This is a genomic window from Flavobacterium sp. RSP46, assembly GCF_003984825.1.
Classification (GTDB): domain Bacteria; phylum Bacteroidota; class Bacteroidia; order Flavobacteriales; family Flavobacteriaceae; genus Flavobacterium.
The window spans coordinates 50,972-108,642 of the sequence record NZ_RYDM01000009.1; the positions used below are offsets into that span (position 1 = coordinate 50,972).

General features: G+C 34.2%; 48 protein-coding genes and 1 riboswitch (1 of these 49 cut by a window edge). Of the genes, 23 read left to right on the plus strand and 25 right to left on the minus strand.

All coding sequences use genetic code 11. The features are described from left to right. Positions 1-70 precede the first annotated feature (70 nt). From EKM01_RS13155 to EKM01_RS13170, 5 genes are all read right to left on the minus strand, one after another. Complete coding sequence (locus EKM01_RS13155) at positions 71-1,243, minus strand: PLP-dependent aspartate aminotransferase family protein (protein WP_126768623.1); 1,173 nt, start codon at positions 1,241-1,243, stop codon at positions 71-73. A 141-nt stretch (positions 1,244-1,384) separates the two neighbouring features. Further along, entirely contained in the window at positions 1,385-1,813 is a 429-nt protein-coding gene (locus EKM01_RS13160) for an OsmC family protein (RefSeq protein ID WP_126768624.1), read from the minus strand. Positions 1,814-2,006: 193 nt separating this feature from the next. Continuing rightward, the gene (thrA, locus tag EKM01_RS13165; RefSeq protein ID WP_126554984.1) at positions 2,007-4,421 is read right to left on the minus strand and encodes a bifunctional aspartate kinase/homoserine dehydrogenase I; all 2,415 of its coding nucleotides are present in this window, start codon (positions 4,419-4,421) and stop codon (positions 2,007-2,009) included. Between the two features lie 18 nt (positions 4,422-4,439). After that, positions 4,440-5,402 carry an alpha/beta fold hydrolase gene (locus tag EKM01_RS14870; protein ID WP_233589333.1) on the minus strand — a complete coding sequence of 321 codons (963 nt, stop codon included), beginning with the start codon at positions 5,400-5,402 and terminating at the stop codon, positions 4,440-4,442. 78 nt (positions 5,403-5,480) lie between these two features. Beyond that, positions 5,481-5,588: riboswitch (SAM riboswitch) on the minus strand. Between the two features lie 232 nt (positions 5,589-5,820). After that, positions 5,821-6,030 carry a hypothetical protein gene (locus EKM01_RS13170; RefSeq protein WP_126554980.1) on the minus strand — a complete coding sequence of 70 codons (210 nt, stop codon included), beginning with the start codon at positions 6,028-6,030 and terminating at the stop codon, positions 5,821-5,823. A gap of 769 nt (positions 6,031-6,799) precedes the next feature. On the opposite strand from EKM01_RS13170, the gene metK reads away from it, so the two are divergent. Beyond that, positions 6,800-8,050 carry a methionine adenosyltransferase gene (metK, locus tag EKM01_RS13175; RefSeq protein WP_126562876.1) on the plus strand — a complete coding sequence of 417 codons (1,251 nt, stop codon included), beginning with the start codon at positions 6,800-6,802 and terminating at the stop codon, positions 8,048-8,050. 63 nt (positions 8,051-8,113) lie between these two features. Here metK and EKM01_RS13180 read toward each other — a convergent pair whose 3' ends face one another. Together EKM01_RS13180 and EKM01_RS13185 are read right to left on the minus strand one after the other, a co-directional pair. After that, positions 8,114-10,864: a carboxypeptidase-like regulatory domain-containing protein gene (locus tag EKM01_RS13180; protein ID WP_126768625.1), complete on the minus strand. Its 2,751-nt coding sequence runs from the start codon at positions 10,862-10,864 to the stop codon at positions 8,114-8,116. Between the two features lie 62 nt (positions 10,865-10,926). Continuing rightward, on the minus strand, positions 10,927-11,775 hold the full coding sequence (locus EKM01_RS13185; RefSeq protein WP_126562877.1) for a GLPGLI family protein: 849 nt from the start codon (positions 11,773-11,775) through the stop codon (positions 10,927-10,929). A gap of 117 nt (positions 11,776-11,892) precedes the next feature. Between EKM01_RS13185 and EKM01_RS13190 the strand changes: the two genes are divergently transcribed. Next, entirely contained in the window at positions 11,893-13,482 is a 1,590-nt protein-coding gene (locus EKM01_RS13190; protein WP_126768626.1) for a sensor histidine kinase KdpD, read from the plus strand. Beyond that, positions 13,475-14,155 (plus strand): response regulator transcription factor, encoded by a 681-nt coding sequence (locus EKM01_RS13195; RefSeq protein ID WP_126457442.1) that lies wholly within the window; start codon positions 13,475-13,477, stop codon positions 14,153-14,155. The genes EKM01_RS13190 and EKM01_RS13195 overlap by 8 nt, the downstream gene beginning before the upstream one ends. Before the next feature lie 7 nt (positions 14,156-14,162). Here the strand turns inward: EKM01_RS13195 and EKM01_RS13200 are convergent, their stop codons facing one another. After that, positions 14,163-15,071: a GLPGLI family protein gene (locus EKM01_RS13200; RefSeq protein WP_126768627.1), complete on the minus strand. Its 909-nt coding sequence runs from the start codon at positions 15,069-15,071 to the stop codon at positions 14,163-14,165. Positions 15,072-15,185: 114 nt separating this feature from the next. Between EKM01_RS13200 and EKM01_RS13205 the strand changes: the two genes are divergently transcribed. Then, positions 15,186-15,977 (plus strand): hypothetical protein, encoded by a 792-nt coding sequence (locus EKM01_RS13205; protein WP_126457444.1) that lies wholly within the window; start codon positions 15,186-15,188, stop codon positions 15,975-15,977. Continuing rightward, entirely contained in the window at positions 15,977-16,591 is a 615-nt protein-coding gene (locus EKM01_RS13210; protein ID WP_126452993.1) for a deoxynucleoside kinase, read from the plus strand. The genes EKM01_RS13205 and EKM01_RS13210 overlap by 1 nt, the downstream gene beginning before the upstream one ends. A 118-nt stretch (positions 16,592-16,709) precedes the next feature. On the opposite strand, the gene EKM01_RS13215 is transcribed toward EKM01_RS13210, so the two are convergent. The 5 genes from EKM01_RS13215 to EKM01_RS13235 form a co-directional block, all read right to left on the minus strand. Further along, a complete protein-coding gene (locus tag EKM01_RS13215) occupies positions 16,710-19,169 on the minus strand; it encodes a sodium-translocating pyrophosphatase (protein WP_126562100.1) in 2,460 nt (819 codons plus the stop codon). 112 nt (positions 19,170-19,281) lie between these two features. Beyond that, a complete protein-coding gene (locus EKM01_RS13220) occupies positions 19,282-19,812 on the minus strand; it encodes an inorganic diphosphatase (RefSeq protein ID WP_126452987.1) in 531 nt (176 codons plus the stop codon). Positions 19,813-19,919: 107 nt separating this feature from the next. Next, the gene (locus EKM01_RS13225; protein WP_126457446.1) at positions 19,920-20,522 is read right to left on the minus strand and encodes a DNA-3-methyladenine glycosylase; all 603 of its coding nucleotides are present in this window, start codon (positions 20,520-20,522) and stop codon (positions 19,920-19,922) included. A gap of 98 nt (positions 20,523-20,620) precedes the next feature. Next, positions 20,621-23,107: a DUF5686 and carboxypeptidase-like regulatory domain-containing protein gene (locus tag EKM01_RS13230; RefSeq protein WP_126768628.1), complete on the minus strand. Its 2,487-nt coding sequence runs from the start codon at positions 23,105-23,107 to the stop codon at positions 20,621-20,623. A gap of 221 nt (positions 23,108-23,328) precedes the next feature. Next, entirely contained in the window at positions 23,329-24,309 is a 981-nt protein-coding gene (locus EKM01_RS13235; protein WP_091255586.1) for a pyruvate dehydrogenase complex E1 component subunit beta, read from the minus strand. 392 nt (positions 24,310-24,701) lie between these two features. Here EKM01_RS13235 and EKM01_RS13240 point away from each other — a divergent pair, with 392 nt between their 5' ends. The 9 genes from EKM01_RS13240 (at position 24,702) to EKM01_RS13280 (ending at position 33,854) form a co-directional block, all read left to right on the plus strand. Then, complete coding sequence (locus EKM01_RS13240; protein WP_126554962.1) at positions 24,702-24,962, plus strand: hypothetical protein; 261 nt, start codon at positions 24,702-24,704, stop codon at positions 24,960-24,962. A 68-nt stretch (positions 24,963-25,030) separates the two neighbouring features. Then, on the plus strand, positions 25,031-25,717 hold the full coding sequence (locus EKM01_RS13245) for a GLPGLI family protein (protein WP_126554960.1): 687 nt from the start codon (positions 25,031-25,033) through the stop codon (positions 25,715-25,717). 92 nt (positions 25,718-25,809) lie between these two features. After that, positions 25,810-28,365: a carboxypeptidase-like regulatory domain-containing protein gene (locus EKM01_RS13250; protein ID WP_158616104.1), complete on the plus strand. Its 2,556-nt coding sequence runs from the start codon at positions 25,810-25,812 to the stop codon at positions 28,363-28,365. A 109-nt stretch (positions 28,366-28,474) separates the two neighbouring features. Next, positions 28,475-29,221: an electron transfer flavoprotein subunit beta/FixA family protein gene (locus EKM01_RS13255; protein WP_126452978.1), complete on the plus strand. Its 747-nt coding sequence runs from the start codon at positions 28,475-28,477 to the stop codon at positions 29,219-29,221. Between the two features lie 103 nt (positions 29,222-29,324). Then, the gene (locus EKM01_RS13260) at positions 29,325-30,305 is read left to right on the plus strand and encodes an electron transfer flavoprotein subunit alpha/FixB family protein (protein WP_126457448.1); all 981 of its coding nucleotides are present in this window, start codon (positions 29,325-29,327) and stop codon (positions 30,303-30,305) included. Positions 30,306-30,443: 138 nt separating this feature from the next. Further along, positions 30,444-31,073, plus strand: coding sequence for a bifunctional nuclease family protein (locus EKM01_RS13265; protein ID WP_126452972.1), 630 nt, complete (start codon positions 30,444-30,446; stop codon positions 31,071-31,073). A 153-nt stretch (positions 31,074-31,226) separates the two neighbouring features. Beyond that, positions 31,227-32,531, plus strand: a complete 1,305-nt coding sequence (locus EKM01_RS13270) for an amidohydrolase family protein (RefSeq protein ID WP_126768630.1) — start codon at positions 31,227-31,229, stop codon at positions 32,529-32,531. 12 nt (positions 32,532-32,543) lie between these two features. Further along, positions 32,544-33,368 carry a thymidylate synthase gene (locus EKM01_RS13275; protein WP_126457450.1) on the plus strand — a complete coding sequence of 275 codons (825 nt, stop codon included), beginning with the start codon at positions 32,544-32,546 and terminating at the stop codon, positions 33,366-33,368. A 189-nt stretch (positions 33,369-33,557) separates the two neighbouring features. Beyond that, complete coding sequence (locus EKM01_RS13280) at positions 33,558-33,854, plus strand: hypothetical protein (RefSeq protein WP_126768631.1); 297 nt, start codon at positions 33,558-33,560, stop codon at positions 33,852-33,854. A 168-nt stretch (positions 33,855-34,022) separates the two neighbouring features. Here the strand turns inward: EKM01_RS13280 and EKM01_RS13285 are convergent, their stop codons facing one another. The 10 genes from EKM01_RS13285 to EKM01_RS13330 form a co-directional block, all read right to left on the minus strand. Continuing rightward, positions 34,023-34,682, minus strand: coding sequence for a 3-oxoacid CoA-transferase subunit B (locus tag EKM01_RS13285; protein ID WP_126768632.1), 660 nt, complete (start codon positions 34,680-34,682; stop codon positions 34,023-34,025). A 161-nt stretch (positions 34,683-34,843) separates the two neighbouring features. Further along, a complete protein-coding gene (locus EKM01_RS13290; RefSeq protein ID WP_126768633.1) occupies positions 34,844-35,554 on the minus strand; it encodes a CoA transferase subunit A in 711 nt (236 codons plus the stop codon). Positions 35,555-35,594: 40 nt separating this feature from the next. After that, a complete protein-coding gene (locus EKM01_RS13295) occupies positions 35,595-36,365 on the minus strand; it encodes a 3-hydroxybutyrate dehydrogenase (RefSeq protein ID WP_126768634.1) in 771 nt (256 codons plus the stop codon). Then, positions 36,358-37,140, minus strand: a complete 783-nt coding sequence (locus EKM01_RS13300; RefSeq protein WP_126768635.1) for an alpha/beta fold hydrolase — start codon at positions 37,138-37,140, stop codon at positions 36,358-36,360. Before EKM01_RS13300 ends, EKM01_RS13295 begins: the two co-directional genes overlap by 8 nt. An 11-nt stretch (positions 37,141-37,151) precedes the next feature. Then, the gene (locus tag EKM01_RS13305) at positions 37,152-39,629 is read right to left on the minus strand and encodes a TonB-dependent receptor (protein ID WP_126768636.1); all 2,478 of its coding nucleotides are present in this window, start codon (positions 39,627-39,629) and stop codon (positions 37,152-37,154) included. A 138-nt stretch (positions 39,630-39,767) separates the two neighbouring features. After that, positions 39,768-41,183 (minus strand): hypothetical protein, encoded by a 1,416-nt coding sequence (locus EKM01_RS13310; protein WP_126768637.1) that lies wholly within the window; start codon positions 41,181-41,183, stop codon positions 39,768-39,770. Between the two features lie 4 nt (positions 41,184-41,187). Next, positions 41,188-42,123, minus strand: coding sequence for an alpha/beta fold hydrolase (locus EKM01_RS13315; RefSeq protein WP_126768638.1), 936 nt, complete (start codon positions 42,121-42,123; stop codon positions 41,188-41,190). Beyond that, complete coding sequence (locus EKM01_RS13320) at positions 42,120-43,625, minus strand: class I adenylate-forming enzyme family protein (protein ID WP_126768639.1); 1,506 nt, start codon at positions 43,623-43,625, stop codon at positions 42,120-42,122. Before EKM01_RS13320 ends, EKM01_RS13315 begins: the two co-directional genes overlap by 4 nt. An 8-nt stretch (positions 43,626-43,633) precedes the next feature. Beyond that, positions 43,634-45,115 carry a sodium:solute symporter gene (locus EKM01_RS13325; RefSeq protein WP_126768640.1) on the minus strand — a complete coding sequence of 494 codons (1,482 nt, stop codon included), beginning with the start codon at positions 45,113-45,115 and terminating at the stop codon, positions 43,634-43,636. A gap of 265 nt (positions 45,116-45,380) precedes the next feature. Next, positions 45,381-45,677, minus strand: coding sequence for an isoamylase early set domain-containing protein (locus tag EKM01_RS13330; RefSeq protein WP_126768641.1), 297 nt, complete (start codon positions 45,675-45,677; stop codon positions 45,381-45,383). Positions 45,678-45,915: 238 nt separating this feature from the next. Here EKM01_RS13330 and EKM01_RS13335 point away from each other — a divergent pair, with 238 nt between their 5' ends. The 4 genes from EKM01_RS13335 to EKM01_RS13355 all read left to right on the plus strand — a co-directional run bounded on the left by EKM01_RS13335 (position 45,916) and on the right by EKM01_RS13355 (position 48,768). Then, entirely contained in the window at positions 45,916-46,248 is a 333-nt protein-coding gene (locus EKM01_RS13335) for a 2TM domain-containing protein (RefSeq protein ID WP_126457452.1), read from the plus strand. A gap of 2 nt (positions 46,249-46,250) precedes the next feature. Beyond that, positions 46,251-46,733, plus strand: a complete 483-nt coding sequence (locus EKM01_RS13340; RefSeq protein ID WP_126457453.1) for a dihydrofolate reductase — start codon at positions 46,251-46,253, stop codon at positions 46,731-46,733. 597 nt (positions 46,734-47,330) lie between these two features. Beyond that, on the plus strand, positions 47,331-48,062 hold the full coding sequence (gene ubiE / locus EKM01_RS13350; protein WP_126457454.1) for a bifunctional demethylmenaquinone methyltransferase/2-methoxy-6-polyprenyl-1,4-benzoquinol methylase UbiE: 732 nt from the start codon (positions 47,331-47,333) through the stop codon (positions 48,060-48,062). A gap of 1 nt (position 48,063) precedes the next feature. Then, positions 48,064-48,768, plus strand: a complete 705-nt coding sequence (locus EKM01_RS13355; RefSeq protein WP_126768642.1) for a porin family protein — start codon at positions 48,064-48,066, stop codon at positions 48,766-48,768. 53 nt (positions 48,769-48,821) lie between these two features. Here the strand turns inward: EKM01_RS13355 and EKM01_RS13360 are convergent, their stop codons facing one another. Continuing rightward, positions 48,822-49,547: an RNA methyltransferase gene (locus EKM01_RS13360; protein ID WP_126457456.1), complete on the minus strand. Its 726-nt coding sequence runs from the start codon at positions 49,545-49,547 to the stop codon at positions 48,822-48,824. Between the two features lie 37 nt (positions 49,548-49,584). On the opposite strand from EKM01_RS13360, the gene EKM01_RS13365 reads away from it, so the two are divergent. The 3 genes from EKM01_RS13365 (at position 49,585) to accD (ending at position 54,242) form a co-directional block, all read left to right on the plus strand. Beyond that, complete coding sequence (locus EKM01_RS13365) at positions 49,585-52,152, plus strand: BamA/TamA family outer membrane protein (protein ID WP_126554950.1); 2,568 nt, start codon at positions 49,585-49,587, stop codon at positions 52,150-52,152. A 59-nt stretch (positions 52,153-52,211) separates the two neighbouring features. After that, the gene (gene fbaA / locus EKM01_RS13370) at positions 52,212-53,279 is read left to right on the plus strand and encodes a class II fructose-bisphosphate aldolase (RefSeq protein ID WP_126516129.1); all 1,068 of its coding nucleotides are present in this window, start codon (positions 52,212-52,214) and stop codon (positions 53,277-53,279) included. A gap of 108 nt (positions 53,280-53,387) precedes the next feature. Beyond that, on the plus strand, positions 53,388-54,242 hold the full coding sequence (gene accD, locus EKM01_RS13375; protein WP_126452945.1) for an acetyl-CoA carboxylase, carboxyltransferase subunit beta: 855 nt from the start codon (positions 53,388-53,390) through the stop codon (positions 54,240-54,242). Between the two features lie 153 nt (positions 54,243-54,395). Here the strand turns inward: accD and EKM01_RS13380 are convergent, their stop codons facing one another. Beyond that, positions 54,396-55,646, minus strand: coding sequence for an ABC transporter permease (locus EKM01_RS13380; protein WP_126452943.1), 1,251 nt, complete (start codon positions 55,644-55,646; stop codon positions 54,396-54,398). Positions 55,647-55,843: 197 nt separating this feature from the next. Here EKM01_RS13380 and purH point away from each other — a divergent pair, with 197 nt between their 5' ends. Together purH and EKM01_RS13390 are read left to right on the plus strand one after the other, a co-directional pair. After that, positions 55,844-57,370 carry a bifunctional phosphoribosylaminoimidazolecarboxamide formyltransferase/IMP cyclohydrolase gene (purH, locus tag EKM01_RS13385; RefSeq protein ID WP_126743520.1) on the plus strand — a complete coding sequence of 509 codons (1,527 nt, stop codon included), beginning with the start codon at positions 55,844-55,846 and terminating at the stop codon, positions 57,368-57,370. 53 nt (positions 57,371-57,423) lie between these two features. Beyond that, positions 57,424-57,671: the beginning of a rod shape-determining protein gene (locus tag EKM01_RS13390; protein ID WP_126452939.1), read on the plus strand. The gene runs 781 nt beyond the window's last position; 248 of the gene's 1,029 nt are visible here — the first part of the coding sequence; it begins with the start codon at positions 57,424-57,426; its stop codon lies beyond the right edge, outside the window.

A 57,671-nucleotide genomic window follows, 5' to 3' on the forward strand; every position in this document is an offset into this window, starting at 1 on the left:
CTTCTTAAATAAACCACATTGACCACGGTTTAAACCTTGAACTATTGTATGGCTTCAATCGTCATGAACTTTACGAAAGCGCCTGCTCCAAATCAGCAATCACATCCTTCACGGTTTCCAATCCTACTGAAACACGCACTAAACCATCGGTAATACTCACTGCTAAACGTTCTTCAACAGATAATTTGCTATGTGTTGTCGATGCTGGATGCGTAACGATTGTTCTGGTATCTCCTAAATTTGGTGATAAAGAACATAATTTTATTTTATCCAAAAACTTTCTTCCGGCTTCAAGCCCCCCTTTTATTTCAAAAGCAACAATATTTCCGCCCAACTTCATTTGCTTTTGAGCAATTTCGTATTGTGGATGCGATTTCAAAAACGGATATTTCACGCGATTCACATTCGGATGCTGCTCTAAAAACTCCGCTACTTTCATCGCATTTTCACAATGCCTGTCTAAACGAATCGCCAAAGTTTCTAAACTTTTTGATAATACCCAAGCATTAAAAGGCGATAAAGAAGGACCGGTAAGTCGAGAAAACAAATAGATTTTTTGAATCAATTCAGCATCACCTACTGTTATTCCTCCCAACACTCTACCTTGACCGTCCATTAACTTTGTAGCGGAATGCACCACTAAATGCGCACCCCATTTTATTGGTTGTTGCAGATAAGGTGTTGCAAAACAGTTATCAATTACCAAAATCAAATTATGTTTTTTAGCAATCGTTCCTAAAAGTTCTAAATCGATAATATCAACAGCAGGATTGGTAGGTGATTCCGCAAAAAGAATCTTTGTATTTGGTGTGATGAAACTTTCAATTGTTTCCGGCTTATTAATATCAAAATAGGAGGTTTCAATATTCCATTTTGGAAAATAATTGATAAATAAAGAATGTGTCGCTCCAAAAACACTACTCGAAGAAACAATATGATCTCCAGATTTCAATAAAGCTGCCAAGGTTGAATACACTGCTGCCATTCCTGAAGCAAAGGCAAAACCAGCTGCCGCACCTTCCATTATACACACTTTATCAACAAATTCGTTCGTGTTTGGGTTGCTGTAACGGCTATATATATTTCTGTCTTTCTCTTCGGCAAAAGAAGCACGCATATCTTCGGCATCCTCAAATACAAAACTAGAAGTTAAGTACAAAGGAACCGAGTGCTCTAAATATTGCGTTCTTTCTAATTGGGTACGGATGGCTGAGGTTTCAAAACCAAATTCTTGATCGTTCATTATTATTAGATTTCAAAGAGTTGTTTCACAAAGATTCGCAAAGGAATCACAGAGATTCACAAAGTTTTTCCGCATAATTTTTTTATAAAAAAAGCTCTTTATTGTTTAAAATTAAAGTTTTAGAAGTTGACTATTTTAGCTTTACGCCAATTCAACTCCGTTCAAAACTACTTTATAGTGTATGGTTGCTGTTGGCTCTAATGTTTTAGAAACCGAACAGTATTTTTCGAAAGAAAGTTGTGCGGCTCTCGCTGCTTTTTCTTCATTAATAGGTCCTTCCAAAAAGAATACTACAGTAATATCCTTGAATGGTTTTGCTTCTCCTACTTGTACCCGTTCTCCTTCGACCTCAGCTTTGAAAGAAGTGATTCCCTGACGCTGTTTTTTCAAAATCGAAATCATATCAATCGCACTGCAACCCGCAACACCCATCAATACTAATTCCATTGGACTTGCGCCTTTATCGTCTCCGCCAAATTCTGGTCGGCTATCTACGTTTACTAAGTGACCACGCTCGTTTTTTAATTCAAAGTGGAAGTTGTCGTTTACTCTGTTTAGTGTAATTTTCATATTATTCCCCTCCCCAACCCTCCCCGAAGGGAAGGGAGCCAAGACTGGAGGCAGTCCCTTTTTTATTATTTATATTTATTTGGACGCAGATTTTACTTTTATATATGTTAAATCAAAAATCGTCACCCGAGAGCTTGCTCGAACTGGCGAAGCAATCTGCAATCTTTTTATTCCCCCTTCAGGGGTATGGGGGCTACCCTTTATCCGATAATCTCAAAATATCACCAAAAACACCTCTCGCCGTTACCGCAGATCCTGCACCTGCGCCTTGAATTACGATTGGTCTGTCGCCATACGATTCAGTGTAAATTTCGAAGAAAGAATCAGAACCTTTTAAGCCTCCCAAAGCAGTATCCGAAGGTACGGAAACTAATTTTACTTCTAGATTACCTTTGTCATTTTGCAAATCGCCTGACAATTCGCCTATGTATCGCAGGACGTGATTGGGCTTTTGGTCGGCTTTTATTTTAGCATAAATTGGATCAAACTCGGTCAATTTATTCAAGAAATCCGAAACATCGCCTTCACGCAAATGTTCTGGAATTAAATTTTGAATATCAATTTCTTCAAACTCATTTTGCAAGTCTAATTCTCTTGCCAAAATCAATAATTTTCTACCTACGTCGTTCCCGCACAAATCTTCTCTTGGATCCGGCTCGGTATACCCATTGTCAATGGCCTCCTTCAATATTTCGCTAAACGAAGCCTCTTTTGCAGAAAAATTATTGAACAAATAACTCAATGTTCCAGAAAAAACACCTTTAATCTTTGTGATATTTTCTCCTGAAAGGTGCAATAATTTAATCGTATCAATCAATGGCAATCCTGCTCCAACATTAGTTTCATAAAGATAACTCTTTTGATTATCCGCCAGCACTTTTCGTAATTTTTTATAAAAACTATAGCTTAACGTATTGGCCACTTTATTAGACGAAATCAAATCAAAACTGTTTTCAGCTAATTTTATATAATTTCCAACAAATTCAGCACTTGCCGTGTTATCAATCGCAATCAAATTCTCCAAGTGATGCTCATTTGCGTAGGCAATTACATCATCTATAGTATAAGAAAAGCCATTGTTCTGGATTTCATTTTTCCAATTTGGAGTAACGCCATTTTTATTCAAAAGTACATTACTTGAATTGGCAATTGCAAAAACATTCAGTTTGATATCTTTTCTTTTCTCGATAGTTGCTGCCGATTCCAATATTTGGTTAATCAACGTTCCACCGACTAATCCATGTCCGAAAATAGCGATATTGATTTTCTTAGCTACTCCAAAAATCTCTCCGTGAATCACGTTTAAAGCTTTGTTCAATTGCGATTTTTTGACCACCAAACTCACGTTTTTACCCGTAACAGTATTATTGAAAAGAATCGGGACAATTTTATTTTTTATCAACGCCGTGTAAGGCTTGTGAAAAGTACTTAAATCCTGACCAATAATAGAAATCACCGAAACATCATCCGTCACCGTGATTTTATTTACATCTTTCGAATAGAAATCATTTTCGAATTCTTTCTCTAATTCAATCATTGCTTTTGTCGCTTTATCAGTGGCAACAACTAAACCAATTCCTCTTTCTGACGAACCTTGAGAAATGATGCTTACGCTAATATCATTATCGCCCATCACTCTGAAAATACGGGCATCAACACCTGTTTTTCCCAGTAATCCTCTTCCTTCCAGGTTCACTAACGAAACATTTTCAAGTACCGAAAGTGTTTTAATCCCTTCCTTGTTCGAATTGGAAGTGATTAACGTCCCTTTATTTTCATGGTTGAACGTATTCAAGATACGAAGCGGAATGTTTTTTTCCAACAAAGGAATGATCGTTTTGGCATGAAGAATCGTAGCACCAAAATTGGCTATTTCATTGGCTTCATTAAACGACAAATGGTCAATTTTCTTTGCATCAACTACTAAATCCGGATTAGCGGTATAAATTCCGTCTACATGCGTATAATTCTGTAATTCGTCCGCATTCAAATAATTCGCAATCAACGAAGCGGTGTAATTGCTACCGTTTCTTCCTAAAGTGGTCGTGTCATTATTTGTGTTTGAACCAATGAAACCTGTAACAATATTTACGGTTGTTCCGTTATTTTGTTTGAAATAATTGATGACATTTTTCTTCGAAATTTGTTCCAAAGGTTGTGCATCACCAAATTTCGAATCGGTTTTTATCAATTCCCGAGTATCTGCAAAACGGGCATTTATCCCATTTTCGACCAAAATTGCCGTCAGTAATTTTGCCGAAAGTAGTTCTCCTTTTGATAAAATTTGGTCTTTTATTTTGTTGCTGTAATCACCAATTAAGCTGACGCCTTCGAATAATTTTTCAAGAACATGGAACTCTTCGGACAAATCTACGTCTTGATATTCGTCTTGTTGGTATTTTTTGAAATCATCAAAAAGAGGTTTATAAACTCCGTTTTTAGCGGCAATACTTAAAATTTCTTCTAATTCATCCGTAGCATTTCCTCGCGCCGAAACTACAATGGCAATTTCCTCGCCTTGATTTACTTTATCAATAATAATTGCAACAACCTTATTTATTCCGTCGCCATTCGATAACGATTTTCCTCCAAATTTTAATATTTTCATTGTGTTCTGTTTTTTGGCTTAGAATATATCCTGAAGCAAATTGTGTAATTGTTTATATTCTATCAAAAAAGCGTCGTGTCCGTGGATGGAAACTATTTCCTGATAGGTAACCCTCTTTTTATATTTTTTTAAATCCTTGTACGTTGCTTTATTTTCATTTGCCGTAAAAAACAGGTCGGAATTGATTCCAATAATATGAATCTCGGCTTCAATTTTTGAAGTTATCTCTTCGAATGATGTGCGGTCTCTGGTGATATCGATTGTTTTCAACAGTTGATTCATCATTTTATATGACGAAATTTGAAAACGTTTCTGCAATTTTTCGCCGTGATGTAGCAACCAGCTTTCTACATTAAAAATCCCCAATTCTTCATTGGTGGTTCGCTGAAATTTTGCAGCAAATGATTCCGGAGTTCTATAGCATAACATAGCATGAGTGCGAGCGTCTTCAATAGGTTTTGAAGAGTTGTTGAGAATTTGTTCCTGCAAAAAGCAATTGGCAATTAGCCAATCCGTCGATTTCCAATCCGTTGCGATAGGAATTAAATGCTGTGTGATTTTTGGCTCTAAAGCGACCATTTCCCAAGCAATTCCGCCACCTACAGAACCCCCAATAATGGCGTATAGTTTTTTAATATCCAGAACCCGAATCCCTTCAATAAAAATCCTGGCAATGTCTCTGGCAGTAAAATCTAAATAATCTTCGATCTCAAAACCATCAAAACCATTTCCGGGAACATTAAATGCGAGTATTGTATATTTTGTAGTATCTATGGTTTTGTGTGCTCCAATTAAATCATTCCACCAACCGTTTTCGCCCACAACTTGTGAATTTCCGGTTAAAGCATGGTTGACCAAAACAATTGGTGCCGTATGCAATTCTGGCCCAAAAACTTGAAAACTTACGTTTAAGGTAGCATAAAAAGCGCCACTTTTAGTGGTGAAATTTTGAAATGTAATAGAGGTTGGTTTATTTTCCAATGGCAAATCTTTTATGATTTTTGATCTGTGTTTGGAAATATTATAAAGAAAGTCAGGCGTTATCTAGACTAATTCTTAGTGTTATCTTTCCACGATGAGCGTGGTAGAATGCAGCACCTTCTTCGATAAATCGAAGGGTTGCTAAGGCTTCATCGGGTCTAATCCCTCTGCCTTTCTTTATAACATTTCAATACGTTTTTGAACTTAAAGTAGCAAATTAACCACTATTTTTTGTAACAACCAAATTTTTATGTGGATTCGTTTATTTCTTTGGGCACCATAAATACAAAAAACAATTCACACGCAATTGTTATTCTGACGAAGTAATGAGAATACTCATCCCGTTTTCTTACTTCGTCAAAACAACACTTTTAAACATCCTTTGAAAATCTCAAAACCAAAAATAAATTCGGATTTATTAAATAAAAAGCGCTTCATTCTCTTGAGAATACATTAGGAAAAGCAATGAATTAGTCACTATTTTTTGTGCCAAAACATCGTTCTTTGAGATCTCAAATCTAGGATGAATCAATTCATTCTTAGAATCGTTTTCCTTTTCTTTTTTATTTCTAAAATTAATACTTTTTAATAACCGAAATGTCTTTGTAAAATACTTTGTTGTGCTCATAATTTTTAGGTGTTAGGTGTTAATATTCATTTTTGGTCTCCTTGTATGAATTGTTGTGAGATTTGAAAAAATCAGAAAAACAAAAAACCCTTTTAGATCCATATCCAAAAGGGTTTTAAGTTATACACTTACTTTTGGAATCAACAGCCGCGAATACACATAATGGCATTGACACAAATCATGTTATTGACTGTTGCGTTATTTATTTTTTGGCTTTTTAGGTTATTCATCGAGGCTTTTTAGGTTATTCATCGAGGCTTTTTGTGACTAAAAAATCTATTCTATTTATTACTATTCAAAAAAAAGCTTCCCGTTATCCGGGAAGCTTTTGATATATAATTTGATTTAAATTATTCAATACGCAACCCTCAGGAATTTTCCTGTGCGACCTTAAACATATTACAAATATTAAATTTCATTTTTACTTTATTAGAATTTCAAAATTGCAAATTATTTTTTAAATATCCAAATAAGTTTAAGAAAACAATAGCGAAACTATTTTAAATATTATTTTTTCTTAATAATTTAGAACCCGAAAAATATTTATTCTCAAAAAAAACAAAAGATTAATTTGCAATTCAAAATGGTTTCATACATTTGCAACCAAATACAAGAGGAAAAATTTGAACTGATTGCAACCTCTTCATAATGAAACAAATTCATTATGAATACTGAACGTTTTTCAGTAGAAAAAATGCTAAAGCAGAAACTCTTCTTTAGTCCTTTTTAGCAATTATTTTTTCTCGCTTAATTTAAAATAATAATTATTATGGCCTATTTATTTACGTCAGAATCTGTAAGCGAAGGACATCCAGACAAAATTGCAGATCAAATTTCAGACGCATTAATTGATAATTTTTTGGCATTTGATGCTGACTCAAAAGTAGCTTGCGAAACTTTAGTAACTACAGGTCAAGTAATCTTGGCAGGTGAAGTAAAATCAAATACCTATTTAGATGTGCAACAAATCGCTCGCGATGTAATCAAGAAAATTGGTTACACCAAAAGCGCCTACATGTTTGAAGCGGATTCTTGTGGAATTCTTTCTGCTATACACGAACAATCTGCTGACATCAATCAAGGTGTTGATAGAGCAAATCCTGAAGAACAAGGTGCTGGTGATCAAGGAATGATGTTTGGTTACGCAACAAATGAAACAGAAAATTACATGCCTTTGGCTCTTGATTTATCTCATAAATTATTAAAAGAATTAGCTGTTTTAAGACGTGAAAATAACGAAATCACCTATTTGCGTCCGGATGCTAAATCTCAAGTGACGTTAGAATACAGTGATGACAACAAGCCAACTCGAATTGAAGCTATTGTAATTTCGACACAGCACGATGACTTTGACGAAGAAGCTACTATGCTTGCTAAAATCAAAAAAGACATCATCGAAATTTTGATTCCAAGAATCATTGCAAAAAATCCAACGAGTGCTCATTTATTTAATGATCAAATTAAATACCACATCAATCCAACGGGAAAATTTGTAATTGGAGGACCTCACGGAGATACTGGACTAACAGGTAGAAAAATTATTGTAGACACTTACGGTGGAAAAGGTGCTCACGGTGGTGGTGCATTCTCTGGTAAAGACCCTAGTAAAGTAGACAGAAGTGCGGCTTATGCGACTCGTCACATTGCTAAAAATCTAGTTGCAGCAGGTGTTGCTGACGAAATTTTAGTACAGGTTTCGTATGCTATTGGTGTTGCTAAACCAATGGGGATTTTTATAGAAACTTATGGGACTTCAAAAGTAACCTTAACCGATGGAGAAATTGCTAAAAAAGTAGAAGCTATTTTTGACATGCGCCCGTACTTTATAGAGCAACGTTTGAAATTAAGAAATCCAATCTACAGCGAAACGGCTGCTTACGGACACATGGGACGTACTCCAGAAACGGTAACCAAAACATTTAAAGCTCCAGGTGGCTTAGAAAAAACGGTTACTGTAGATTTATTCACTTGGGAAAAATTAGATTTTGTTGACCAAGTGAAAACTGCTTTTGGATTGTAATTCAGTACAGATTTAAAATGAAAAAGGGGATTTTGTTCAGTCAAAATCCCCTTTTTAATTTGGCTATATATTGTACTTTAAAATAAAGGTCACAAATCGTGGTAAAATAATCGTTTCATTCGCATTAAAGCCATTTACGCTAAAGGAATTGTTTAATCTTGATCTCGTATTTAAAAGGTTATTTGCCTGTATTCTATACTCAAATTTCGAGTCCTTTTTGATGTAATTTAAGCTTGCCGTCATGATTTCAAAATCGTTTGTTAACCCTGAAGTTTCATTTTTAAAGCGATTAAATGAATAATCCCAATTAACATTTAACCCATTCAAAAAATAGTAGTTCAGCTTAACCGTTGGCGTTTGCGTAATAAACTTGTTTGAAGCTTGCTCAGAAAAATTAATTCGGTAACCTAAATCTATATTCGGATATTTTTTGAATTGCGTTGCAAATGCTAGATTGTAACTATGATTCACATTTTCGATTCCTTGAATAAACTCCTGCGTAGTACCACTAGTCACTCTTCGGTTTAAAACGAAATTTTTATTCCAGCTTGCATTAACACCGCCTGTTACTTTATAATACTTCTTAAAACTCTTGCTATAAAACAAATTCCCATTTAAATTTTCATTTTCTGCGTCTAAATTTAAACGGTCTGAAGTAGAATAAATACTTTGAAATGATATACCGTTCACCACTGGATCCTTTGTGGTTGTGTATGAAATATTTCCAAAAATTGTAGTGAAATTATACAAATTGTACTTCGAATAATTCAATCTATGACTGGTAACCAGTGAGTTTTGCAGTTGGGAATTCCCTTTTGCAATACTATTGAAATTAGTAAAAATATACCCTTCGACTAAAGAGTTTATATCATTAAAACCATTCTGAACATTAAAATTATAGGTTATATTTTCTGATTTTTTTAAATCCCAACGGGCAAACATATCAGGAAGAAAGCGACTAAAATTTAATTGATACGGATTACCTAATTGCTGATTGTTGGTGTTGTATTGATGAACCGAAAATCCTGGATTAAAAGTAAACTTACCAACCATAAACTTGTAATGAAGTCCTAAAAAAACATCATTAAACGCATACCGCACGTCATTATTGTACGCCGCTTGTTCTACTGAATTAACAGATTTGTCCTCTAAGATTTGCAACAGACTTGAATTATATGTTTGAAAAGCATTTGAATTTCCTGCTGTTACATTCAATATACTTTTATTAGAAATTTGGTAATAATAATCTGCTTTTGCATCCACTTTATTGGTTTTTACAAATCGAGACTGCTCAATATTTAAACTATTTTCATTGACAAAAACAGCGCTTGGATCATTTGGATCTTGAGAGCTACTATTTTGATATGGATTAACCGATAATTGCGGATTGTAAAAGGGATCTTCATCCTCATATTGATGCTGTATTTCAATTACCCATGTACTTTTGGGATTTTGTGTATAAAATAAATTCAAACTTTGATTGAAAGAAACTGGCGCTTGATTTTGAAATGCTATAACTGTGTTAGAGCTGCTAAAAGAACTTCCATTAGCAAAAGAGCTAAAATTACTTTGACTGTTATTAACATCCTGTTGATCGTTTTTTCTAAAGAAAACATCGTAATCCAGTTGAAAATTATCATTGGCTTTATACTTTGAACCTACCTTAGAGATAAAAGCATTATTTCTGGAATCGGTTTTGTTTTTTCTATTTTCTAGCGTTGCAATATTCGTTGTATTGGGTTCAAAAATACCACGATCAGAATTCGTAATCGACTGATTGAATGTAGAAGAATACGCTGCAAAACCAGTCAAGGTCCATTTTTTTGATACAGAATGATTCACGTTTAAAGTTCCGAATTTGTCATTTGCCTTAGCAACATTATCACCACCAGAAAGCCCAAAGAAATTCCGATTCAGATTTAAAGAAGTTCCGCTTCTGCCTATAGTATTCCTAGCACCCCCATTTATCCTGAAAAAATCAGCTGAAGTCAAAGAAACCTCCCCAATATTATTCAAATTTACTATGGAGTTGATACTAGTTTTAGGAGAATAATAAAATACTTTTGGATTAAAAATATACCTTTTATCATTTGCTAAACCGGCACTCACATCCCCAAACCAAAACTTATCTTTTCCTTTTTTGAGTTTAATATTTAGTGCGATGTCGTCATTATTGTTCTCTAATCCCTTCATCTGAGATACCTCATTGAAGTTTCGCAATACTTGCACTTTATCAACTGCATCCGACGGAATGTTTTTGGATCCTAGTTTAGTATCGCCATCCATAAATGGTTTGCCATTGACAAATAATTTGGTTACTTTTTTTCCTTCAACTTGCACTTGACCATCGGCCATGACTTCAAAACCGGGTAGTTTCTTAAAGACATCTTCTAACTTTCGCTCTTCGCCCGTTTTAAAAGAATCAGTATTGTAAACAATGGTATCGCCTTTTATAGAAACCGGCATTTCACGGACAATCTCAACACCGTCGAGTTCAATTCCTCCTTCTTCGAGCGCAATGCTTTTAATGCTGTTTTCTAAAGTTGTGGTGATTTCCAACTCTTTATTCTGCATTCCCAAATAACTGATTTTGATATTATACGCTGTATTTGGTTTTAGATTAAGAAGAAATTTTCCTTTGTCATTTGTTATGGCATAGGCATCCATTGCTTTTGTTTCTTTATTTATTGCCATAACATTGGCCATTTCAAGACCTGTCGCTTTTGAATCGGTTATGAGACCTTCAAATTTAATGGATTGAGCAAAGGAGAATGAAGTTATAAAGAAAAATAAAAAAAGGTACTGGTTTTTCATTGACTGGTTTTATGAGTATGACTAGTTGGTCATAAAAAGGTTTAATTCGTTACAAAAAACAACTAATTCGTGAAGGTTCTAAAAATGATATTTCCATCCTTATCCTTCATGCTGTCCATTTTCATTTTTTCTTCTTTATCGAATTCTTTTTGAGTTAATACTTTTCCTGCGTTTGGAGTTTTAATTTTTACTTTATCCTCACTATTTAAAACTACTTTAGAGCATAAAAATTTAACTTCTCCATTATTTAATTCCAAAATTAAACCTGGTAGACCTGAATATTTATCTGGTCCATGATTAACCGGGATTTCTAAGGTATACCAAGCAGTAACAATATTATTTTGGGGCTCATTCATTTCAAATAAATTTGTTTTCTGTTTAAATTTATTTTTTAAATAATCCTGATACTCTTCTTTTTGAGCAGCAGTAACCTGAATTACAACCTCAGCCTTATAACATAGGTAATCCCCTATTTTTTTAGTTTCTTCTTTTAATTGCCAATCCCAATTTTTTAATTCATCAGTGATAAGATATTTTTTTTCGAAGATTTCGCCTTCAAAAATTTGTTTTTGCACCTTCCGATTCATGTACTTCTTTCCATCTCCTGAAATGGTAATACTAATAATCATTCCGCTATCACTTTGTCCCACAGGCTCAAGCTTTTGTTCTTCTTCAAATAAAGACTCTGTTTTATTAAAACTTAATGAATATGTTTTTTGGGAAACTTTCTCCCATTCTTTTTGTACTGCCTTCTCAAATTCTGCATCTTTTTCAGACTTAATCTCAACGTCAGTTTCCTCGGATTTAATTTTAGATTGATAAATTGCTTTGCCTTTAAAGTTTTGAGCAACGGTTAAATTGACAGTAGTTAAAATTATTGTTAAATAAATTACTTTGAATAAATTTTTCATTTTATAGCTTTTAAGTTAGATGACAAATAAAGTTCTAAATAACCACAATAATAGTTAACCAAAGTTAACGATTGTTAATGGGTCAATTCAAAAGCATTTAGTTCTTATATTTGAAAAATGAAAGTGAAAAATTACGCCGCTATTATTTTTTTTGTAAGCCTAACTATTTTGGCAACCATCAGTTTACAAGTATATTGGAATATTAAAAACTACAAAGAAAACAAACAACGATTAATTAATGATGTACAAATTGCTTTTGACAACAGTACTGAATACTATTATATAGAACAGTCAAAAGAAAATTATATCGCTTTTGTAAACCGAGATGATTCCATATCCGAAGAGCAATTTATGGATGACTTAAAACTTGATACAGTTTTTAAAAATTATAAAGCAAAAAGGAATCAAAATAAAATTCCAAAAGTTGATTCAATAAAATCTAAAAAAACAGCATCTGTAACTACATCTTTAAAAATTTCAGAATCCAAAATTCATTCGGTTCCAGACACAAGTAATTTGATAAAATTGGATTCGAAAATCATTAAAAACGAGAAAGAAAATGACAATAAAATAGTTACCTATACTAAACCAAAATCTAAAACGAATTCCTCAGTTTTAATATTACGAGGAAAAAAAGCAACAGATAGCCTCTTACAAATAAAAGATTCAAGAAGTAGAATTGTAATATCTATGGTTACAGATTCCGTTGCATTCAATAAATTAAGTAAAATTTTAGATAATGAACTTTCTCGAAAAAAAATTGTTGTAGATTATACTTTAGAGCATTTTAAATTAAACACTCTTTTTGATAAATTTAAAAAAAACACTTCCTTCAAATCAGTGAAATTACCTCTTTCTACTTTTTCAAAATCAGTCTACCTTCCCATTAACGATAAACTGAAAATTTCATTTTCTGATCCTACGGTACTACTTTTAAAAAGAAGCCTGATTGAAATAATTCTTTCGTTACTGTTATCGCTTTCCATTGTCGGATCTTTATTTTATCTTTTAAGAATTATAAACCGTCAGAAAAAAATTGATGAAATCAAAAACGATTTAATCAGCAATATTACTCATGAATTTAAAACGCCAATCACCACCATTTCTTCGGCAATAGAAGGAATCAAGAATTTTAATTCCGTTAATGATCCTAAAAAAACAAATCGTTACTTAGACATAGCATACCAGCAATTAGAAAAATTAGCCATTATGGTTGAAAAACTTTTGGAGACTGCTTCGTTAGAATCTGACAATCTTACGCTAAACAAAGAACCAATTAATATAGTTCAATTATTAAAGAAAAATGTTGAGAAACACCTATTGAACACTTCAAACAAAACAATTAATTTTATTACTAATCAGGAAAAATTAATTTTGAAGGTGGATTCATTTCATTTTGAAAATGCATTTTCAAATCTGGTCGATAATGCCCTAAAATATGGAGGTCCTCAGATTGAAGTTTGCTTAACATCAGACAAAAAAAAGATAGAAATAACAGTTCAAGATAATGGAATTGAAATTGATAAAAACCAACATGAAAAGATTTTTGAAAAATTTTATAGAATTCCGAAAGGAAATATTCACGATGTAAAAGGCTTTGGAATAGGTTTATATTATTCCAAAAAAATCATAGAGAAACATCAGGGAACACTTGAACTAATCGTAAACTCCAAAAACATTTTTAAAATAACATTAGCTCATGTCTAAAAAAATAAAAATAATCCTAGCCGAAGACGAACCTGCTTTAGCACAAATCATTAAGGAAAGTTTAGAAACTAGAAATTTTGAGGTCATTCATTGTAAAGATGGCGAAGAGGCTATTGAAGTTTTTAGAAATGAAAAAATAGAATTACTTGTTTTAGATGTCATGATGCCTAAAAAAGATGGTTTTTCAGTAGCTAAAGATATTCGAAAATTAGATAATAAAACTCCGATAATTTTCCTCACTGCTAAATCACAAACACAAGATGTAGTCGATGGATTTAATTTTGGAGGCAATGACTATTTAAAAAAACCTTTTAGCATGGAAGAACTAATCGTTAGAATTCATTCTCTTCTTGGCAGAAATACTGCTATCAAAAACGAGGATAACATAGTGATTGGCAACTATATTTTTAATCTTACTAAACAAACCTTACAGTACCTTGACACAACAATCTCCTTAACGCATCGTGAAGCAATTCTATTAAATATAATATCTGAAAATAAAAATAAAATAGTTGAACGTTCTTTAATTTTAAATAAAATTTGGGGAGAAGATGATTTTTTTAATGGTAGGAGTATGGATGTTTTTATTACTAAGTTGAGGAAAAAATTAAGCCTTGATCCCAACATTCAAATTATAAATGTTCGTGGTCAAGGCTGCAAATTAATTTGTTAAAACTATCTTACCCGCCTATTCGAAAGGTTCCCGTAGAACTACCACTACGCCCTTGATTCATTTCTCTCCACTCTTCCATTTTTTTTATGACAGCATCGTCATACTCCTTTTGAGAAACTACTTTTCCTTTTGTTAATGCTTTAATTTCTATCTTTTCCTTTGGATTCAAGACAATTTTAGAGCACAAAATTGTGGTTTTCCCATCGTTAACTTCTAGAATTAATCCTGGTAAACCCCAATATCCTTCTGGTCCTTGACTAACAGGAATTTCCGGAGTGTACCAAGCCGTTATTGTAACTTCTTTCGGAAGTTCTATGGCATCCATAAAGTTCGTTTTCTTATCTGAAGCCGCCTTATCATCTGCTTTTTCAGTACCCTGTTTTTTGGCTTCCTCTTTTTTAGGTCGGAAATTTCTAAAATCAGTAGCACTTGCCGCCTTAATTGCGGTTGCCTTGTAACAGGTATATCCGCCTATTACTCTCGTTTCAGCTTCCATTTTCCATTTTAGACTTGGCAAAGAATCTTTTACTAAAAACTCTTTTCCCATAAAATCTTTATCAACCGTATAGGTTTTCTCTTTTACATTTTTGTAATAAGTTCCGCCGCCGCCACTCATTGCATTCATTATGCGCATTCCACCTCCAGCTTGACCTGTAGCCTCTAACTTTTCTTCTTCTTTATAAATTGATGTCGATTTATCAAAATTAAGAATGAATGTTTTTTCGAACATTTTCTTCATTCTTTCCTCAATCATTTTTTGCATATCAGGAGTCATATCCTTATTGCCTTCCATTCGTGTTTTGAAATCGGAGGTACTGCTTTTTGATTCATACACTGCCATTCCTTGAAATTCCTGAGCGCGAAGCCCCAAAAACGATGCAATTGTTACTATTATTGCGTAAATTACTTTATACATAACTATTGGGTTTTAATGAATAAGAGTGAAAAATACTATTTTTGTTACAAGTATTCTGTTAAAATATTAATAAAACAATCAAAATTATATACCGTTTAATTGTAATTTCGCTGTATGAAAAAAGTAATATTATTGCTGTTTATCGCTTCATTTTCAGTAATTTTTAGTCAGAACCAAAAACTAACAGCCATTAAAATCGATTCTATTCGTTTTGATGGAGATGCGTTTTTAGGTTATGATTCATTTGGTTTTTACTACACCATCCATAACAATGTTTTTTCTAAAATTGGAACACGGAATACTTTAGAATACAAAAATATTTCTTTGGGTAGAATCACAAAAATAGATTTGCATAACCCTTTGAAAATTGTTTTATTTTACGAAAATTTCAATACAGTTATCATCTTGGACAATCAATTGAATGAAACTCAGAAAATCAATTTTTCAGAAAATACAATTCCAATCGTAGCCACTGCAATTGGTATTGCTGCTCTAAATCAGTTGTGGGTTTACAACAGTATGAATCAGCAACTGGGATTATATGATTATTTGAACAAGGATTACAAAACTATTTCAGTTCCTTTTACTGAAAGTATTAAGAATTACGCTTCAGATTTCAACATCTTCTATTGGATGGACGGTAAAAACAACTGGTACACTTGCGATATTTTTGGCAGAATAGCAAACAAAGAAAAAGTTTCTGATTTTGACTCGATTGAAATTATAAATGAAAATCAGATCATCTATTCTAAAAATGGGATTTTAATTTTGCAGGATTTGGAAAAAAACCAAAAAACTGAAATTGAAATTTCAGAAAAATCCTTTAAAAAATTCTATTACAAAGACCAAATTTTATCTATTTTTACAGCTGAAGGAATTACAAATTATAAAATCATACTACCGTAATGCACATAGCAATAGCAGGAAACATAGGCTCTGGAAAGACAACTTTGACACGCTTATTAGCGAAACATTTTAAGTGGGAACCACATTATGAAGACGTAGTAGACAATCCGTACCTAGATGATTTTTATCACCAAATGGAGCGCTGGTCGTTTAATTTACAAATTTATTTCTTGAATAGTCGCTTCCGTCAGGTGATGCAAATTCGTGAAAGTGGCAAAAAAATCATTCAGGACCGAACTATTTATGAAGATGCCCATATTTTTGCTCCTAATTTATATGCAATGGGTTTGATGACCAATCGTGATTTCCAGAATTATTCGTCTCTTTTTGAATTAATGGAATCTACTGTTAAAGCCCCTGATTTATTGATCTATTTAAGGAGTTCTATTCCTAATTTAGTCGGTCAAATACACAAACGCGGCCGTGAATATGAAAACTCAATATCCATTGAGTATTTGAGTCGTTTGAACGAACGCTACGAAGGCTGGATTCAAACCTATGACAAAGGAAAATTATTAATTATTGATGTGGATAACATGAATTTTGTTGATAATCCCGAAGATTTAGGAACTATTTTTAACCGTATCGACGCAGAATTAAATGGATTGTTTTAGAATCCTCTCCCCAACCCTCTCCGAAGGAGAGGGAGTAGAAACTGGTGATAAAATACATAAAAACAAAAAATGCCTCGCAGTCTAAATTGCGAGGCATTTTTTATTTACAAGATATTGATTACTTTAAAGCATCAATCTTAGCCTGAACTTCTGCATCAGTTCCTTCAAAACTTTGAATGTTTTCTTTTCCGTTAATATTAGTTTTAATAGTCGCTTTTACTTCTCCATCAACATTGGTTTTTTCTATCGTAACTTTTTTCGAGACCATTTCAGTTACTGCTGCGGAAGCATTCATAAATCTACACGTTTTACTGTCACATCCTTTAGCAAGACACTCTTCTTTAGATATTGAAGTACACATTTCAGAAGCAGCACAACAAGCGGCTTTATTAGCCAATGTATGATTGCCACTACCTAAAATTGGTGCAATTACCAAACCAATCAAACACGTCAATTTAATTAAAATATTCATTGATGGTCCAGAAGTATCTTTGAACGGATCTCCAACAGTATCGCCAGTAATGGCCGCTTTATGCGCATCAGAACCTTTATAGGTCATTTCACCATTAATAAGAACTCCCGCTTCAAAAGATTTTTTAGCGTTGTCCCAAGCACCACCGGCATTGTTTTGAAAAACAGCCCAAAGCACACCCGAAACGGTAACTCCGGCCATATAACCCCCTAACATTTCGGCGATTAGCTGGTTGTTGTCTCCGTAAACTAATTTGCCAAGCAAAACAATTGCAATTGGAAAACCAATTGTCAATATTCCCGGCAACATCATTTCGCGCAAAGCGGCTTTCGTCGAAATATCAACACACTTAGCATATTCCGGTTTTCCGGTTCCTTCCATAATTCCGGGAATCTCCCTGAACTGACGACGTACTTCATACACCATGTCCATTGCGGCTTTCCCGACAGAATTCATCGCTAATGCCGAGAAAACGACAGGTATCATGCCACCCACGAATAGCATTGCTAAAACTGGTGCTTTAAAAATATTGATTCCGTCAATTCCTGTAAAAGTTACATACGCAGCAAATAGAGCTAGTGAAGTTAATGCTGCCGAAGCAATAGCAAAGCCTTTTCCGGTTGCTGCAGTTGTATTTCCTACAGCATCTAAAATATCCGTTCTGGTACGTACTTCTTTTGGCAATTCGCTCATTTCAGCAATTCCACCGGCGTTATCCGATATGGGTCCAAAAGCATCGATTGCCAATTGCATGGCCGTTGTTGCCATCATCGCTGAAGCAGCTAAAGCCACACCATAAAATCCTGCTAATGCGTAGGAAGTCCAAATTGCAGCTGCAAATAATAAAACCGTTGGAAACGTAGAAATCATTCCGGTTGCCAATCCTGCAATTACGTTTGTTCCTGCTCCAGTTGAAGATTTTTGAACAATTGCCATAACAGGTTTTGTACCCAATCCTGTATAATACTCAGTTACTGACGAAATGAGTCCACCTACTGCCAGACCTACAATTGTAGCATAAAAAACACGCATGGATGAAATTTCTTTAGTTCCTTCTCCAAAAAAATCCATTTTCATGGTTTCTGGCAACATGTATTGCACTAAAAAATAGCAGGCAATAAGGGTTAATCCTATTGAAAGCCAGTTTCCCCTATTTAAAGCGCTTTGCACTTGCGCTTCTTTTGCATTATCATCTGTAATTTTTACCACCATCGTTCCGATAATCGAAAATAAAATACCAAAACCGGCGATTGCCATTGGCAATAAGATAGGTCCTATTCCTCCAAAAGCATCTTGAATAGTTCCGCCCATGTCTTTAATTACATAATTTCCTAAAACCATGGCCGCTAAAACGGTTGCGACATAAGAACCAAATAAATCAGCTCCCATTCCGGCAACATCGCCTACATTATCCCCTACATTGTCCGCAATTGTAGCCGGATTACGGGGATCATCTTCCGGAATTCCAGCTTCTATTTTCCCTACCAAATCAGCTCCAACATCGGCCGCTTTAGTGTATATTCCTCCACCAACTCTAGCGAACAAGGCTATTGATTCTGCTCCCAGAGAAAATCCGGCTAATGTTTCTAATACAATGGTCATGTCTTCAGTAGAAGTCCAAACGCCATTCATAAAAAAGTGAAAAAAGAAAATAAAGAAAGTGGTCAATCCTAAAACAGCCAATCCCGCAACCCCTAATCCCATTACGGTTCCGCCGCCAAAAGAAACTTTTAGGGCTTGAGGTAAACTGGTACGGGCGGCTTGTGTGGTTCTAACATTGGTTTTTGTTGCAATTTTCATTCCCATGTTCCCAGCTAAAGCTGAGAAAAAAGCACCAAAAACAAAAGCAACCACTATTAATATGTGTGTAGTAGGAACGAAAAAAGAAATTCCGGCTAAAACTATGCTGGCTCCAATGACAAAAAACGTCAACAACCTATATTCTGCTTTCAAGAAAGCCAAGGCTCCTTCGTAAATGTAATCCGAAATCTCTTTCATCTTACCATCACCCGGATCCTGTTTTAATACCCATTTTCTTTTAGCAAACATAAATGCCAGTCCAATAAATGCCATCGCAATAGGCAAATAAATCATAATTGTATTCATAATTTCGGTTTGGTTTTTGGTTAAAATTAATAGTGTAACAAAACGAATTTAAACAAAAAAAGCAACACTCTTAACAGAATGTTGCTTTTTTTGTAAAAATTATGACGTAAAATTATTTAATACTAAACAATCCCTCTGGTTTATTCTCAATTTGATTAAATCGCTCCGTACACTCTGCGATAATTGCATAGGCTTCATTTACATCTCCCCAGCCGCCTACATCTACTTTCTTGTTTTCAAGATCTTTGTACACTTGAAAAAAGTGTTCAATTTCTTTTAATAAATGTGGATTCATGTCTGACAGATCATTCAATGAATTCCAGATTGGATCTGAAACCGGTACACAGATAACTTTTTCATCCGGTCCTTTATCATCCGCCATGTGGAAAACACCAATGGGTTTTACTTCCATAACACAACCGGGAAAAGTAGGTTCGTTTACCAAAACCAATACATCTAATGGATCGCCGTCTAAGGCTAATGTTTCCGGAATAAATCCGTAATCCGCAGGATACATCATTGACGAGAATAACATTCTGTCAAAACGCATTCTTTTTATTTCGAAATCATATTCGTATTTATTTCTACTTCCTCTTGGTATTTCGATTAAAACATCGAAAGTTGTTAATTTGTCTGCAGTCATTTTAGTTTTTCTTTTCTATATTTTATGGTTGCAAAAATAAGTAAAGAATCCCTTTCAACAATGAAAAATCTATGTTATCTGTTGATTAAATTTTAAGAAACAGCACTTTAGTAAAAAACGGTTCTATTTCTTTTCTTTAAATAATGATGCCATAAAAGATAGGTTGCAAAAGAGCGATACGGACTCCATTTCAACGTATGAACTTGCATCTCATTTTTGTCGTGAATATCCAGTAATTCCTTGATTGTGTGTACAACGGCAATATCGCCTAATGGCAATAAATCAGGCTCTTGCAGACAAAACATTAAATAAATATCGATGGTCCAGTTTCCTATCCCTTTGATTTTGATGAGTTCTTCGCGCACTTGCAGAGCCGTTTTGGCTGGCAAACTTTCTAAATCAAGTTCTTTATTTATTAAGGCTGTCGCCAAAGCTTTGATATAAGACGTTTTTTGACGGCTTACGCCAAGATTCCTAAACTCAGCATCCGATATGAGAACAAGAATTTCCGGTGTTACCGTTTTTAGAGTAGTTTTTATTTTCAAAAAAGTAGCTTTAGCGGATTCTATCGATACTTGTTGCTCTAAAACCAACAATACCAGAGTCTCAAAACCTTGCGGTCTTTTGGGAATAACAGGCATTCCGTATTGTTCAATGATTGCTTTGAAAATAGCATCTTTTTCTAAAAGGTAGTCGATGGCTTCTTGCATAATCTGATGTTTTTTTAGCCCGGCTGTACACTATATCTTTTTATAAGGCGATTTTTATTCGCCTTATAAAAAGATATAGTGTACAGCCGGAATAGCTCCTAAAAACTGAACCCAAACGACCCTTTAACAGTAAAACGATTCGTTTCCGGCACGTTGACATAATTGCCTCGCCAGGCGAAATCAATACGGAATACTTTGAAGATATTTCCAATACCAGCACTGTATTCCCAATAGCCTTTTTCAGGTGCATTGTAAATTAAACCCGAAGCATTAATAGCTCTGTTTTCATCAGAGATGCTTCCATAAACCCCTTTTACGGATATAATTTCTCTCCAATTGAGTTTGCGCATGAACGGTATTCTGGAAAAAAGACGCCCGTTGAAATTGTGATTCCACTGTAAAGTAGCATATTGATCCGATACAAATTCATAGAAATTAAGATTACTGAAGGTGTTTTCAATCGTGAAAAAAGTTTGATTTCCCGGAATCACATTTATCAATCCTAACGGAACTGTTCCAAAAGTTTTTCCTACTTCCATAATAATATTGGTTCGCCCCAATGGACCAATAACTATAGGCTGTTTGTAATATAATTGTACTTTGTCATATTTGAAATTACTGTTCAAAAGCCCTTTGAATCCATGGCTGTAATTAATAAAAAAACGACTAAAAGGACTGTCAACATTGCTTCTTTCAACCCCAAAACCAATCGTTTTTCGCTTTGGAGAATACTCGATCTGAATGTTCGCTTCGGATTGTTTTACATCACTTTTAGTAGCTAAATTGGCTATGTTGGTATAATAATCCAGGCTAAAAGTAGGCGATGCAGACTCCAGCGTACGATACGAAATCCCAGCCTGAAAAGTCAAGTTTTTTACTGGCTCCATTTCTATGGCAACATTAGTCAAATTGATGTTGGTTAACTTCCCGTTACTGCCAGATGAGAATACGGACGACGAAGCAAAACTTCGGCCTAAAACATCATTTGTAGTAGTTAAACTGGCTCCTATTTGTTCAATGTCTCGCCTATTTCCGCCGGATAAAATGATCCTATTTTTCTTGTCGACCATCCATTTTCCGGAAAGTCCGTATTTAAATTTATCATCATCAAACCCATACGCAGTATACGCCTGAATGCGCCAAGGATCGTTAGGACCAAAATAGGTTCTTCCTCCTACTCGCAACCGTACACCCTCTATTTCATTGTATCCAAATGTAGAAAAAACAGGTCCATAATCAAAGTTATTAAACTCCACATAACCACTTCCTAGTATGGATACTAAGCTGTACAATTGTTTGAATTTATTTACGGTTTGCAGGGTATCAAGCATTTTATAAACGCCCAATTCATCCTTGCTTAAGTTTTCAAAACGGTTTTCATTCCAATATTCCTCAGATTTATTGTAGACTTCGTCATCCATATAATTGACTTCGGCTTTATAAAAAGCAACAGGCAATTCTGTATTGAACTGATGGTTCCGGTAAAAACTAGTTCTTTTTCCATAAACACCTTTCGAATTTTCTTTTTTGTTCAAAGCAAAGTCAGACATCAAATAATCCTTGGTCAACAAGAAAACCGAGTCACTGACTACTTCAAATTCCTGCTCTAAGTAAATATCTTTTACCCAGTTGATATTGGCACTTTTGGTCACTGCCATATTGATTTTCTTGATGGCAAATGTGGAATCATTCACCCAAAAATCTCCTTTGAAAGTCAATTCGTTTTTTCGTCTTGGATAAAAAACAATATTATAGCACCATTTATCATCAATATACGCACTGTCTTTCAGTACATAATTGTAGACATCAATCCCTGTTTTAGACAGCGGACTGGTAAAGCTTTTGTCAAAAAAAGTCAAGTAATTATTGTAGATATTATAATCTGAATACAAGTCTTTTACAAAAGATAAAATCTGTTGATTCCCATCAAATCCGGACGTTTTATTGGCTTTTATTTTTTCTTTTACCTTCTTTAATTTGTTGTCTCCATAAACATCATGGAGTGATTCATTTATAAAAATAGGCAAATAGGTTTTCCCGGTTACTCGGGACGTATCCATTTGATCGAATATAAATTCCATCCCTTTAAAAAGTTTGCTTTTCATAAAAGCACTGTCAATAGAATTCATATCAAATTCTATTTTCTCGTACTTTTCCATCTGGTATTGGTCAAACTGATACAACCCGTTTTTACGTTTTCTTTCCCAGATTTTCCTCAGAATATCGAGCGCAGGATTGTCCTTTTTTGATGTTTTTCCGGCAAAAACCACTACTTCGTTTAAGCTTTCGGCTTCATTCAACTGAATTTTGAAATTATAATTTACCGGTTTATCTAAGTAAATTTCTTTTTCAGAAAACCCAACGGAGGATATGAGTAAAGTAGTATATGTTTTTTTGGATTCCAGGTAAAACTTACCGTCCTCATTAGTCACAATTCCTTCACTGGAACCTTTGAAAACTACATTGGCAAATGGAATGGGCAGGTTGGATTTATCAACCACAACACCACTCACTTTTGTTTGCGCAAAACTAGTAGTTGCTGAGACCAACAACAAAAGCAGAAACAATAAGAGATTCTTTTTCATATGTAGATAATATTTGTTTTTGTAGGAATATGGTATCGCCAGATCTTAATTGGTGTTTGAGACAGCTTATGTCATGGCGATTTCATAGTCATTCAAAAAAAAACTTCATCAAATTAAAGAATTGATGAAGTTTCAAATATAGTTAATTAAGACCGCAGGATTAATTGATTATTAAAAAACGGGTTATTAGCCCTTATTCCAAATCAAACGATTCCAACTGACTATTTTTTATACAGTACTTTTTTAACCGCTTTTACTACATCACCAGCATTAGGCAACCATTCTTTCAATAAAACCGGAGAGTACGGCGCTGGCGTATCTGCAGTCGTAATACGTTGAATAGGCGCATCCAAGAAATCAAAAGCACGTTCTTGAACAATATAGGTAATTTCAGAAGCCACACTTGCAAAAGGCCATGCTTCCTCAAGAACTACTAATCTATTTGTTTTTTTAACCGATGTTAAAATCGTCTCATAGTCCATAGGACGTACAGTTCGCAAATCGATAATTTCACAAGAAATTCCTTCTTTGGCTAATTCGTCAGCGGCAATATGCGCCTCTTTGATAATTTTTCCAAAAGAAACAATTGTCACATCCGTACCTTCACGCTTGATATCAGCAACTCCTAACGGAATTACATATTCGCCATCTGGAACTTCACCTTTATCCCCATACATTTGTTCAGATTCCATGAAAATCACAGGATCGTTATCACGAATAGCCGCTTTCAACAAACCTTTGGCATCATAAACCGTAGAGGGAACTACCACTTTAAGACCCGGAGTATTCGCAAACCAGTTTTCTAACGCTTGTGAGTGCGTTGCTCCTAATTGTCCTGCCGAAGCTGTTGGACCACGAAAAACGATTGGCACATTAAATTGTCCACCCGTCATCTGACGCATTTTGGCAGCATTATTTATGATTTGGTCAATACCTACTAAACAAAAATTGAACGTCATGTATTCCACAATCGGTCTGCATCCATTCATGGCTGATCCTACTGCAATACCAGTAAAACCAAGCTCTGCGATAGGAGTATCAATGACTCTTTTCTCGCCAAATTCAGCTAGCATACCTTTAGATGCTTTGTAGGCACCATTATATTCTGCAACTTCTTCACCCATTAAGTATATGGACTCATCGTGACGCATTTCTTCACTCATCGCTTCACAAATGGCCTCTCTAAATTGTATCGTTCTCATATTTTTTTATATTTTGTCCTCCTGAGCGCAGTCGAAGGATAATTTTCGAAAAGCAAAAATAAATATTTAATATCATTTAAAAGCATAAATTACTCTAAATTAATTCAGGATTTATAGCGATAATTTTCAGGAGCTATTTCCGGCTCTCCGCTGTATCTTCCTGTGGCTAAAGGAGCCACAAGAAGGATGCCGCTGCTATCCGGGCTACGAAAACGATGTAATAAACCTTAATTCTTTTAGTATAATAGTTTTAGTAGAAGTAACAAATGATTTTAAACGATTTTAAAAACATAACTGCCTTGAATTTAAACATCATAAAAAAATCAAGTTTTTCTTGCAAGAGTTGTTTTTTTTTTTTTTATTTAGCAAGTATAACCTTAAAACATTATACTATGAAAAAATTATTATTTACAGCAGTTGCATTAATTGCTTTTTCTGGATTAGCGGTAGCCAATAACGAGTCAAAAACTTTTAGCAACACTGAAAATTTACAATTTACAAGAGAAGAAAATACAAAAACGAACACTTTAGAAGAGAAAGATGTTTGGTTTTGCTATAAAATCTCAGAATCTACAAGTTATAATGGTTTAAATGGCGTAACAACCGTTACTACTACTTATCATTGCACTTGGTATTCCTTAGCGGCTGAATAAACCGAACATTTTAAATATACAAATACGAAAGGGTGAAACTCCCTTTCGTATTTTTAATCAAACTACATATGAATTATAATTATTTTTCAATCGTACTTATATTGTTTTTTAATTTTGCAACTGCACAAACTCTAAAGGCTATTCTTATAGAAAGACCAATTAAAGGAATTGGAGACGAGACAACACTTTCTGACAAAGCACTTAAACCAATGATTTTTTCCTATCTATATTCAGAAAATAAATCAATACAAAATTTGATTTCTAACGAAAAATCCTCAATTGACACAACCTATATTGAAAAATATGGAATAAAACACGAAACAACATCGTCCATAAGTCGACCTTCGTCTTTTATTAGATATAAAGATTTTAACTTAAAAAAATTAAAAGTTGTTTTTACCCAAGATAACAAGGACATAAACATAAAAGAATCATTACCCGTATTTAACTGGAAATTAATTAGCGAAACCCAAACTATTAACGGTTATGTTTGTAAAAAAGCAACAACAATCAATACCACATTCAACTCCAATCAATCCATCGTTGCTTGGTACACTGAAGATATACCTATTAACGATGGACCCATGCACTACAGCGGCTTACCCGGATTCATAATACAAGTGGAGATTAGTGACATTACAGTTTTAACTCTTGACAAATTGGTTTTTAGCAAAGAAAACACACCTATCGAAGAACCTAACAACAGGGCTACAGAAATGAGTTTCAGTGACTATTTGAAACAAAGTAACAAATAATGATTCATTTTTTTCAGGATATTTGTTCACTAAAAAAGCAGTTTCTCTGCTTTTTTTTATTGTTTGCTGTACCTATATTTTCTCAAAATAACGTGACCGGTTCAGTCGTGGACATCTCCAGTAAACCAATAAGTCAGGCAACTGTACAATTAAAAGATATTAAAAATGATGAAATTTTCGCTTTTTCCTTTTCTGACACTTCAGGAAATTTTCGCCTAGTGGTAGACATGAAAGGTTTATATATCCTTAAAATAAGTTATTTGGGTTTAAAGTCTTTCACAAAGGAAATTGAAATAACAAATAATTTGTTAGACATAGGCAAAATTACATTAGAAGAAAACAAAATTGATCTAGACAATGTAATCATTAAGAACGAAGCTGCCGGAATGACCGAAATTGGCGACACACTAAGATACCGGATTGAAAAATTTCTAAATGGTACCGAAGAAACTTTGAAAGATGTCATCAAAAAATTACCCGGCTTAGACATAGACTCTCAAGGCAAAATCAAAGCAAATGGAAAAGAAGTAGACAAACTTTTAATTGATGGAGAGGAATTTTTTATTAACCAACAAAAAATAGCCACCGAAAACATCACTGCTGAAATGGTTAAAAATATTGAGTTAATAAAAAACTATACTGAATTTAAGACTATTAAAAAAAACAATAAATCTGAGATTACTGCCTTAAACATCAACATCAAAGAACAATTCAAAAATAAACTTACAGGAAACGTATCCGCGGGAGCTGGCGATAACAAATATAAAGTACACGCCACACTATTCAATTTTAGCAAAAAAACGTTATTTAGTCTGATTAGCGATTCCAATAATACGGGGGAACTTTCCATGAACATTGACGATTATACCAAATTTACAAACCAAAAAGAAGAAGGTACCATTGGTGAAACCACATTTTCGAAAAATGATGATTTACCTCGGTTTTTAACTATTGGCAATAATGTGAAAGAACGATCCTCCTATTTCACTGGTTTAAATCTAAAATATTCGCCCAATAAAAAAACGCAGGTAAACTTTTACTCGATTTTTAACAGTGTAGATCAAATAGAACAACAGTCAAATACGCAATTCTACTCGTCCAACTCTGGTGTTTTCTCCAATAAAGACAGCAGATATAGTACTGAAGAAACCGTTTTCACTAATTCCTCTATAGACATTACCACTAAACCAAATGAAAAAACATTAATCAGTTATAAAGGGTTCTTTTCGGGCATAAGTAAAACCAATTCAATTGAAATTGACAACAACGCAAACCAATTAAATAACGCGACAGAACTAACAGATTACACATTTAATCATCAATTGAATTTCGCTACACTTTTCGAAAATAACAGCGGCTTTAATTTTTCTTTGAAACAGCAAATTCTCAAAAAATCAAACCTTTTAAATATCGAATCCAACCTTCCTTTTTTAGCTTTGAACTTTGAGAATAATGCAAACAAAATTATTCAGAATAGCGACTTAAACAAGAATAATATCGATGTGAATGCCAATTATACCTTCAACGTAAAAAAGACAGCTAACTCACTTTTCATGGAGTCCTCTTCAAGAAAAGATAATTATAAAAGTACTGAAGAGCAATTTCCGCAATTTGAAAATGACATAATCACAGAAAACAGCGTTCAAAGTTTTGGATTACAAACTAAATTTAAATTTTCGGACAAAACGACATTCTCATCTGCTTTATCCTACTCCAGAATTCAATTTAAAATGGACAATTCAACCGATACAAAGTGGTTATTTACACCCAAAATAAGCTTAAAAACAGACTTTAGTTCCAATCATTACATCAAATTATCTTTTTCCAGAAACAACAGCCTCACACAAGCAGAAAATTTAATACCAAACAGTGTTATTAGTGATTACAGAACTATTTACTCAAATGTGAATCTTAGATTAAACAGTGTGTCACCAAACAATCAAGTAGGAATTGATTATTTCTATTTTGATAATAAAAGAAAATTATCTATTATTTCTAATCTTTCATATTATAAGGCAACAAATATCATTTCCAATAACTCCAGTGCCGATGCAGCGGTAAATTTGATTCAATATCAGCTGGCTCCCTTTGAAAATCGTTTTAACTCGATGCTTTATTCAGAGAAAACACTTTCTTTCATTCCCTTTTCAATTAGAGCAAGTGCTTCTTATTCTTCCAGTTCTAAAATTTTATTTTCAAATAACCTTAATCAAAATTTAAAAACAGAATCGACTTCTGGATATCTTTCGTTTATATCAAGATTAAGACAAACCAGTTTACAATTTGAAACCGGAGTGGCAGTATCAAAAGACGTATATAAAGATGTCCTTTTTAAGAGTCGCATTTCAATATTAAATCCTTTTATCGAAACTAGTTTTAAAATCTCCAATACTATATCATTCGTAAATAAATTCTCTTACAAAAAAATAAGCACTTCCACTTTTTCCAACAAAATTTATCAGCTCAGCCCCAGACTTCGTATGAATTCCCCAAAGTCAAAAGTCGAAATTAGCTTAATAGCGTACGATATTCTGAACATAAAAAATTACGAACAAATTACGCTAACTCGATTCGATAATTTCACAGAAGAAAGAATTTCTCAATCGCTAACAGGTTATTATTTGCTAAATATTAAATTTAAACTGTAAAGTAGCGAAAACGTAGTAGTTAAGTAAAAATATTATGCGTGCATAGTATATTATTCAAATTAATATTTTAAATTTGTAAAAGAAATTACGAATAATAAAAAATATAAGTATGAAAATATTAGTTTGCATCAGTCACGTTCCTGATACTACTTCAAAAATTAACTTTGTCAACGGCGATTCAGAATTTGACACCAATGGAGTTCAATATGTAATCAATCCAAATGACGAATTTGGTTTGACACGCGCTATTTGGTTCCAAGAACAACAAGGCGCAACCGTTACGGTTGTGAATGTTGGAGGACCAGAAACCGAACCTACTTTAAGAAAAGCGCTGGCAATAGGTGCCAATGAAGCCATTCGCGTCAACGCTACTCCTACTGACGGATTTTTCGTAGCCAAACAACTTGCTGAAGTAATTAAAAACGGAAGTTACGATGTAATCATTGCCGGAAAAGAGTCTTTAGACTATAATGGCGGAATGGTTCCTGGAATGATAGCCGGGATTTTAGGATACAACTTCCTTAATTCTTGTACAAGTCTTACTGTTGATGGAACTAATGTAAAAGCAGTTCGTGAAATTGATGGTGGAAAAGAAACCGTTGCTACAACTTTACCATTAATCATTGGAGGACAAAAAGGATTGGTGGAAGAAAAAGATTTGCGTATTCCAAACATGAGAGGAATCATGACTGCAAGAACAAAAGCATTAACAATACTGGAGCCTGTTGACGCTGCTGTGAATACAAAAGCAGTAAAATTTGAAAAACCAGCTCCTAAATCAGCCGTAAAATTGATTGCTGCTGACAATTTAGATGAATTAATCAATTTATTACACAACGAAGCAAAAGTAATCTAACTGTCATAAAGCTGAATGTCAAAAGTCAAATGAATAGAAATTTACACTAATTTCCCTTTACGACTTTAGACTTTTAAACTTATAAGACTAAAATAAAAAAATCATGTCAATATTAATATACGCGGAATACGCTCCCGACGCTTCGGGAGGAAAATTTAAAAAAGTAGCATTCGAATTGGCTTCCTATGCAAAAAAAGTAGCCGAAAGTCTAGGAACCACTGTTACGGCTGTAACCGTAAATGCTGGGGATGTTTCGGAATTATCAAAATACGGAGTAGACAAAGTATTAAAAGTAACCAACGATAAATTATCCGGGTTTACTGCAAAAGCATACGCTGATGTGATCAAACAAGCCGCCCAAAAAGAAAACGTAAAGTTAGTTTTACTTTCATCCACTACAGACAGTATTTATCTTTCCTCACTTGTTGCAGTAGCTTTAGAAGCCGGCTATGCGTCAAATGTGGTTGGATTACCAGTTTCAACGTCGCCTTTTCAAGTAAAAAGAAATGCTTTTTCAAACAAAGCGTTCAATATCACTGAAATTGCCACAGACGTAAAAGTACTTGGGCTTGCCAAAAACTCGTATGGGGTTTTTGAAACACCTTCAACATTAACCGAGGAAGATTTTAACCCAAATATTGGAGAAGCTGATTTTGGTGTAAAAGTAGAATCAGTTGAAAAAGTTTCTGGAAAAGTTTCAATCGCTGATGCGGATATTGTAGTATCGGCTGGACGTGGATTGAAAGGTCCGGAAAACTGGGGAATGGTAGAGGAGTTAGCAACTGTTCTTGGCGCTGCAACTGCTTGTTCAAAACCAGTTTCTGATTTAGGATGGAGACCTCACGGAGAACACGTTGGGCAAACAGGAAAACCGGTAGCTACAAACCTTTATATTGCAATTGGAATTTCAGGAGCGATTCAACACATTGCGGGAATCAACTCTTCTAAAGTAAAAGTGGTCATCAACAGTGATCCCGAAGCGCCTTTTTTCAAAGTAGCGGATTACGGAATTGTAGGTGACGCGTTTGAAATTGTACCACAATTAATTGAAAAATTTAAAGCTTTTAAAGCTCACAATTCATAAATTATAGCATCCCATTAATTTAAATGCTACTTAAAAACAAGATATTTGTATCTTTGCTTTTAAGTAGCATTTCTTTTTTATAATTGCTGCTTAATTTTTATTAAAAAAAGTACCTCGTACTTTCCCATTACATCAATTATGAGCTTAGTTAAACTATCTATAAAAGGAATTTCATACAGTCAAACTCAAAACGGAGCCTACGCATTAATCTTGAATGAGGTTGACGGCGAACGAAAATTACCCATTGTCATTGGTGCTTTTGAAGCCCAATCCATCGCTATAGCATTGGAAAAAGAAATAAAACCACCACGTCCTCTGACACATGATTTGTTCAAAAACTTCGCAGAACGATTTGACATTGTAGTCAAACAAGTCATTATTCACAAACTTGTGGACGGTGTTTTTTATTCGAGTATCATTTGCGAAAGGGATAAAATTGAAGAAATTATTGATGCCCGAACTTCAGATGCCATTGCGTTAGCATTGCGTTTTAACGCACCTATATTCACTTACAAAAACATTCTGGACAAAGCCGGAATTTATTTAAAATCAAATCCTTTAGACCCTAATAAAGACTCGCAGGAAATTGACGATGTACTTTCTAATCCGGACACTTTTGGTCGTGAAGAAGAAAGCAATCAATCCGGAGAAACCTATTCTAAACACAGTCTGCCGGAATTAAATGAATTGTTAGATCAAGCCGTGTCGCACGAAGATTATGAGAAAGCCGCAAAAATTAGAGATGAAATCTCAAAGAGAGAATTGTAATTGTACCCATTTTTACTTTCCGTAGGATTGAAATGAAATCAGATTGTTACTAAATTTCAAAGGATTGAATCGCTTGTTTTTGAATAAATACACTTAAATTCACCAAAAACACTTAGTACCATGTTTCTTTTATAAAATTGATAAAAATAAGCTATGAAAAAAAACCACTTTCTACTTCTCGCAACATTATTTATTTGTTCAGCTGCCTCATCCCAAGACTATTATCTGCATTGTGGAAAAATTTTAAATACACTATCAGGTAAAGAATTAACAAACCAAACGATCCTTGTTTCTAAAAACAAAATTACAAAAGTACAAGAGGGTTTTATCGCTAAAGTCAAGCCTGAAGACATTGAGATCAACCTGAAAAACAAATATGTTTTACCGGGTCTTATTGACTTACATGTTCACATAGAAGGCGAACATGACACTAAGAGCTACATGTCAAAATATATAGACAACGAAGCTGATGTTGCATTTCAAGCCGTTCGATGTGCCGAAATCACTCTTCTAGCCGGATTCACTACGGTGAGGGATTTAGGTGGAACCGGAGTAAATATCTCCATAAGAAATGCCATCAATAAAGGAATCGTAAAAGGTCCCCGAATTTTTACTGCCGGAAAATCAATTGCTACAACAGGCGGTCATGCAGATCCTACTAACGGAAGCAACCGAAAACTGGTAGGCGATCCAGGTCCACATGAAGGCGTAATCAATTCTCCAGAAGAAGGAGTAAAAGCAGTGAGAGAGCGTTATAAAGAAGGAGCTGATGTTATTAAAATTACAGCTACAGGTGGTGTTTTGAGCGTGGCAAAAAGCGGTAAAAATCCGCAGTTCTCTCTAGAGGAAATTAAAGCCATCACCACAACAGCCAAAGATTACAACATGCTCACCGCTGCCCATGCCCATGGCGACGAAGGAATGCAAAGAGCCATATTGGGCGGTATAAAAACCATTGAGCACGGCACCTTTATGAGTGAAGAGACAATGGAATTAATGAAAAAATACGATGCTTATTTAGTTCCTACCTTAACGGCTGGAAAAGAAGTAGAAAAAAATGCAGAAATTACTGGTTTTTATCCTGACATCGTAGTTCCAAAGGCCAGAGAAGTTGGCCCACAACTGAAAGCTACTTTTGCCAAGGCGTATAAAAAAGGAGTTAAAATTGCTTTTGGAACTGATGCTGGCGTTTTTGCTCATGGTACAAATGCAAAAGAATTTGGATATATGGTTGAAGCCGGAATGCCTGCATTAGCCGCGATACAATCAGCAACGATTACGAATGCTATGTTATTAGGGCTTGAAAATGAAGCAGGTCAAATCAAAGAAAACTTTTTGGCAGACATCATTGCAGTGGATGAAAATCCTTTGAATGCGATCAAAACTCTGGAAAAGGTCGTATTTGTAATGAAAGACGGAAAAGTATATAAAAACGAACAACCGCTTACCGCACAATAGAATCAAGAGACAATGAAGCAATATTTAGATTTAGTACAACACGTAATGAAAAACGGTTGTCAAAAAGGAGATCGTACGGGAACCGGGACAAAAAGTGTCTTTGGTTACCAAATGCGTTTTGACTTAAATGAAGGTTTCCCGATGGTAACTACTAAAAAACTACACCTAAAATCCATTATCTACGAATTGCTTTGGTTCTTAAAAGGAGACACAAATATTAAGTATCTTCAAGAAAACGGCGTTAAAATTTGGGATGCTTGGGCTGATGCCAATGGAAATTTAGGACCTGTTTACGGCCACCAATGGCGCAATTGGAATAGTGAAGAAATTGATCAAATATCGGAATTAATTAAAGAGTTAAAAACGAATCCTAACAGCCGTAGAATGCTGGTTTCAGCATGGAATCCTTCGGTTCTGCCTGACACGACAAAATCATTTGACGAAAATGTAAGCAACAATAAAGCCGCCTTGCCGCCTTGTCATGCGTTCTTTCAGTTTTATGTTTCTGAGGGTAAGCTATCTTGTCAGTTGTACCAGCGAAGCGCTGATATTTTTTTAGGAGTTCCTTTTAATATCGCTTCGTATGCGTTACTCACCATGATGATTGCACAGGTTTGTGATCTAGAACCTGGTGAATTCATTCACACTTTTGGCGATGCACATATCTATAACAACCATTTTGAACAACTGGAATTGCAATTGACCCGTGAGCCAAAACCATTACCAAAAATGATTTTAAATCCCAATATAAAAGACATCTTCGCGTTTGGTTTTGAAGATTTTACCCTTGAAGGCTATGAACCTCATGCCGCGATAAAAGGAAGTGTTGCGGTATAATAAACAGTTAAATATTTTCATCCCAAATTAGTTTTCAAATAAAGGATACACACCATACTGTACAAGAAAATAACATTTAATTCAAATCCTAAAAAATTAGAACTTGGTTTTTTAAATAAAAGATTTAGCGATGCGGAACTAAAAAAACTGAATCAAAAATTAAACAGTTCTACTATTTCGAATACTAGATTGCAGATCATACAAGACACTTTTGATTTTAAGAAATATGTTTCGGATGAGATTAATTTTGAAAAATTAGGATTAAACGAAAGAAACCTAAAAATTGCTACTTTAGAAAAGAAACTTTTGTCGAATCAATATAACGCTAAATCTATATTATCTGAAGTCAAAATAATACTCCTCGAAATCGAGAATCTGTCTATCTCTAACCACACTTTTAGCACGAGTACCGATTCTTTAAAAACGGTTCCTGTTCTTTTTACCAAAGTAAAACAAATCTCTCTGATGCCTCAAAGAAAAAATTAAAATTATGGCTTCAACAAAGACTTTCAAAAAAGAAAATAGAAATTTACAAGCAAGAATAAAATAATTCCTAAAAAAATCCGCTTCTCAGCGGATTTAAAAAAAAACCAAACTATCCAAAAAAAAATCAAATTTATTATTATCAAAACAATAAGTTACCCTAAAATTAAATCAATAGATTCTCATTTCCGGAATTTCACCTTCAATTATTAATTCAGCTTCGGTGGCCGCAATAATCTCTTGAATCGTAACTCCGGGCGCTCTTTCCAGAAGTTTAAATCCATTTAGAGTAACCTCTAAAACCGCTAATTCTGTAATTACTTTTTTTACGCAACCAACACCCGTCAAAGGCAAAGTACAATTTTTAAGAATTTTAGATTCCCCCGCTTTGTTCACATGCATCATGGCAACAATTATATTTTCGGCCGAAGCTACTAAATCCATTGCGCCGCCCATTCCTTTTACCATTTTACCTGGAATCTTCCAATTAGCAATATCCCCTTTTTCAGAAACTTCCATTGCTCCCAAAATCGTTAAATCTACGTGTTGCCCGCGAATCATCCCAAAACTTAAAGACGAATCAAAAAAGCTAGCTCCTGGCAAAGTAGTAATGGTTTGTTTTCCTGCATTAATCACATCGGCATCTTCCTCCCCTTCAAAAGGAAAAGGTCCCATTCCCATAACTCCGTTTTCACTTTGAAAATCAACAGCAATCCCTTCCGGAATATAATTAGCCACTAAAGTGGGAATCCCGATTCCTAAATTTACAAAATAACCGTCTTTTAATTCTTTGCCAATTCGTTTTGCAATATCTTCTTTACCTAATGCCATATCTTAATATATCAATTTACAAATATAACAATACATCAATTTTGACAACTGTTACTTATTATTTTTACTAGTGCTTAGGATTTTGTAAACTATTAATCCTAATTTATTAATTTGAATTTTTAGGCTTTCATCTTTTTATTAATTGTTATATTGAAATACTGCTAAATTGTTTGATTATTTTCACGAACCGTTCTCTGCTCTATTCTCTTCTCATATTTTTCTCCTTGGAAAATACGTTGCACAAAAATCCCTGGAATATGAACCTGATCGGGATCCAGTGTTCCCGCAGGTACTAATACTTCAACTTCGGCAACCGTAATTTTAGCGGCTCCGCACATACAAGGATTGAAGTTTCGAGCCGTTCCTTTAAAAATTAAATTTCCTGCTTCATCGCCTTTCCAAGCTTTTACAATGGCAAAATCAGCTTTGAAAGCATGTTCCATAAGGTACCTTTTTCCGTTGAATTCTCGGGTTTCCTTTCCTTCAGCTACTTCTGTACCAAATCCAGCCGGAGTAAAAAAGGCAGGAATTCCAACTTGTGCAGCTCGACATCTTTCGGCCAAAGTCCCTTGAGGCACAAGTTCCACATCGAGCTCCCCAGACAACATTTGTCTTTCGAATTCTACATTTTCGCCTACATAAGAAGAAATCATTTTTTTAATTTGCCGGTGTTGCAGCAGAAATCCCAACCCAAAATCATCAACGCCCGCATTATTAGAAATGCAAGTAAGATTTTTGGTTTCTTTTTTTACCAATTCGGCAATGCTGTTTTCTGGAATTCCACAAAGGCCAAAACCACCCAGCATGATCGTCATACCGTCTTGAATTCCCGATAAGGCATCCTGAATCGTATTACATTTTTTATTAATCATAAGAGTCTTTTTCTATAAATATTTTATCCTCAGATTTTCATTATTGAGCACACCAGCCGCCATCTATTGTAAAAGCTGAACCCGTCATCGTTTTAGAAGATTCTTTGGCCAATAGCAGCGCCATATCGGCAATTGCTTCGATGGCAACAAATTCTTTCACGGCTTGTTTATTGAGCATTACTTTTTCTACCACTTCTGATTCTGTTAATTGATGTGCTTTTGCTTGGTCTTTTATCTGTTTTTCCACAAGTGGCGTTTTTACATAACCGGGACAAATGGCATTGCAAGTTATATTAAAGGGAGCTCCTTCCAGCGCAATTCCTTTTGTCATACCAATGACTCCGTGCTTTGCAGTGACATAAGCTAATTTATATTCCGATGCTCTTAATCCATGAACCGACGAAATATTAATGATTCTTCCAAAATTTTGCTTTTTCATTTGAGGCCAAACTGCTTTTGAAGCATAAAAAGTGGCATTCATATTAATAGCAATAATATCTTCGTAAACCGCATTTGGAAAATATTCAATTGGGGAAACATATTGAATACCCGCATTGTTAACTAAGACATGTAATGCTCCAAAAACAGCAATAGTTTGGGCAACTAATGCTTCTATTTCTTTTGAATCCTTCAAATTTGCATTCGAGAAAGCAACCTTTACTTGGTATTTATTTTTAATTTCATCTGCAATTTGTGCTCCATTAGATTCTAAGCCGTGAAACATAATATCGTAACCATTTTTGGCAAAATGTTCCGCTATTCCTAATCCAATACCACTGGTACTTCCGGTAATTAATGCTACTTTATTCATGAGAAAGAAAATTATATAATTCTTGATTAAAGGCTTCCCATTGATCTACTACAATCCCGTGTCTCGAATTTTTTATGACTTTTAACTTTGCGTTTTGCATATTGGCCGAATAGTCTTCTTTGAAGGAAACTGGTGTATAATCCATATCGGATGCAACAATTAAAGTTCGGGCCTTGATTGATTTAATTTTATCTCCTAATCCCCAATTCATTAATGTTATAAAGGAATTATAATAGGATTCAACAGAATTCTGCTTGATGCGTTCTTCAAATGACCTTCGAAAATCAACTTGCTGGGGCTCCGGAAACATATTATTTGCAATTTCATTGGCCAAAGCATCCAATCCATTCATTTTTAGAAAGGCCGTTCTATTTGCAATTAATTCTTCTCCTATTTTTCCCATTTTGTTAAAATCGGGACCGCTATTAACGATAACCAAATTATTTATTCTTTCAGGATAGGAATAGGCCAATTGAAATGCCACAGCACCACCCATAGAATAGCCAATTGGCGTGAATTTATCAATGCCTAAAGCATCTAAAAGCTGAATCACATCCTCTGACATATACTCCACTCCAAATTCATTTATGGGAATGGACGTCTTTCCATGGCCTCTTAAATCCAAACAAATAACTCGGTAATAGTTTGAAAAGAATGGGACTTGAAAGTCCCAATCTTTTTTGGTAGAACCCAGTCCATGAAGAAAAACCAGAACTTCACCTCTACCTGAGTCTTTATAATCAATGTCTATTTTATTTACAGATATTACTGTCATTTTTTAAAGTCTTAATTAATAGCCGCTTTTTTACTTTTAAAGAAATTCACATTGTATTTTAATTCAAAAGCATACAGCGTACTGATTATTGGGGAGGCTACAAACTCTCTGTTTTTTGCATTTAATAAATTGGTAACACTTACTCCCAACGTTAAACCATTGGCAAAATTATATCCCATATTTGCATCTACTGAAAAACCTCCAAGCTGACCATAATTCCAGGTTCTGCCTTTACGCGCATTTACGATTACATCATTGGTCCCATCTCCGTTCAAATCTTGTGTTTTTGCGGCAATGTTAATTCCGGAGAAAAAGTCATATTTTTGAATCCATCTTGCATACATAGATCCATAAAATCTGTTTTTATTGTAATTTAATCCCACATTAAATTTATTTTGAGGAGTGTTGATTGGCAATTCTGTTTCCAAAACAATTCCATCTAAGTTTCCGTCATTTTTAAGATCGTTTTTATCTAAATCCCGACCAAAATAGGAATAGTTGAATACCGCTCCCAAATCGGGGGTAATGGCATAATTTAATCCTAGATCAAACCCATAAGTGTCCACTTGCCCAAAATTAGAATAGGTCAATATAAAAGTACCCGTTGAACCCGGAACGACAGTACCTATTGGCTGATCTCCAACATGAGTTACCGGATTTGCTGCTGAGGCAATATTACGAAGCGGGCTAATGAAGTTTTTAGACTTATTATAGTACGCATTTACATCAATTGTTAACTTATTCGATAAAGATCCTTTATATCCAACTTCATAAGTACTTATGGTTTCTACTTCAAGTTTCGCGATTTTTTTTCCGTCTTTTAATGTAAAACCCTCTCCATTTCCTATGATTAAACCGCCGAATAAATTTCCTTTAAGATTTAATATTGACGGTACTGAGATTCCATTTCCATAAGTAAATCTCACAGTTCCTTTTTCAAAAGATTTAGTTATTGCTGCTTTTGGCAAAAAAGTAGAACCATACAATTCATGATTATCCAAGCGGCCTGCCAATAAGAAATTCCACTTAGACTCTGGTGCTTTATACTCAAATTGTGAATAAAATCCTGTTTGAACAATGTTAATTCCTCCATTACTATCTAATAAATAAGTGCCTTTTGAATCTGCCATATCTTTTTGATACTGAGTCCCAAGGGTTAGATAAAAATTGCTCCAATTATTATTATATTGAAACTCTCCATTCAACCTTTTTGAATCATCTTTGAAAAGCGAACCTCTATTAATCGCGACTCCGGCAGAGGGAACCCATTGTTCGGCATAAGAACGACGAAGCGATTCTTCTTCAGAAAACCCATTATTTACAAAGGAATAATAATTTTGAGTACGTTGATTTATGGCGTAGGTATTCTCTGTATTACTCTTAGTATAATAGCCATTTGCAAAAAAACGTGGTGAAATATATTTTATCTGAAACTCGTCAATTTTCCAATCTTTGATTTGATTTCTTCCTGCATTGGTTATGGAAATGTTGTTGTTGTTACTGTGTCCATAATAACCTACAATTTCAGAATTACTACTTGGTTTATAATACAAACCCGTTCCGTATTTAACGGTACTAAAATCTCGATTTAGTTCTAATTCAGGTTTACCAACGGTACCAATATAAACACTATCTACATAATCAAATTCAGTACCTTGAGATCTTTCAAAATGAACTTTATAAGCAAATTTATCCGACAGTACTTGAGCATGTCGAAATCTTGCCGTCAACACATTTTGATTACCGGCACCAATTGCAAAAGTAGTCCCTTCTGAAGTTCTAGGATTTTTTGTAATTGAATTTATAACTCCGTTATGAGCATTTGGCCCGTATAAGGTTCCATTTGGTCCTAATAAAATCTCTACTCTTTCAATGTCGTCTTTTGTAACCGTTGAGAAAGTTCCTAAAGGCAAGCCGGTTGCAATTAAAGATGAAAGTCGGTCATCGGTCACCTGAAGATTTTTAGAATTAAAGGCTGAATTAAAACCTCTAATGTTAATTCCAGTGCCTAAAACGCCACTTCTGACATAATCAACTCCTTTTTGTCTTGAGGCAAGTTCTCCAATATTGAAACTTGCAAATTGTGCAATATCTCTTGCTCTGATAATATTAATAGTTGCCGGAACTTCGGTTAATTTTTGTGGTTTTTTGTTGGCCGTAACGACAATATCATTCAACATATTTGAAACTTCCTGAAGATTAACATTCGCTTCAGCTGTTTTTCCTTTTAAAACAGCAACTGATTGAGTGGCACTTTCGAATCCAACAAAAGAAATAGTAACCGTGTATTTTCCTTCGGGAACTTTATCAACCGAATAATTTCCGTCTTTGTCTGTTATAGTCCCTTTTTTTAATTGGTTGACTTGAACTGTTGCTCCAGAAAGAGCAATACCATTGGTGTCTTTTACAATCCCTTTAATGCGGCCACTTTCTTGAGCAAAAACAAGTTTAGTACACATTAAAATTAACAAAATAAATAATTTTTTCATGAGTTAGTTAGTTTTGGTTTATAGGTGCAAGCTAAGGTTAATGGTAAAAAAAATAAATTTGCTCTTTCTATTTATAGGTATGACTATTTTATACAAAAAGGAGAAAAAAGAGTCTAAAGTCAATAAAAAATAGATTTTTTATAAGTGCGACTTTAATTTTAAAAAGGCATCAGGCAAGTTATTTGATAAATTATCAATAATTTGAATCATCAGTTGCTTTTGATTTTCGGAAGGTTTTATACCGCTCAAAGGCAGTTCAATTTCCTGTAACAATCGTTTTTCGTTAATGGTGCCTTCCATATACTTTGAAAGCGCAATACTCCAGGCAATATTAGGCACATAACTGGATTTTTTTTCTCGTTCTTTTTCTTTTTCTGAAAGATTAAATCTTTGAGCGATAATCAAAATTTCATCATACTTTTCCATAGCAATCAAAACATTAAAATAAGAAGTAAAAAAATGATGCCAGCGATGATTCAAAATATCATCTCCATATTTTTTTAAAAATATTTTGGCTTTATTCAGCGCAATATCATACTGCTTCAACTCGGTTAAGGTTCTAATTTGGTATGAAATGTGGCCTATTTTCTGATGATTATTATGAGTAGCTTCAAAAAGAGGGCTGTATTTATTCATCAGCTGAAGTGCCTCTTTTGGTTTTTTATTTCGTAATAAAACAGCTACTAAATTATTCAAATACATCAACGTATCATCATTATTTTGTCGAATAGAGAGATAGGCATAATACTCCGCTTTTTTAAACTCATTTTCTTTAGAATGCAACAAAACTCTACTAGCATAATAATTAGAAAGGAGCCTTCTGGAATACATTTCGCCAAGACTAAAGAAAGTGTCAATTTTATCAAAAATAATTTTTAAGTTTTTATTTTCGTTGTAATTGGAATACATAAAAGCCAGCAAAATAAATGCTTGGTATCTATTTCTGCCATCAATACTTTGCGTATTGAACACTTTAAACAACCATTTTCCCCAATATTTAGTTTCGTTATTGTTTGAGGTATATTGATTGGTTATTTCCGAAATGGCGCTGTACAACCGATCTTGTATTTTTTTTGATTTTGCATAATGACCTTCAAAATGATTTAAAAAACCAGCAATTATTTCATGATCTTTGTACCGCATCCTAATGAGTAAATAGGCTCGATATTCTTTTGTTAATTCATATAGGTTTTGGAAATTAAAATCGACCTGTTTGTAATTAACGATATAATGTAAAAATTGCATTTCTTCGGAGGAGGAAATGGTATCCGTTAATATTTTCTTTTTCATCAACATGATCCACTCAATAGTTTGATCCACATCAATGGTAGAAAGCTTTTTTTCAATCCAACTCATGACGAAATTGTATTTTCTTTTGTCGATTTGGTCGTCAAATTCAATACTGTTGTTTTCAGACAAGGCATTCTTTAAAACCTTTTCAATGATTCCAATTTTTTCAGTGTCTTTAAATTGATTGGACAAAGCCAGGAAATGGGCTTCATTTGGAAGGATACTTTTACTAAATTCCGTAAACTTTTTGAGTTTAATTTTCATGTTTTTATTGTCCCGCTACAAATTGTTTTATAAGTAAATTAACCTCAATTGGTTTTTCAAATTGAACAAAATGGCCACTTTCTTTAATCAATTTTAAAGAGGCTTTTTTAATTGAAGCTGTTCCAGTTTCGGCAACTTTCGTTACCGTTAAATTAGAATGCAAGTACCGATTTGGAATCAAATAATCATTTTCTCCAAAAATCACCAGGGTTTTATGTTCGATTTTGCTTAACAACGGAATAACAGGTTCGTCTAGCATTCCCGAAATACTTTTTACAATGGCATTACAATACGCATCAAAGTCCGAAGCCGTTTGAATATTCTTCCTGTCAGCAATCATTTTACTGGCTTTCTCTGGGATTTTATAAAAATTGAGTCTATAATTTTTTTCAATTTGGGAATCAGAAGTATTTTTGATCACATTATGAGTAACTGCGTTTTTAAGTAATTGGCCATCGTCTGATGTAAATTCTTCGAATCCCGCGGGAGCTATTAATATTAATTTTTCGATTTCATTTGGATAGCTGGTTGCAAATTTAATACTCGCCTGACCTCCCATGGAATGTCCAATGAGAGTCACATTTTTCAACTTCATCTTATTGATAAAGGAATGAATTACTTCTGAAAAAAAAGTGGGACTAAAAAAACAGGCAGACATCGAAGACTTTCCAAATCCCGGCAAGTCGATAGCAATGCAAGTGAAATCAGATTTTAATTCTTTGATATTATCAGACCAGGCATCGGCATTACTGCTTAATCCATGAATAAACAAGATCGTTTTCTTGCCTTTTCCTTCTTTTATATAGGCGATTTCAAGATTGTTGATTGTGGTATAGGAAGTCGGAAATTCGTATTCCGAAAGTATATTTTTGATATTAGAATCTAATGTTTGAGCATCCATAGACAGATTAATTAAAATTAAAAAAAATATTTTTTTCATCTTTCTAATGATAATGAATTAAAATAATTATAGAGGTTTTTTCGAGACACTTTACCTAAACTGGTTAATGGAATTTCCTCTAAAATAAAAATATATTTAGGCTGTTTGTAATCTGCAATATTTTTTTTTAGATACATCCGTATTTCATCAACGGCTAAATCTGCATTATGTATCGTTAGAAATGCAATGCCACAAGCACCCCATTTATTATCTTTAATACTCAAAACGACTGCTTTATTAATGTTTTTGTGTTTTTCAAGTACTAATTCTATTTCTTGAGGATAAATGTTTTCTCCGCCTGAAATGTACATGTCATCTTTGCGCCCTTTTAAATATAAATAACCTTCAGAATCTTTGTAGGCTAAATCTCCGGTGTACAGCCAATCTGCTTTTATCTTATTTGTGGTTTCGATAGAATTATTCCAATAACCTGGAGTCACAATGGGCACTTTGAGGCATATTTCCCCTATTTGATTTTCAAGGACTGGATCTCCATTTGAATTAATAATTTTTAAATCCAGATAAAAGTTAGGTTTTCCAATTGAATTTGGCTTTAACAAAGCCATATTATGATGTAGTGAAGTAACGCTAGGTCCCGCTTCGGTTAGCCCATAACCGGGACGTATAGCTATATTCTTAGTGTTTTTCCAATGTGATACTAAATCTGAATTCACCATTTCTCCGCCAGAAATTATATATCTTATTTTTTTTAAATCTACTTTTTTAAATTCGGGAATTTCTTGCATCATTTGCAACATCGTTGGTAAAGCAATAAAAATAGTAGTTTGATACCGTTCTAATAAAAAAAGTATCTTTTTAGGATCAAACTTTTCAATCATTCCTATGTGTGCCCCTTTGTGTAGTAATGGAGTAACAAAAACATTCCATCCTGAAGTGTGATAAGGCGGAAGCATGTTTATGGTAGAGTCATTGAATGTTATTCCTAACTGCATGGAAGTATTCAAACTATTCCAAAACATCATTTTATTGGTATAAATAACGCCTTTGGGCTGGCCAATCGTTCCCGAAGTGTAGAAAACAAATAAGGGACTCTCTTCTTTAATTTCATAAAAAACAGGAGCCCAATTATTTTTGGTTTTATACTCTTTTTTAAATTCCTCAACGCTGATGGTTTGATAGGATTCTAAAATCTCTTCTTCCATTTTTTCAAATTGATTCGAATTGAAAATCAAAAGAGTCGGGCTGCAATCCCGTAGGAGTTTTGAAATCTCAACCGAGGACAAACGATAATTTAAAGGAACCATAATAGCGCCCAGTCTTTGACAAGCTGACAATAAAACGATATAATGCAGGCCATGTTCTGCTAGAACAGCAATCCTATCGCCTACTTCAACTTGGTATTCCTTGAATTTATGTAACAGATTATTGGCATAGTCATCGATTTCCTTGTAAGTATACTTTTCATCGGTATCATACGAAGTAATGGCAATTTTATCCGGGGTATAATCCGCCCATTTAGCAATCCAATCCAAGGTATTCATTTTCTAATTTATTTTTTATTTTGTCCAAATTTATATAAAAAATAGCCTACAATTACCGATACCACAATACCAATTGATGCCGAAATACCAGGATTTTGAACCGGAACTTTCATATAAGGTGTGATTTTAAAATAATAAATTGAAAAATGAGTAACTATAGCAACTATACTCGCAATAAATACTGTTCTTACAGAAACATCTTTTAAAAATGTACCAAATAAAACCGGAACAAATGCAGCCGAAAAATAAGCATAAACTCCATTTTGAGCAAAAATTGCCACACTTAAATTGGGATAATTTATTTGATCCCAACTAATAAAAAAACTAATTATTGCCAAAATTACAATTACACCTCTATTAATCGAAATAGAATTATTTTTGATTTTATCCCCAAATAGAGGTTCTAATACATCCGAAGTTATCGTAATTGATAAGGATTGTATCAAACTCTCTAAGGTGGATAAACCCGCAGAAATTAGCCCAATTACGATTAGCAACCCAACGCCAACTGAAAATTTTGTAACAACATAAATTGGTATTATTTCATCCATTTTCAACTTATTTCCATTGAAAGTCAAATCAGGAAAATAAATCCTAGCATATAATCCTGCAATTACAACCAAGAAATAAACAAACATGAAACCTATTCCACTGGCTAAAAAGAGATTAATTTTTTTAGGATTCTTTAGCATCAGGGATTTTGTAATAATATGAGGCTGGCAAACAATTGCAACTCCTATAATGATTTGACAAAAGATTATTTCAAAATAATCTCTAAAAAAATAACTTGATTTATTAGTAGTTTGAGTCAAGTTTGGGTCAATAGCATGCAACTTTTCGAAAAAACCGGCGATTCCATTTTCGAAATTATCAAAACCAGAACCTATTAAGATTATCGCGACCACAAACATAATTATGGCTTGCACCGTATTTGTATAAACCATCGAATTTGCTCCTCCAAACATCATATATCCAAAGACAAAAATGGTAATTCCTAATAAAACAAAGTAGGGATCTGCATTCAATGATTTTGATAAAACCTGAGTCAGCCCAACATTAATTAAAACAATAAAAGTGATTAGAAATAAAGCAATAATCCCAAAAAACAAAGCATAGCTTTTATTGTTATAGCGATTTCCAATCCATTGCGCCATTGTAGCGGCTTTCACCGAGCTACCATATTTAGCGAATCCCTTGGTAAATACAATTAAAGAGATGAAAGCAGAAAGAGGCAAAACAAATCCAAAGGAAATCACTCCCGATATTCCATACAAAGCAATAAACCCCGGATTGATAACAAAAGTAGCGGCGCTGGTCATAGAAGCTGCCAAAGATAAACCTACAATCCATGATGGAAACCCATTTCCTAACGCATAATCATTTATGTTTTTTGTTCTTAAAGCTCCACGAATGACAAAGAAAAGAATCAGTAAAGCATATATGGCCAGAATTACCCACATATAAAATGTCCATTGGTTTGATGCAGTCATAAATACTATCGTTTTGGTTTCAAACAAATAAATAAATAATATTTCTAAGACCCACAAAACACCTTGCTTATTAACAATGTGACTATTGAACAAAGATTCCCAATTTATTCTTAAGCCCTATTGTTTATGGCATAAGGACTAAAGTAGGACTTATTTAATTTAAAATGGTTTAAACAAATCGAATTTAGACAAAATTTAATAAATACAGCTGTTTATCAACGATAAAAAAATCAATTCCTTTTGCCTGATAAACCGAGATTTTACATCAAATTATTAAAATACTATTCTCTGCACCGGCGAAATCATTCCATTTGAAAGAATCTGCCTCTGGCTCATTGACAAATACACCATCGATAACGTATTTGAATTCGTAAGCGGCGTCTTTGGCCACATCAAACACCCCCTTGAAAGTTCCATTTTTTAATTTACTTAAAGCCCCTTCAGCAACATTCCAATTGTTGAAATCACCCACAACAGAAGCATGACTTGCTGCCTTTGCCGCTACCGAAAAAGTAACTTTACAAACTGGCTTTGTTTTTACAAATTGTTTTTTAATCGGCATAACATATTCATTTATAGGTTTATAAAACAAAGTAAATGTAATATATTGAAGTTTCAATGGCTCCTGTGAAGTTTTAATAGAATGCCGTAAACTATGTTAATTTTTGATAAATTCAATAATTTAAAGGATCGTAAATTTACTATTCAAAAATCAGAATACGTTTTCTGTTGAAATAATCCTGAGGCAAAATAGTGACTTTGCAAAATAAATTTTACCTTTATAAACTAAAATCAGAGCGATGGAAAAAGAATTACACGAACAATATGAATATGCAAGACGAAGAATAAAACAAAAGAAACGATTGTATTTTCATTTTGTTCTTTTTGTATTGGGAAGTTTATTGCTATTTGTTGCTCATAATTTCCTTGATAGTACGGTAGTCTCGTATTGGTATCTTTGGGTTATTACAATATGGCTATTCCTTTTTATTTTGCATTTTATAAAAATTTTCATCACGGATCGATTTATGAATAAAGATTGGGAAAGAGAACAAATAGACCGCCTGGTCGCTTTGCAAAAAAAGAAAATAGACCAATTACAGACGCAAGTATCTAACGACGACCCTAAATAATTATGATAGTAATGATTGCGGCCGTAGCCGAGAATAATACGCTAGGAAAAAACAATGAATTAATCTGGCATTTGCCCAACGATTTTAAAAGATTCAAATCACTTACTTCCGGGCATCATATCATAATGGGGAGAAAAACATTTGAAAGTTTTCCCAAACCATTACCAAACAGAACCCACATCATAATCACCCGACAAAAAGAGTATCACGCTGAAGGATGCATAATTGTTGATAGTATTGAAAAAGCACTGGAAGTTTGTCCAAAAGACCAAGACACCTTTATAATTGGTGGCGGCGAAATTTATACTTTGGGACTTCCTTTTACTGATAAAATAGAAATCACACGGGTACATCACTCCTTTGAAGGCGATGCCAGATTCCCTGCGATTAATGAGTCCGAATGGAAAATAATAGTTTCGGAATTTAATGAGAAGGATGAAAAGCATCTTTACGATTATTCCTACCAGACATTCGTTAGGAAATAAAATAAAAAAACATCCTTTTGGGGATGTTTTTTTTTAACCATTGATTAAGAGCAATGACCTAGTCTTGAAACAGTATTTGATAAACTAATATAAAAATTACAAACACTAGTAACACTCCAGAAACGAAGATTATAATGTTTGATGTTTTTTGAGAATACATCTCAAAAAAGCCTTTAATACCAAATACCACGAAGGTACTAAAGACGAAAAAAATTAAAATTTCCAAAAACAAATTTAATCCTAAGAACGTATGATGCGCTTTAACTACAATACTGCCTTGTAAAACAGCATTTTCAAAACAGCTAACAAGAACAAATGAGATAAATAGCGCTAAAAATATCCATTTGATTAGGTTCACTGACTCTTTTTTAATCATTTAATATGGTTCTTTCTTGAATACCAAATTTGCGCAATAAAAATCGGAGATACAATACCCACTTTTAGTGATATTTCAAATAAAAAAATGTTTCTTATTTTAACGGACTTAGTCTTATTTAGTTCGCAAAAAATCATTCCGGCACATAAAACAAAACTTGCTTCTAATTTAAAGAACTCGTTTTTAGTTCATCCCGTTTGTATTATATTTGCATAAAAAAAATGTCAGAAAAGATAACTCCTTATAAAGGTTCTGCCTTAGGTAAAAAAGAACAGGTTGCTCAAATGTTTGACACCATTTCAGGCAACTATGATAAATTGAATCGTGTCATTTCTTTTGGAATTGATATAAAATGGCGTAAAAAAGTTTTGCAGATGGTTGCGAAATCCAATCCAAAAATAATCCTGGATATTGCTACGGGCACCGGAGATTTAGCGATTTTAATGGCACAAACCAATGCTGAAAAAATCATTGGCTTAGACATATCTGCCGGAATGCTGGAAGTTGGCGTCCAAAAAATTGCTGCCAAAAACCTTACTGCTACTATTGAAATGATTTTGGGCGACTCAGAAAACATGCCTTTTGAAGACAATTATTTTGATGCGATTACCGTTGCTTTTGGTGTTCGAAATTTTGAAACGCTGGAAAAAGGATTAGCTGAAATTTTAAGAGTTTTAAAACCAAATGGTGTATTTGTAATTTTAGAAACGTCAGTGCCAGACCAAACGCCTTACAAACAAGGCTATACTTTTTACAGTCAAAACATCCTGCCTTTGATAGGTAAATTATTCTCTAAGGATAACGTTGCCTACGGTTATTTATCTGAATCAGCTGCCGCTTTTCCTTATGGTGAGGCGTTAAACAATATTTTAAGAGAAATTGGGTTTATAGATGTTGTAGCATTACCGCAAACCTTTGGTGTGGCCACCATTTACTCAGCTTCTAAAAAATAACATGAAAAAAATAATTGCCTTACTCTTTTTTGCTTTTATTCTAAACGGATACGCCCAAAAGTCTCGAACTATTTTCAGCAAAGATCCCATTGTTAATTTGGAAAATTTTCAAAAAAAGAAAGTTTATTATGGCTTTTACTTAGGATTCAATTCCTATGATTTTAAAATTGATTATAAAATGAAAGACCCTGATATACTGGTCAAAAAAACAACCGGATTCAATGTGGGAATTATTGGTGATGTAAAATTACAGGAATACATTAACTTGCGATTTGAACCTGGATTGTATTACACAAAAAGAGACTTGTATTACCCTAATTTTTCAAACAGTGGCGATGCGCTTAGAGAAGTGAACAGCACGTACATTCATTTTCCTTTATTGTTGAAATTTTCCTCCCTAAGAACGGGCAATATTCGCCCCTATTTAGTGGGAGGATTGTCAGCTACTTTAAACTTATCCAGCAACTCTAAGTTGATGGATGATAATTTGCAGGAACGCTTTCGAGTTAAATCATGGACTACTAATTATGAATTAGGCTTTGGAATTGACCTTTTTTCCGAATATTTTATATTTTCGCCTTCCATAAGAGGTGTTTTTGGACTTAATGACGAACTAATTAGAGACAATGACCCCAGCAGTCCTTGGACAGGAAACATTGAAGCCTTAAAGACCAGAGCCATTTTAATTAATTTTACTTTCCATTAAAAAGTAGTTTGGCCGTTTTAAGTTCTCCCGTAAACTATGACTGCGCGTTGCTATCAGCCTCTACAAAACTCACTTAAGACAATTGCTGTTGCTGCAGCTACATTCAGACTTTCCGTTTTTTGAAGATTCCCAAAACGAGGAATTGTGAGTCGGTTGTGGACCTCATTTTCAAGAGCCGGAGAAATTCCATTAGCTTCATTCCCCATGATAATAATTCCCTGTTGAGGAAGAGTTGCTTTATAAATATTTTCTCCATCCATGAAGGTCCCAAAAATTGGAAGTTTTGTCTGCGCTAAAAAAACATTCAAATCAACATAATTAACATTCACCCGGGCAATGGAGCCCATGGTTGCCTGAACCACTTTTGGATTATACAGATCTACCGTTTCCTTTGAACACAAGACTTGTTGTATCCCAAACCAGTCACACAAACGCAATATAGTCCCTAAATTTCCAGGATCCCGAATAGAATCAAGCGCTAGAATCAAACCGGTTTCAGTAATTGATTTTTCTACTGGCATCTTAAAAACGGCTAAACATGTATTCGGAGTAGCCAATGCTGTAACTTTTTTTAAATCATTTTCTGAAATAATGGTTTTTTTTTCTTGGCTTACCGAATCAAAATCATTTTGGGTGGTAAACAAATGTTCCAATTCAAAATTAGAATCCAATAGTTCCTCAATTCCTTTGACACCTTCGGCAAAAAATAATTTATTGGCTATCCTATATTTTTTTTGCTGCAAACTCGTTATAAGCTTTATTTGGTTTTTACTAACCATAAAATAATGTACTTTTGAATTAAATATTTTAGAACACTTGAAAAAAATTTCTACAAAAATAACTGCATTTATTGTAATTGCAATACTAATTTGCGCTTGTGACGCTGTAAAAAGAGTTCCTGACGGGAAATTGCTGCTTACAAAAAATGAAATCGAGGCCAATGGCAAATCCATTAAGGAGGAAACTATTTTTAATCAGTTGTATCAAAAACCAAACAGTACCTTGCTGGGCTATCGTTTGCGCTTGAACCTTTACAATCTTGCCAATCTAAATCCAGATTCAACCTATCAGGCTAAGTTTGCTAACAATCCCGAAAAATACAAAAGACAATCCAAATGGCTGTCTGAAAAACAAGTCAACAGACTCGGAAAGTCTTTTTTATATTATGGCATCCATAATTTTTTAAAAAAAACAGGAGAGCCTCCTGTAATTATCGACAAAGAAAGAGCTGACAAATCAGTATTGCGATTGAAATATTACTATTTCAACAATGGCTATTTTAATGTAAATGCAAATTACAACATAGACACCCTGAGCCTTAAAAAAGCTAAAATAAAATACGCCATAACGCCCGGAAATGCCTTTTTCCTAGATACTTTAAAAACCACTATTTTAACTCCAGCATTAGACTCTTTATACCAAACCAATAAATCCAATACCTTTCTAAAATCAGGCAATCAATACAAAACAGAAGATTTTGAGAATGAAAAAAACCGAATTACCACTCATTTCAGAAATAACGGAGCCTATTATTTTCAGTCCAACTACGTTACTTTTGATATTGACACGATTAAAAAAGTAAATCAAGCAAATATAAACCTGGTCATTAATAATTATTCGTACCAAGATCAGGATTCTAGCAAAACGGTGCCTTTTAAAATTTATAAAATAAGTGATGTAAATATTTATACGGACTATTCCTCAGAGAATAACAACCGGACTATTACAGATAGTACAACCTACAAAAACTTCAATTTATACAGCCATCAAAAATTAAAATACAAACCTCGCGCGATAACTAACGCCATATTCATTACAAAGGGAGGTTTGTATGCTGATTACAAAACAGTCTTGACCACACGCTACCTGAACAACCTCAAAGTATTCAACTACCCCTCCATACAATATGAAGTTGACAAAAGAGACAGTACTGCACAATCGCTGATCGCTAAAGTATACCTGACTCCCCGCAAAAAATATAGTTTTGGGACTACACTAGATGTTACCCATTCTAACATTCAGGATTTTGGTATCGGATTGAGTGTTTCAGAAACAATCAGAAATGTTTTTAATGGTGCTGAAACACTGGAAATTGCAGCCCGTGGCAATATAGGTTCCTCACAAGATCTTGCCAATCCAAATAATAATTTTTTTAATGTATCCGAGTACGGGTTGGATTTAAAATTAAATATTCCTAGAATTTTCATTCCCTTTAGCACTGAAAAAATCATTCCAAAAAGCATGATTCCCTCCACACTAATCACAGTCGGTTTTGCAAAACAAAGAAATCTGGGGTTAGACAAAGAAAATTTCACGGGAGCACTATCGTACAATTGGACTCCAAAAAGAAACCATACTGCCCGATTTGACCTGTTTAACACCCAGTTTGTTCGCAATCTAAATCCCAATAATTATTTCTTTGTTTACAACTCTTCTTACAGAGCATTGAATGCCATAGGGAAGCAATACAACACCAACCCTAACTACTATAACAATGATATCGATAGGGATTTAGTCATTGAAAGAGGCACAACTGGATTTACCCGTGATGTCTTATCAGGAAATGCGAGTTTCTTAAAACCATTAGAAAGTGCTGATATAGAAAGTGTAAAAAGCATTGAGGAAAGAAGACTCCGACTTACGGAAAACGATTTTATACTCGCTACAAGTTTTACGTTTTCAAAAACAACAAAGAAAGACTTATTAGACAATGATTTTTATCTCTTTAGAACAAAAATAGAATCAGCGGGAACACTATTGTCAGCTTTTGCAAAAACGACGAATCAAAAAGAAAATGTCACCGGTAATTATGAGATATTTAATTTAGAATACTCTGAATACCTAAAAACAGAATTTGAATACATCAAACATTGGGATTTATCTAAAGAAAAGATCTTTGCCTTTCGATCCTTTTTTGGCATTGCAGTCCCATTTGGTAATTCAAATTACATTCCTTTTTCAAGGAGTTATTTTTCTGGGGGCTCAAATGACAACCGAGCCTGGCAACCATACAGCTTAGGCCCCGGGAGTAGCGGAGCTGTAGATGATTTTAATGAAGCCAACATGAAAATTGCCATCAGTGGTGAATTTAGATTTAAAATATTAGGCAATTTAAAAGGGGCCCTTTTTGCTGATGCCGGGAACATTTGGAACGTATTGGATAATGTGGTGGATGAGAAATCAACATTTACCAGTTTCAGCGACTTAAAAGACATTGCATTAGGCACGGGATTCGGCCTTCGATATGACCTGAGTTTTTTTGTAATTCGTTTTGATTTAGGATTTAAAACTTATAATCCTGCCAACGAAACCCGTAAAAGATGGTTTCAAGAATATAATTTTGGAAACTCTGTTTTAAATTTTGGAATAAATTACCCGTTCTAATGCTAAATAATTCTTATTTTTGCAAAACTAAAAACTAAAAAATAACTAAAAAAAACACAATGGCACATACTATTAAACCGGGCGTAGCTACAGGAGATCAAGTACAAGAAATTTTCAATTACGCAAAAGAAAAAGGATTTGCACTTCCGGCAGTAAACGTTACTGGATCAAATACAATCAATGGTGTCCTTGAAACTGCAGCAAAACTTAATGCTCCTGTTATCATTCAGTTTTCTAATGGAGGAGCACAATTTAATGCAGGTAAAGGACTTTCGAATGTTGGTGAAAAAGCAGCTATCGCTGGTGGAATTGCAGGAGCTTTACACATTCACACCATGGCGGAAGCGTATGGAGCAACTGTAATTTTACATACTGACCATTGTGCGAAAAAATTATTACCTTGGATAGACGGCCTATTAGATGCTTCCGAAGCACATTTTGCTAAAACCGGAAAACCATTGTTTTCGTCTCACATGATTGATTTATCTGAAGAGCCTATCGAAGAAAACATCGAAATTTGCAAAGGCTATTTAGAACGAATGAGTAAAATGGGAATGACATTAGAGATCGAACTTGGAATCACAGGTGGTGAAGAAGATGGTGTAGACAACTCTGATGTTGATAGTTCAAAATTATATACACAACCAGAAGAAGTTGCTTACGCATACGAAGAACTTTCAAAAGTAAGTCCACGATTTACAATTGCTGCTGCTTTTGGAAACGTACATGGAGTGTACAAACCCGGAAATGTAAAATTGACTCCAAAAATCTTGAAAAATTCTCAGGATTTTGTTCAAAATAAATTCAATACAGGATCTAATCCAGTAGATTTCGTTTTCCACGGTGGTTCTGGTTCTACATTAGAAGAAATAAGAGAAGGGATCAGCTACGGGGTAATAAAAATGAATATCGATACTGATTTGCAATTTGCATTTACAGAAGGAATTCGTGATTACATGGTTAAAAATATTGACTATTTGAAAACTCAAATTGGAAACCCAGAAGGCGCTGATGTTCCAAACAAAAAACATTACGACCCAAGAAAATGGTTGCGTGAAAGTGAAGTTACTTTCAACACAAGACTTGAGCAAGCATTTGCTGACTTGAACAATGTGAATACATTATAAAAATAGTGGTCCGTTTTTAGTGTTCAGATCTCAAATGCTGACAATGGAACACTAAAACTGATTACAAAACACTGAATACCTGATTACTGAACACTGAATACTAAAGAAATGGCTTGGTTTAAAAGAAAAGAAAAAGGGATTACTACCGCTACCGAAGACAAAATGGATATTCCAAAAGGACTTTGGTACAAATCTCCAACCGGAAAAATCATTGATGCCGATGAACTAGCTCGCAACTTATTTGTGAGTCCAGAAGATGGTTTTCATGTCAGAATTGGAAGTGCTGAATATTTTCAAATCTTATTTGACAATAATGAATTTGTTGAATTAGACAAGAATATGACTTCTAAAGATCCTTTGCACTTTGTGGATACCAAGAAATATGCAGATCGTTTGAAAGATGTAATGGAAAAAACCAAACTCAAGGATGCAGTACGCACGGGAGTTGGAAAATCAAAAGGTAAAGATTTAGTTATTTGCTGTATGGATTTTGCCTTCATTGGTGGTTCTATGGGTGCAGTTGTAGGTGAAAAAATAGCGAGAGGAATTGATCACGCCATCAAAAACAACTTGCCTTTTGTCATGATTTCAAAATCAGGTGGAGCCAGAATGATGGAAGCTGCTTATTCATTAATGCAATTAGCCAAAACATCTGTTAAGTTAGCACAACTTGCCGAAGCAAAACTGCCTTATATTTCGTTATGTACAGATCCAACAACTGGAGGAACAACTGCTTCATACGCGATGCTAGGTGACATCAACATATCTGAACCAGGCGCATTAATAGGATTTGCTGGCCCAAGGGTAGTACGAGACACAACTGGTAAAGATTTACCAGAAGGTTTTCAGACTGCTGAGTTTTTACTCGAACATGGCTTCTTAGACTTTATCACACCAAGAAAAGAATTGAAAGACAAGATCAACTTGTACATTGATTTGATTCAGAACAATGATATTCGATAAATAAAATCCCAAGCAATTGGGACTTTATATTTGCGCTACATTCTCTTTATAACAAAAAACAGCTTCCAAAAAAATATTGGAAGCTGTTTTTTGTTATGCCATTATATTTAAAATTAAGTGTTTACAAAAGAGGATTACTCAAACCTGAGTTTTTTATATCCCGGTACGAATAGCCTCCACCGGATCTAATTTAGAAGCTGCAATTGCAGGTAGAATTCCGGATATTAGACCAATTATAGCCGCTAATCCTGTTCCTAGGACAATATTACCCATACTTAAGACAAACTCGAAGTCTAAGGCTTTTGTTACAATAAGAGTAATAATCCAAACTAAGAGCAATCCTATCAAACCACCAATAACTGATAATATTATCGCTTCAAATAAAAACTGAAACAATATAAACTTGTTTTTGGCTCCCAATGATTTTTGGATCCCAATCAAATTCGTACGCTCTTTTACAGAAACAAACATAATATTAGCAATTCCAAAACCACCTACAAGCAGAGAAAAGCCACTGATAACCCATCCTACAAGATTCATTTGCCCAAGGATACCATCAATAAGGTCAGTAAATCCAGAAAAAACATTAATGAAAAAATTATCTATTTCACCTGCTTTCACTCCCCTAAAGCTTCTTAATTTTTGTGCTATTTCTTCTTTATAAGCTGCCATGTCAGCTCCATTTTCAGGTTTAAAAATAATAACATTTGTCAAAGCAGTATTATTATCCCCGTATAGTTGTCGCACAAAATTGACTGGAATATAAGCTGAGGTGTCATTACTATCCCCAAACAAACCCGCTCCTTGTTTCTTCAAAACCCCAATGACCGTAAAACGATTTCCATACAACCGCACGTTTTTTCCAATGGGTTCTGCATCATCAAAAAGTGATTTTGCAATTTCATTCCCCAAAACAACAACTGTAGCTCCGGAATTGGCTTCGGATTCATTGTAAAATCGTCCGCTTTCAAACTCAAGGCCCTGAATATCTATAAATTCCTGAGAAACAGGAACTATATTGACATCACTAACTGTTTTTGAATCAAATTTAATAGATTCTCTTCTGATAAATATTTGATAGGCCATTTGATCCGTGTTAGTCATTGCACCTTTCATATAGGTGTATTCATCATACTTCACATTAGGAAACTGTTCTCTTTTCCATTGTGGAATTTCCGAAGGTCCGAAAGAAAATTTCATCAAATAAATCGTATTTTTATCTAAACTACTCAAATCTTTAGTGATTTTTCTGTCCAAAGAATCTACAGCAGCGAGTACCGCTATAATAGAAAAAATCCCAATAGTAACGCCTAACAAAGAAAGCAGCGTTCGTAACTTATTGTTGCGCAATGCATTCATCGCAAAGCTAAAACTCTCTTTTAATAATCGAAGGTAAACTAACATACAATCTATTTAGTGTTAAGTAAAATTCTATAAATATTAATCAGAAACCTAATGAAAAATCGTTTCGTTACATTGTGAAAGCGCTATTTTTATGTTTCCCGTTGCAATAGCCGTAAAAATTACAATTATCTCAATTTCAAATGGCTTAATTTTGACATTAAAAAACTATTTTTGCATTTTATAACTATAACTACATAATGAGCACAACTAAAACAATTCAATCTGCATTAATCTCCGTCTTTTCAAAAGAAGGATTAGAACCTATAGTAAGACAACTAAACAGTCAAAATGTTACACTTTATTCTACTGGAGGGACTGAGGATTTTATAAAAAATTTAGGAATTCCCGTAATACCCGTTGAAGATGTGACCTCTTACCCTTCTATTTTGGGTGGAAGAGTAAAAACATTACACCCAAAAGTCTTTGGTGGAATACTAAATCGCCAAGATAATGAGAGTGATGCACAACAAATGCTAGAATTCAACATTCCACAAATTGATTTAGTCATTGTTGACTTATATCCTTTTGAAAAAACGGTTGCTTCAGGAGCAAGTGAAGCAGACATCATTGAAAAAATAGATATTGGTGGTATTTCTTTAATTCGTGCTGCTGCAAAAAACTTCAAGGATACCGTAATTGTGGCTTCGGTAGATCAATACGGCTTGCTTTTAGATTTAATTATCGATCAAAATGGCGCTACAACACTGGAAGACCGAAAATTATTGGCAACAAAAGCATTTCATGTTTCTTCTCATTATGACACTGCAATTTTCAATTATTTTAATACTGACGAAACCATTTACAAAGAAAGTATTCCTAACGGTCAAGTGCTGAGATACGGTGAAAACCCACATCAAAAAGGATTTTTCTTTGGAGATTTTGAGGCTATGTTCAACAAAGTGCACGGAAAAGAATTATCATACAATAATTTGTTGGATGTAGATGCAGCTGTAAATTTGATAGCTGAATTCAACAATGACGGCCCTACATTTGCCATATTAAAACACAACAACGCTTGTGGTTTAGCGACACGAACAACTATTACTGAGGCCTATTTAGCCGCATTAGCTTGTGACCCGACATCTGCCTTTGGAGGTGTTTTAATTTCCAATACTAAAATTGATGCAGTGACTGCAACAGAGATAAACAAATTATTTTGTGAGGTGGTCATTGCCCCCGAATATGATACTGAGGCCCTGACTATTTTACAAGAAAAGAAAAACCGAATCCTATTAGTTCAGAACGAGGTTGCGTTACCCCAAAAAACGGTACGAACCTGCTTGAACGGACTTTTAATTCAAGAAAGAAATACGGTAACTGACAATAAAGAAGCCTTAAAAACCGTTACCATAACAGCTCCTACTGAACAGGAAATTCAGGATTTAATTTTCGCTTCCAAAATTTGTAAAAACACCAAATCAAACACGATTGTTTTTGCTAAAAACGGAACACTTATTGCATCCGGTACAGGACAAACATCCAGAGTTGATGCCTTAGTACAGGCGATAGAAAAAGCTAAAAATTTTGGATTTGACTTACATGGAGCCTCAATGGCAAGTGATGCGTTTTTCCCTTTCCCAGACTGTGTTGAAATAGCTAAAAAAGCAGGTATTACTGCGGTAATTCAGCCAGGCGGATCCATCAAAGACAATTTGAGCATTGACTATTGCAATGAAAATAAACTTGCAATGGTATTTACGGGAACGCGTCATTTTAAACATTAATTTGTTTAACTTTGTGCGTTTCAAATTTATAACATTTTAACCCCAAAAAATTTATGGGATTTTTTGATTTCATGACTGAGGATATCGCGATAGACCTTGGTACCGCTAATACTTTAATCATACATAATGATAAAGTTGTAATAGACAGTCCATCAATTGTTGCCAGAGACAGAGTTTCTGGTAAAATCATTGCTGTGGGCAAAGAAGCCAACTTGATGCAAGGTAAAACACATGAAAACATTAAGACAATACGCCCTTTGAAAGATGGTGTAATTGCTGATTTTGATGCTTCAGAAAAAAT

Coding starts and splice junctions, on each gene's coding strand:
- EKM01_RS13155 (WP_126768623.1), bottom strand. CDS start 1,243: ATGAACGATCAAGAATTTGGTTTTGAAACCTCAGCCATCCGTACCCAA.
- EKM01_RS13160 (WP_126768624.1), bottom strand. CDS start 1,813: ATGAAAATTACACTAAACAGAGTAAACGACAACTTCCACTTTGAATTA.
- thrA (WP_126554984.1), bottom strand. CDS start 4,421: ATGAAAATATTAAAATTTGGAGGAAAATCGTTATCGAATGGCGACGGA.
- EKM01_RS13170 (WP_126554980.1), bottom strand. CDS start 6,030: ATGAGCACAACAAAGTATTTTACAAAGACATTTCGGTTATTAAAAAGT.
- metK (WP_126562876.1), top strand. CDS start 6,800: ATGGCCTATTTATTTACGTCAGAATCTGTAAGCGAAGGACATCCAGAC.
- EKM01_RS13180 (WP_126768625.1), bottom strand. CDS start 10,864: ATGAAAAACCAGTACCTTTTTTTATTTTTCTTTATAACTTCATTCTCC.
- EKM01_RS13185 (WP_126562877.1), bottom strand. CDS start 11,775: ATGAAAAATTTATTCAAAGTAATTTATTTAACAATAATTTTAACTACT.
- EKM01_RS13190 (WP_126768626.1), top strand. CDS start 11,893: ATGAAAGTGAAAAATTACGCCGCTATTATTTTTTTTGTAAGCCTAACT.
- EKM01_RS13195 (WP_126457442.1), top strand. CDS start 13,475: ATGTCTAAAAAAATAAAAATAATCCTAGCCGAAGACGAACCTGCTTTA.
- EKM01_RS13200 (WP_126768627.1), bottom strand. CDS start 15,071: ATGTATAAAGTAATTTACGCAATAATAGTAACAATTGCATCGTTTTTG.
- EKM01_RS13205 (WP_126457444.1), top strand. CDS start 15,186: ATGAAAAAAGTAATATTATTGCTGTTTATCGCTTCATTTTCAGTAATT.
- EKM01_RS13210 (WP_126452993.1), top strand. CDS start 15,977: ATGCACATAGCAATAGCAGGAAACATAGGCTCTGGAAAGACAACTTTG.
- EKM01_RS13215 (WP_126562100.1), bottom strand. CDS start 19,169: ATGAATACAATTATGATTTATTTGCCTATTGCGATGGCATTTATTGGA.
- EKM01_RS13220 (WP_126452987.1), bottom strand. CDS start 19,812: ATGACTGCAGACAAATTAACAACTTTCGATGTTTTAATCGAAATACCA.
- EKM01_RS13225 (WP_126457446.1), bottom strand. CDS start 20,522: ATGCAAGAAGCCATCGACTACCTTTTAGAAAAAGATGCTATTTTCAAA.
- EKM01_RS13230 (WP_126768628.1), bottom strand. CDS start 23,107: ATGAAAAAGAATCTCTTATTGTTTCTGCTTTTGTTGTTGGTCTCAGCA.
- EKM01_RS13235 (WP_091255586.1), bottom strand. CDS start 24,309: ATGAGAACGATACAATTTAGAGAGGCCATTTGTGAAGCGATGAGTGAA.
- EKM01_RS13240 (WP_126554962.1), top strand. CDS start 24,702: ATGAAAAAATTATTATTTACAGCAGTTGCATTAATTGCTTTTTCTGGA.
- EKM01_RS13245 (WP_126554960.1), top strand. CDS start 25,031: ATGAATTATAATTATTTTTCAATCGTACTTATATTGTTTTTTAATTTT.
- EKM01_RS13255 (WP_126452978.1), top strand. CDS start 28,475: ATGAAAATATTAGTTTGCATCAGTCACGTTCCTGATACTACTTCAAAA.
- EKM01_RS13260 (WP_126457448.1), top strand. CDS start 29,325: ATGTCAATATTAATATACGCGGAATACGCTCCCGACGCTTCGGGAGGA.
- EKM01_RS13265 (WP_126452972.1), top strand. CDS start 30,444: ATGAGCTTAGTTAAACTATCTATAAAAGGAATTTCATACAGTCAAACT.
- EKM01_RS13270 (WP_126768630.1), top strand. CDS start 31,227: ATGAAAAAAAACCACTTTCTACTTCTCGCAACATTATTTATTTGTTCA.
- EKM01_RS13275 (WP_126457450.1), top strand. CDS start 32,544: ATGAAGCAATATTTAGATTTAGTACAACACGTAATGAAAAACGGTTGT.
- EKM01_RS13285 (WP_126768632.1), bottom strand. CDS start 34,682: ATGGCATTAGGTAAAGAAGATATTGCAAAACGAATTGGCAAAGAATTA.
- EKM01_RS13290 (WP_126768633.1), bottom strand. CDS start 35,554: ATGATTAATAAAAAATGTAATACGATTCAGGATGCCTTATCGGGAATT.
- EKM01_RS13295 (WP_126768634.1), bottom strand. CDS start 36,365: ATGAATAAAGTAGCATTAATTACCGGAAGTACCAGTGGTATTGGATTA.
- EKM01_RS13300 (WP_126768635.1), bottom strand. CDS start 37,140: ATGACAGTAATATCTGTAAATAAAATAGACATTGATTATAAAGACTCA.
- EKM01_RS13305 (WP_126768636.1), bottom strand. CDS start 39,629: ATGAAAAAATTATTTATTTTGTTAATTTTAATGTGTACTAAACTTGTT.
- EKM01_RS13310 (WP_126768637.1), bottom strand. CDS start 41,183: ATGAAAATTAAACTCAAAAAGTTTACGGAATTTAGTAAAAGTATCCTT.
- EKM01_RS13315 (WP_126768638.1), bottom strand. CDS start 42,123: ATGAAAAAAATATTTTTTTTAATTTTAATTAATCTGTCTATGGATGCT.
- EKM01_RS13320 (WP_126768639.1), bottom strand. CDS start 43,625: ATGAATACCTTGGATTGGATTGCTAAATGGGCGGATTATACCCCGGAT.
- EKM01_RS13325 (WP_126768640.1), bottom strand. CDS start 45,115: ATGACTGCATCAAACCAATGGACATTTTATATGTGGGTAATTCTGGCC.
- EKM01_RS13330 (WP_126768641.1), bottom strand. CDS start 45,677: ATGCCGATTAAAAAACAATTTGTAAAAACAAAGCCAGTTTGTAAAGTT.
- EKM01_RS13335 (WP_126457452.1), top strand. CDS start 45,916: ATGGAAAAAGAATTACACGAACAATATGAATATGCAAGACGAAGAATA.
- EKM01_RS13340 (WP_126457453.1), top strand. CDS start 46,251: ATGATAGTAATGATTGCGGCCGTAGCCGAGAATAATACGCTAGGAAAA.
- ubiE (WP_126457454.1), top strand. CDS start 47,331: ATGTCAGAAAAGATAACTCCTTATAAAGGTTCTGCCTTAGGTAAAAAA.
- EKM01_RS13355 (WP_126768642.1), top strand. CDS start 48,064: ATGAAAAAAATAATTGCCTTACTCTTTTTTGCTTTTATTCTAAACGGA.
- EKM01_RS13360 (WP_126457456.1), bottom strand. CDS start 49,547: ATGGTTAGTAAAAACCAAATAAAGCTTATAACGAGTTTGCAGCAAAAA.
- fbaA (WP_126516129.1), top strand. CDS start 52,212: ATGGCACATACTATTAAACCGGGCGTAGCTACAGGAGATCAAGTACAA.
- accD (WP_126452945.1), top strand. CDS start 53,388: ATGGCTTGGTTTAAAAGAAAAGAAAAAGGGATTACTACCGCTACCGAA.
- EKM01_RS13380 (WP_126452943.1), bottom strand. CDS start 55,646: ATGTTAGTTTACCTTCGATTATTAAAAGAGAGTTTTAGCTTTGCGATG.
- purH (WP_126743520.1), top strand. CDS start 55,844: ATGAGCACAACTAAAACAATTCAATCTGCATTAATCTCCGTCTTTTCA.